Annotated in this window: 55 protein-coding genes (2 of these 55 running past the window's edge); 30 read left to right on the forward strand and 25 right to left on the reverse strand. The window is 70.5% G+C overall.

Going from position 1 to position 55,248, the window contains the following annotated elements:
• The 3 genes in view from cnbZ to EZ242_RS17245 are tightly spaced (at most 8 nt apart) and all read left to right on the forward strand, a layout consistent with a single transcriptional unit that may run on beyond the window.
• On the forward strand, window positions 1–592 hold the 3' portion of the coding sequence (gene cnbZ / locus EZ242_RS17235) for a 2-amino-5-chloromuconate deaminase CnbZ (protein WP_135286440.1). 176 nt of this gene lie to the left of the window's left edge; only the last 592 of its 768 coding nucleotides appear in the window; its start codon lies beyond the left edge, outside the window; its stop codon occupies window positions 590–592.
• 8 nt (window positions 593–600) lie between these two features.
• Window positions 601–978 (forward strand): RidA family protein, encoded by a 378-nt coding sequence (locus EZ242_RS17240; protein ID WP_135286441.1) that lies wholly within the window; start codon window positions 601–603, stop codon window positions 976–978.
• Window positions 979–985: 7 nt separating this feature from the next.
• The gene (locus EZ242_RS17245; RefSeq protein ID WP_135286442.1) at window positions 986–1,843 is read left to right on the forward strand and encodes an alpha/beta hydrolase; all 858 of its coding nucleotides are present in this window, start codon (window positions 986–988) and stop codon (window positions 1,841–1,843) included.
• Window positions 1,844–1,990: 147 nt separating this feature from the next.
• Here EZ242_RS17245 and EZ242_RS17250 read toward each other — a convergent pair whose 3' ends face one another.
• Window positions 1,991–3,103 carry a mechanosensitive ion channel family protein gene (locus EZ242_RS17250; RefSeq protein ID WP_135286443.1) on the reverse strand — a complete coding sequence of 371 codons (1,113 nt, stop codon included), beginning with the start codon at window positions 3,101–3,103 and terminating at the stop codon, window positions 1,991–1,993.
• 71 nt (window positions 3,104–3,174) lie between these two features.
• On the opposite strand from EZ242_RS17250, the gene EZ242_RS17255 reads away from it, so the two are divergent.
• The 7 genes from EZ242_RS17255 to EZ242_RS17285 all read left to right on the forward strand — a co-directional run bounded on the left by EZ242_RS17255 (window position 3,175) and on the right by EZ242_RS17285 (window position 8,997).
• Window positions 3,175–3,531 carry a YciI family protein gene (locus EZ242_RS17255; RefSeq protein ID WP_135286444.1) on the forward strand — a complete coding sequence of 119 codons (357 nt, stop codon included), beginning with the start codon at window positions 3,175–3,177 and terminating at the stop codon, window positions 3,529–3,531.
• A gap of 239 nt (window positions 3,532–3,770) precedes the next feature.
• Window positions 3,771–4,157: a VOC family protein gene (locus EZ242_RS17260; RefSeq protein ID WP_135286445.1), complete on the forward strand. Its 387-nt coding sequence runs from the start codon at window positions 3,771–3,773 to the stop codon at window positions 4,155–4,157.
• A 19-nt stretch (window positions 4,158–4,176) separates the two neighbouring features.
• On the forward strand, window positions 4,177–4,584 hold the full coding sequence (locus EZ242_RS17265; RefSeq protein WP_135286446.1) for a YciI family protein: 408 nt from the start codon (window positions 4,177–4,179) through the stop codon (window positions 4,582–4,584).
• Window positions 4,585–4,589: 5 nt separating this feature from the next.
• Window positions 4,590–5,864, forward strand: a complete 1,275-nt coding sequence (locus EZ242_RS17270; protein ID WP_135286447.1) for an RNA polymerase sigma factor — start codon at window positions 4,590–4,592, stop codon at window positions 5,862–5,864.
• A 322-nt stretch (window positions 5,865–6,186) separates the two neighbouring features.
• Complete coding sequence (locus tag EZ242_RS17275) at window positions 6,187–7,173, forward strand: tripartite tricarboxylate transporter substrate binding protein (RefSeq protein ID WP_135286448.1); 987 nt, start codon at window positions 6,187–6,189, stop codon at window positions 7,171–7,173.
• Between the two features lie 7 nt (window positions 7,174–7,180).
• Window positions 7,181–8,053 carry a TauD/TfdA dioxygenase family protein gene (locus EZ242_RS17280; protein ID WP_135286449.1) on the forward strand — a complete coding sequence of 291 codons (873 nt, stop codon included), beginning with the start codon at window positions 7,181–7,183 and terminating at the stop codon, window positions 8,051–8,053.
• Window positions 8,054–8,208: 155 nt separating this feature from the next.
• Window positions 8,209–8,997, forward strand: coding sequence for a polysaccharide deacetylase family protein (locus tag EZ242_RS17285; RefSeq protein ID WP_135286450.1), 789 nt, complete (start codon window positions 8,209–8,211; stop codon window positions 8,995–8,997).
• 42 nt (window positions 8,998–9,039) lie between these two features.
• Here EZ242_RS17285 and EZ242_RS17290 read toward each other — a convergent pair whose 3' ends face one another.
• From EZ242_RS17290 to EZ242_RS17340, 11 genes are all read right to left on the reverse strand, one after another.
• A complete protein-coding gene (locus EZ242_RS17290; protein WP_135286451.1) occupies window positions 9,040–10,092 on the reverse strand; it encodes a GNAT family N-acetyltransferase in 1,053 nt (350 codons plus the stop codon).
• 78 nt (window positions 10,093–10,170) lie between these two features.
• Window positions 10,171–11,664 (reverse strand): MFS transporter, encoded by a 1,494-nt coding sequence (locus EZ242_RS17295; RefSeq protein ID WP_167784832.1) that lies wholly within the window; start codon window positions 11,662–11,664, stop codon window positions 10,171–10,173.
• Between the two features lie 118 nt (window positions 11,665–11,782).
• Window positions 11,783–14,074, reverse strand: a complete 2,292-nt coding sequence (locus EZ242_RS17300; protein ID WP_135286453.1) for an NADP-dependent malic enzyme — start codon at window positions 14,072–14,074, stop codon at window positions 11,783–11,785.
• Window positions 14,075–14,240: 166 nt separating this feature from the next.
• The gene (locus EZ242_RS17305) at window positions 14,241–15,164 is read right to left on the reverse strand and encodes an SMP-30/gluconolactonase/LRE family protein (RefSeq protein ID WP_135286716.1); all 924 of its coding nucleotides are present in this window, start codon (window positions 15,162–15,164) and stop codon (window positions 14,241–14,243) included.
• A 28-nt stretch (window positions 15,165–15,192) separates the two neighbouring features.
• A complete protein-coding gene (locus EZ242_RS17310) occupies window positions 15,193–16,161 on the reverse strand; it encodes a Bug family tripartite tricarboxylate transporter substrate binding protein (RefSeq protein ID WP_135286454.1) in 969 nt (322 codons plus the stop codon).
• Between the two features lie 29 nt (window positions 16,162–16,190).
• On the reverse strand, window positions 16,191–17,255 hold the full coding sequence (locus EZ242_RS17315) for a cyclase family protein (RefSeq protein WP_135286455.1): 1,065 nt from the start codon (window positions 17,253–17,255) through the stop codon (window positions 16,191–16,193).
• 7 nt (window positions 17,256–17,262) lie between these two features.
• Window positions 17,263–18,192, reverse strand: a complete 930-nt coding sequence (locus tag EZ242_RS17320; protein ID WP_135286456.1) for a hydroxyacid dehydrogenase — start codon at window positions 18,190–18,192, stop codon at window positions 17,263–17,265.
• Window positions 18,189–18,869 carry an RraA family protein gene (locus EZ242_RS17325; protein WP_135286457.1) on the reverse strand — a complete coding sequence of 227 codons (681 nt, stop codon included), beginning with the start codon at window positions 18,867–18,869 and terminating at the stop codon, window positions 18,189–18,191. The genes EZ242_RS17320 and EZ242_RS17325 overlap by 4 nt, the downstream gene beginning before the upstream one ends.
• A gap of 43 nt (window positions 18,870–18,912) precedes the next feature.
• Window positions 18,913–19,911 (reverse strand): Bug family tripartite tricarboxylate transporter substrate binding protein, encoded by a 999-nt coding sequence (locus EZ242_RS17330; RefSeq protein ID WP_135286458.1) that lies wholly within the window; start codon window positions 19,909–19,911, stop codon window positions 18,913–18,915.
• Between the two features lie 4 nt (window positions 19,912–19,915).
• The gene (locus EZ242_RS17335; protein WP_135286459.1) at window positions 19,916–20,800 is read right to left on the reverse strand and encodes an amidohydrolase family protein; all 885 of its coding nucleotides are present in this window, start codon (window positions 20,798–20,800) and stop codon (window positions 19,916–19,918) included.
• A 26-nt stretch (window positions 20,801–20,826) separates the two neighbouring features.
• Window positions 20,827–21,807: a tripartite tricarboxylate transporter substrate binding protein gene (locus EZ242_RS17340; RefSeq protein WP_135286460.1), complete on the reverse strand. Its 981-nt coding sequence runs from the start codon at window positions 21,805–21,807 to the stop codon at window positions 20,827–20,829.
• A 106-nt stretch (window positions 21,808–21,913) separates the two neighbouring features.
• Here EZ242_RS17340 and EZ242_RS17345 point away from each other — a divergent pair, with 106 nt between their 5' ends.
• The 8 genes from EZ242_RS17345 (at window position 21,914) to EZ242_RS17380 (ending at window position 30,283) form a co-directional block, all read left to right on the forward strand.
• Window positions 21,914–22,696: an IclR family transcriptional regulator gene (locus tag EZ242_RS17345; protein WP_135286461.1), complete on the forward strand. Its 783-nt coding sequence runs from the start codon at window positions 21,914–21,916 to the stop codon at window positions 22,694–22,696.
• Window positions 22,697–22,785: 89 nt separating this feature from the next.
• Complete coding sequence (locus EZ242_RS17350) at window positions 22,786–23,766, forward strand: Bug family tripartite tricarboxylate transporter substrate binding protein (protein WP_135286462.1); 981 nt, start codon at window positions 22,786–22,788, stop codon at window positions 23,764–23,766.
• A 6-nt stretch (window positions 23,767–23,772) separates the two neighbouring features.
• Window positions 23,773–24,279 (forward strand): MarR family winged helix-turn-helix transcriptional regulator, encoded by a 507-nt coding sequence (locus EZ242_RS17355; RefSeq protein WP_135286463.1) that lies wholly within the window; start codon window positions 23,773–23,775, stop codon window positions 24,277–24,279.
• A 12-nt stretch (window positions 24,280–24,291) separates the two neighbouring features.
• Entirely contained in the window at window positions 24,292–25,992 is a 1,701-nt protein-coding gene (locus tag EZ242_RS17360; RefSeq protein ID WP_135286464.1) for an FAD-dependent monooxygenase, read from the forward strand.
• A complete protein-coding gene (locus EZ242_RS17365; protein WP_135286465.1) occupies window positions 25,989–26,177 on the forward strand; it encodes a DUF2783 domain-containing protein in 189 nt (62 codons plus the stop codon). Before EZ242_RS17360 ends, EZ242_RS17365 begins: the two co-directional genes overlap by 4 nt.
• Window positions 26,178–26,196: 19 nt before the next feature.
• On the forward strand, window positions 26,197–27,513 hold the full coding sequence (gene fahA, locus EZ242_RS17370) for a fumarylacetoacetase (RefSeq protein WP_135286466.1): 1,317 nt from the start codon (window positions 26,197–26,199) through the stop codon (window positions 27,511–27,513).
• A gap of 32 nt (window positions 27,514–27,545) precedes the next feature.
• Entirely contained in the window at window positions 27,546–28,754 is a 1,209-nt protein-coding gene (locus tag EZ242_RS17375; RefSeq protein ID WP_135286467.1) for an MFS transporter, read from the forward strand.
• Between the two features lie 89 nt (window positions 28,755–28,843).
• Window positions 28,844–30,283 carry an NAD-dependent succinate-semialdehyde dehydrogenase gene (locus EZ242_RS17380; protein ID WP_135286468.1) on the forward strand — a complete coding sequence of 480 codons (1,440 nt, stop codon included), beginning with the start codon at window positions 28,844–28,846 and terminating at the stop codon, window positions 30,281–30,283.
• A gap of 111 nt (window positions 30,284–30,394) precedes the next feature.
• On the opposite strand, the gene EZ242_RS17385 is transcribed toward EZ242_RS17380, so the two are convergent.
• Window positions 30,395–31,402 carry a sodium-dependent bicarbonate transport family permease gene (locus EZ242_RS17385; protein ID WP_135286469.1) on the reverse strand — a complete coding sequence of 336 codons (1,008 nt, stop codon included), beginning with the start codon at window positions 31,400–31,402 and terminating at the stop codon, window positions 30,395–30,397.
• An 85-nt stretch (window positions 31,403–31,487) separates the two neighbouring features.
• On the opposite strand from EZ242_RS17385, the gene EZ242_RS17390 reads away from it, so the two are divergent.
• The 3 genes from EZ242_RS17390 to EZ242_RS17400 all read left to right on the forward strand — a co-directional run bounded on the left by EZ242_RS17390 (window position 31,488) and on the right by EZ242_RS17400 (window position 32,974).
• The gene (locus EZ242_RS17390) at window positions 31,488–32,414 is read left to right on the forward strand and encodes a LysR family transcriptional regulator (protein ID WP_135286470.1); all 927 of its coding nucleotides are present in this window, start codon (window positions 31,488–31,490) and stop codon (window positions 32,412–32,414) included.
• A gap of 91 nt (window positions 32,415–32,505) precedes the next feature.
• Complete coding sequence (locus EZ242_RS17395; protein ID WP_135286471.1) at window positions 32,506–32,784, forward strand: hypothetical protein; 279 nt, start codon at window positions 32,506–32,508, stop codon at window positions 32,782–32,784.
• On the forward strand, window positions 32,777–32,974 hold the full coding sequence (locus EZ242_RS17400) for a hypothetical protein (RefSeq protein ID WP_135286472.1): 198 nt from the start codon (window positions 32,777–32,779) through the stop codon (window positions 32,972–32,974). The genes EZ242_RS17395 and EZ242_RS17400 overlap by 8 nt, the downstream gene beginning before the upstream one ends.
• A gap of 249 nt (window positions 32,975–33,223) precedes the next feature.
• Here the strand turns inward: EZ242_RS17400 and EZ242_RS17405 are convergent, their stop codons facing one another.
• The 10 genes from EZ242_RS17405 to gspG all read right to left on the reverse strand — a co-directional run bounded on the left by EZ242_RS17405 (window position 33,224) and on the right by gspG (window position 42,548).
• Window positions 33,224–34,615, reverse strand: coding sequence for a GspE/PulE family protein (locus EZ242_RS17405; protein WP_135286473.1), 1,392 nt, complete (start codon window positions 34,613–34,615; stop codon window positions 33,224–33,226).
• 7 nt (window positions 34,616–34,622) lie between these two features.
• Window positions 34,623–37,046, reverse strand: coding sequence for a type II secretion system secretin GspD (gspD, locus tag EZ242_RS17410; RefSeq protein WP_135286474.1), 2,424 nt, complete (start codon window positions 37,044–37,046; stop codon window positions 34,623–34,625).
• A gap of 4 nt (window positions 37,047–37,050) precedes the next feature.
• Window positions 37,051–37,857: a type II secretion system protein N gene (gspN, locus tag EZ242_RS17415; RefSeq protein WP_135286475.1), complete on the reverse strand. Its 807-nt coding sequence runs from the start codon at window positions 37,855–37,857 to the stop codon at window positions 37,051–37,053.
• 13 nt (window positions 37,858–37,870) lie between these two features.
• Window positions 37,871–38,368 carry a type II secretion system protein GspM gene (gene gspM / locus EZ242_RS17420; protein ID WP_135286476.1) on the reverse strand — a complete coding sequence of 166 codons (498 nt, stop codon included), beginning with the start codon at window positions 38,366–38,368 and terminating at the stop codon, window positions 37,871–37,873.
• Window positions 38,365–39,570 carry a type II secretion system protein GspL gene (gene gspL / locus EZ242_RS17425; RefSeq protein WP_135286477.1) on the reverse strand — a complete coding sequence of 402 codons (1,206 nt, stop codon included), beginning with the start codon at window positions 39,568–39,570 and terminating at the stop codon, window positions 38,365–38,367. Before gspL ends, gspM begins: the two co-directional genes overlap by 4 nt.
• Window positions 39,571–39,631: 61 nt before the next feature.
• Window positions 39,632–40,603: a type II secretion system minor pseudopilin GspK gene (gene gspK / locus EZ242_RS17430; protein WP_135286478.1), complete on the reverse strand. Its 972-nt coding sequence runs from the start codon at window positions 40,601–40,603 to the stop codon at window positions 39,632–39,634.
• On the reverse strand, window positions 40,600–41,301 hold the full coding sequence (locus EZ242_RS17435; RefSeq protein WP_135286479.1) for a PulJ/GspJ family protein: 702 nt from the start codon (window positions 41,299–41,301) through the stop codon (window positions 40,600–40,602). The genes gspK and EZ242_RS17435 overlap by 4 nt, the downstream gene beginning before the upstream one ends.
• On the reverse strand, window positions 41,301–41,666 hold the full coding sequence (gene gspI, locus EZ242_RS17440; protein WP_135286480.1) for a type II secretion system minor pseudopilin GspI: 366 nt from the start codon (window positions 41,664–41,666) through the stop codon (window positions 41,301–41,303). Before gspI ends, EZ242_RS17435 begins: the two co-directional genes overlap by 1 nt.
• Window positions 41,663–42,139 (reverse strand): pilus assembly FimT family protein, encoded by a 477-nt coding sequence (locus EZ242_RS17445; RefSeq protein ID WP_135286481.1) that lies wholly within the window; start codon window positions 42,137–42,139, stop codon window positions 41,663–41,665. Before EZ242_RS17445 ends, gspI begins: the two co-directional genes overlap by 4 nt.
• Window positions 42,114–42,548: a type II secretion system major pseudopilin GspG gene (gene gspG, locus EZ242_RS17450; RefSeq protein WP_135286482.1), complete on the reverse strand. Its 435-nt coding sequence runs from the start codon at window positions 42,546–42,548 to the stop codon at window positions 42,114–42,116. Before gspG ends, EZ242_RS17445 begins: the two co-directional genes overlap by 26 nt.
• A gap of 88 nt (window positions 42,549–42,636) precedes the next feature.
• Here gspG and EZ242_RS17455 point away from each other — a divergent pair, with 88 nt between their 5' ends.
• Window positions 42,637–43,068, forward strand: coding sequence for a type II secretion system protein N (locus EZ242_RS17455; RefSeq protein WP_167784834.1), 432 nt, complete (start codon window positions 42,637–42,639; stop codon window positions 43,066–43,068).
• 12 nt (window positions 43,069–43,080) lie between these two features.
• Here EZ242_RS17455 and ilvA read toward each other — a convergent pair whose 3' ends face one another.
• Window positions 43,081–44,625, reverse strand: a complete 1,545-nt coding sequence (gene ilvA, locus EZ242_RS17460) for a threonine ammonia-lyase, biosynthetic (RefSeq protein ID WP_135286484.1) — start codon at window positions 44,623–44,625, stop codon at window positions 43,081–43,083.
• Between the two features lie 261 nt (window positions 44,626–44,886).
• Between ilvA and EZ242_RS17465 the strand changes: the two genes are divergently transcribed.
• The gene (locus EZ242_RS17465) at window positions 44,887–45,336 is read left to right on the forward strand and encodes an OsmC family protein (RefSeq protein ID WP_135286485.1); all 450 of its coding nucleotides are present in this window, start codon (window positions 44,887–44,889) and stop codon (window positions 45,334–45,336) included.
• A 210-nt stretch (window positions 45,337–45,546) separates the two neighbouring features.
• Here the strand turns inward: EZ242_RS17465 and coq7 are convergent, their stop codons facing one another.
• A complete protein-coding gene (gene coq7, locus EZ242_RS17470; protein ID WP_135286486.1) occupies window positions 45,547–46,164 on the reverse strand; it encodes a 2-polyprenyl-3-methyl-6-methoxy-1,4-benzoquinone monooxygenase in 618 nt (205 codons plus the stop codon).
• Window positions 46,165–46,420: 256 nt separating this feature from the next.
• Here coq7 and EZ242_RS17475 point away from each other — a divergent pair, with 256 nt between their 5' ends.
• The 7 genes from EZ242_RS17475 to EZ242_RS17505 form a co-directional block, all read left to right on the forward strand.
• Window positions 46,421–47,458 (forward strand): porin, encoded by a 1,038-nt coding sequence (locus EZ242_RS17475; protein WP_135286487.1) that lies wholly within the window; start codon window positions 46,421–46,423, stop codon window positions 47,456–47,458.
• A 118-nt stretch (window positions 47,459–47,576) separates the two neighbouring features.
• Window positions 47,577–48,347: a DUF3047 domain-containing protein gene (locus tag EZ242_RS17480; RefSeq protein WP_240787141.1), complete on the forward strand. Its 771-nt coding sequence runs from the start codon at window positions 47,577–47,579 to the stop codon at window positions 48,345–48,347.
• Window positions 48,348–48,432: 85 nt separating this feature from the next.
• Window positions 48,433–50,016, forward strand: coding sequence for an ABC transporter substrate-binding protein (locus EZ242_RS17485; RefSeq protein ID WP_135286488.1), 1,584 nt, complete (start codon window positions 48,433–48,435; stop codon window positions 50,014–50,016).
• A 294-nt stretch (window positions 50,017–50,310) separates the two neighbouring features.
• On the forward strand, window positions 50,311–51,279 hold the full coding sequence (locus EZ242_RS17490) for an ABC transporter permease (protein ID WP_135286489.1): 969 nt from the start codon (window positions 50,311–50,313) through the stop codon (window positions 51,277–51,279).
• Window positions 51,280–51,415: 136 nt separating this feature from the next.
• Window positions 51,416–52,654 (forward strand): M20 aminoacylase family protein, encoded by a 1,239-nt coding sequence (locus EZ242_RS17495; protein WP_135286490.1) that lies wholly within the window; start codon window positions 51,416–51,418, stop codon window positions 52,652–52,654.
• A 50-nt stretch (window positions 52,655–52,704) separates the two neighbouring features.
• Complete coding sequence (locus EZ242_RS17500) at window positions 52,705–54,288, forward strand: ABC transporter substrate-binding protein (RefSeq protein WP_135286491.1); 1,584 nt, start codon at window positions 52,705–52,707, stop codon at window positions 54,286–54,288.
• A gap of 121 nt (window positions 54,289–54,409) precedes the next feature.
• Window positions 54,410–55,248: the 5' portion of an ABC transporter permease gene (locus EZ242_RS17505; protein ID WP_135286492.1), read on the forward strand. The gene runs 73 nt beyond the window's last position; only the first 839 of its 912 coding nucleotides appear in the window; the start codon lies at window positions 54,410–54,412; the stop codon falls past the right edge of the window.

Below are 55,248 nucleotides of genomic sequence, written 5' to 3' on the forward strand. Positions count from 1 at the left end.
GCACCTGCGCGCGCAGGGCCGCCCGCTCACCGCCCTGTGTGCCTGCGAGCTGCGCTCGCCCGGGCAGATGAGCGAGGCCGAATTCATCGCCTTCAACCGGCAGTACGTCCGCACGCTTCAGGACTGGGGTTTGATGGAAGGCGAGCGCAATCCAGTGGCGCGCTGCAACCTGGTGCCGGTGGACGAGGTGCCCGCGCAGGCGGGCTTCCATGCCTTCAGCTACACCGTGGTGGCCGACGGCGCCGCGGGCGACTTCGTCGTCTCCGGCGCGGCCGAATGCCCGGACAAGCCCAACTACCGCGAGCACATCGTGCGCCTGGGCGAGACCTCGCCCGAGGCGCTGGCCGACAAGCTGCGCTTCGCGCTCGGCGACCTGGGCACGCGCCTGGACCTGCTGGGCATCGCCGGCCGCGAGGTGATGGAAACCCGCCTCTACACGGTCCACGTCATCGACACGCTGCACGATGAACTCGCCGCGCGGGGCCTGGCCGGCGGTGGCGTGGGCTGGCACCGCGTGCGGCCGCCCGTCAAGGACCTGGAGATCGAAGTCGATGCCCGCCGCACCCGCTGCGAGCGCTTCCTCATGCCCTGAAAGATGTGATGGCCAAACAAGTGATCGACTGCGGCCTGCCCGCGCTCAAGCAGCCTTTTTCCTGGGCGGTCAAGGGCGGTGGCCTGCTCTTCACCGCGCATGGGCCGGTGCGCGCCGACGGCAGCATCGACACCGGCCCCGTCGCCGACCAGGCGCGCCTGACCTTCGAGAACCTGCGCCGCGCCGTGCAGGCCGCGGGCGGCACGCTGGCCGATGTCACGCAGGTGCTGATCTACATGACCGAGGTGGCCGACATGCCGGCCATCGATGCCGTGTACCGCGAGTTCTTCCAGCCGCCGTACCCGAACCGGTCCAGCGCCGCCGTCGCGGCGCTGGTGGTGCCCGGCATGAAGATCGAAATCGTCGCCTATGCGGCGCTGGACTAGGAGACCTATGGCAACGCTCTACCGTGAATTCCGACAGCAGTCCGAGATCGACGCGCAGTACAACGCGGGCGCTTCCGTGCCCGACTTTCCCGCGCACCTGGCCCGCTGGCGCGAGGACTCCGCGGCCGCGCGCCGGCAGTTGCCCTGCGAGCTGCGCGTGCCCTACGGCCCCACGCTCGCCGAGACGCTGGACATCTTCCCCGCCGAGGCGCCCGGCGCCCCGGTGCTGGTCTTCGTGCACGGCGGCTACTGGCGTGCGCTGGACGCCGAGGACTTCAGCTTCGTCGCGCTCGGCCCGCGCGCGCGCGGCTTCACCACCGTGTCGGTGAACTACGCGCTGTGCCCCTGGGTCAGCCTGGACGAGATCACGCGCCAGGTGCGCGCCAGCCTGGCCTGGGTGCACCGGAACATCGCGCGCTGGAACGGCGACGCGCAGCGAATCGTCCTGGCCGGCCACTCCGCCGGCGGCCAGCTCACGGCCATGGGCCTGCTCACGGACTGGGAAGAGCGCTATGGCCTGCCGGCCGACCTGGTCAAGGCGGCGGTGCCGATCAGCGGCCTGTACGACCTGCGCCCGCTTCGCTTCAGCTACCTGCAGCCCTCGCTGCAGCTCGACGAGGGCGCGGTCCAGCGCAACTCGCCCTTGGACCAGCTGCGACCCGTCAGCGCGCCGGTGCTGGTGTGCTGGGGCGAACGCGAGTCCAGCGAGTTCGCGCGCCAGTCGAACAGCTTCGCCGACGCCCTGGCGGCGGGCGGCTCGCGCGTGGAGCGCCTGGCCGTCCCCGAGGCCCATCACTTCAACGTGCTGGACGGTTTCCGCGAGGCCGACTCGCCGATCTGCCGCTGGATTGCCGGGGCGGTCTGAGCACTCCCAAACCGCTCGCCCTGAGCCTGTCGAAGGGCTCGCGTGGTGGGTCTCGCGCGATGGGCTTCGACCGGCTCAGCCCGAGCGGGTTGGGAGGGCGAACGGCGTTGGGGGTTCGCTGTTTGTTGAGAGCCTGTCGCAGGGCCTTCAGGCCGACACCGCCTCGCGAACTTCTCCCTCGCGCTCCTGCGAACCCGCGCCCGCCAAGTACAGCGTCCGAGTCGGGAATGCGAACTCGATGCCCTTGGCGGCAAAAGCGCGCAGCAGCCCCAGGTTGAGCCGCTGCTGCGCGTCCATGTACAGGTTGTAGGCCGGGTCCAGCACGTGATAGACCACCTCGTAGTCCAGCGAGCTGTCGCCGAAGCCCTGGAAGTGCGCGCGGTCGAAGCGCAGCAGGGTGTCGGCCTCGACCAGGTCCTTGACGATGCCGGGGATGGCCTCGGCCAGTGCCGGCTCGGTGCCGTAGGTCACGCCGAACTTGAACGCGATGCGGCGCTCGCGCATGCGGCGGAAGTTCTTCACCGGCTGCTTGAGCAGCTCGGTGTTGCCCACCACGATCTGCTCGCCGCTGAGCGCACGGATGCGCGTGGTCTTCAGGCCCACGTACTCCACCGTGCCGGTGCCGGCGTCGCTGCTGATGAAGTCGCCGACCTCGAAGGGCTTGTCCACGGCGATGGACAGCGACGCGAACAGGTCGCCCAGGATGTTCTGCACCGCCAGCGCGACGGCGATGCCGCCCACGCCCAGGCTGGCCACGAAGGCGGTGATGTTCACGCCCAGGTTGGACAGCACGGCCAGCAGGATCACGGCCCACAGCACCGTGCGCAGGAACCAGGTCAACAGCGTTCCGGAGGCGCTCACCTGCTGGCTGCCGTTGCCATGGTGGCGCAGCTCGTAGTTGCGCACGCCGACCTTGATGGCGCGCGTGGTCCACAGCCCCAGTTGCAGCGCGATGGCAATGAACCAGAGCTGGCCCACCCGGGCGGCCCAGCGCGGGCCGAGTTCGGCCGCGTCGAGGCCGATCAGGAGGGCCGCCACGAGCAGCAGCCAGTGGTTGGTGCTCTCCAGCACGTTCACCACCACGTCGTCCATGGGGGTGGCGGTCCGCTTGGAGAAGCGCCGCAGCCGCGAGGCAGCAAAGCGCAGGCCGAGCACCATGGCGGTGTAGGCGACGACGGCGATGAGCAGCGCGAGGCCGATGCTGAACAGAGAGACCCCTGCGATCTGGGTCTGGTGAAGCCAATCGATGAGTTCTTGCATGGGCTCCACCCTAACAGACGAGGTGCCCCAACCCCTCGCATCGTGCGCTGTGCCTGCCTATGATCGCGCCCATGCCCTACATGCTCCTCATCGTCGAGCCGCCCGGCCAACGCGAAGCCCGCAGCGAGGCCGAAGGCCGTGCGGTGTACGAACGCATGACGCGCTATGCGCAGCAACTGCGCGAACGCGGGCTGCTGCGGGGCGCCGAGTCGCTCGCCTCCCGCGACGGCAGCCCGGCGCGCGTGAGCGTGCGCGGCGGCCAGGCGGCGGTGGTGGATGGGCCCTTCGCCGAAGCCAAGGAGCTCATCGGCGGCTACTTCCTGCTGGACTGCGAGTCGCGTGAGGAGGCCATCGCGCTGGCGCGCGAGTGTCCGGCCGCCGAATGGGCGACGGTGGAGGTGCGGCGGCTCGGGCCGTGCTTCACCTGAGCGCTAGGTGCGCGTGCTCGGCCTGCCAATCACATCCGTTCGCCCTGAGCCCTTCGACGTCGCTCAGGACAGGCCTCTCGAAGGGCTCTCGTGGTGGTCTCGCGCTGGGGCTTCGACAGGCTCAGCCCGAACGGACATCAGGGTCCGTCGTCTGAGGGAGCCTGTCGAAAACGCTGCGCCTCGCTCGTCATGCAAGGGCGCGGCCATCCGGCCAAGCATCCCCACCCAAGGAGCCCCGCATGAACCCTGTCGTCCACTTCGAGCTGCCCTGCGATGACCGCGAGCGCATCGCCCGTTTCTACGAATCGGCCTTCGACTGGACCTGCCAGCGGCTCGGCCCGGAGATGGGCAACTACGTGCTGGCCACCACCGCGGAACAGGACGCCAAGGCCGATGCGCCCCGCGGCGCCATCAATGGCGGCTTCTTCCAGCGCGACGCGAGCAAGCCGGCCCAGATGCCCGGCATCGTGATCGGCGTGCGCGACATCCGCGATGCCATGCGCCGCGTGGAATCGGCCGGCGGCCAGGTGCTGGGCGAGCCCATGGACATCCCCGGTGTCGGGGCCTATGTGGCTTTCCTGGACACCGAAGGCAACCGCGGCAGCCTGCTGCAGCCCCAGGGCTGAAAACGAGGAAGGAAGCATCATGCGATTTCTCATCCAGGTACGCGCCACGCCGGACACCGAAGCCGGGCGTTTCCCGCCGGACGCGGACCGCCTGTTTGCCGCCATGGGCGCCTACCACGAGGAGCTGGCCCGCGCCGGCGTGCTGCTGGACGCCAACGGGCTCAAGCCCAGTCGGGCCGGATGGCGGGTGCATTACGGCGACGGCTCGCTGCGGATCGTCGACGGCCCCTTCACCGAGACCAAGGAACTCATCGCCGGCTATACGCTGATCCAGGTGCGCAGCCGCGAGGAGGCCCTGGAGTGGTCGCGGCGCTTTCCCAACCCCATGGGCGAAGGCGCGCGCTGCGAGGTCGAGGTGCGCGAGCTCTACGAGCCGCAGGACTTCGAGGCCCTGGGCCTCGGCCAGGGCGGCCCGGGGCGCGGCTGAGCGGCATGGCGGCCGCGATCCATGACGCCCTTGCAGCCGTCTGGCGCATCGACGGTGCGCGCATCGTCGGCTCGGTCGCGCGCCTGGTGCGCGACGTGCCGCTGGCCGAGGAGCTGGCGCAGGAGGCCATGGTCGCCGCGCTGGAGCGCTGGCCGCAGGACGGCCTGCCCGATCGCCCCGGGGCCTGGCTCATGACCACGGCCCGCAACCGCGCGCTGGACTGGCTGCGCCACCGCCAGATGCAGGCGCGCAAGCTCGACGAGCTCGGCCGCGACCTGGAGGCGCAGGAGGCGCTCATCGTGCCCGACTTCAGCGAGGCGCTGGACGCCGCGCGCGAGGACGAGATCGGCGACGACCTGTTGCGCCTCATCTTCACCGCCTGCCATCCGGTGCTGCCCACCGAAGGACGGGTGGCGCTCACGCTCAAGCTGCTCGGCGGCCTGCGCACCGCCGAGATCGCACGCGCCTTCCTGGTGCCCGAGCCCACCATGGCCCAGCGCATCGTGCGGGCCAAGCAGAAGCTGCGCGACGCCCGCGGGCCTTTCGAGGCGCCACGTGGCCCGGACCGCAGCGCCCGGCTGGACTCGGTGCTGGAGGTCGTCTACCTCGTCTTCAACGAGGGCTACACCGCCTCGGCCGGCGCGGACTGGATGCGGCCGGAGCTGGCCCAGGAGGCCCTGCGGCTCGCGCGCATGCTGGCGGGACTCATGCCCGAGGCGGCCGAGGCGCACGGCCTGGCCGCGCTGCTGGAGCTGCAGTCGTCGCGCATGAACGCCCGCCTGGACGCGCAGGGCCAACCGGTGCTGCTGGACCGGCAGGACCGCACCCGCTGGGACCCGCTGCTCATCCACCGTGGCCTGGCGGCCCTGGCGCGGGCCGAGGCGCTGGCCGCGCAGCGCGGCTTCTACACGCTGCAGGCGGCCATCGCTGCCTGCCACGCGCGCGCGGTGCGCGCCGAGGACACGGATTGGCCGCGCATCGCGGCGCTGTACGCCGAGCTGGCGCGGCTGCGTCCTTCGCCCGTCATCGAGCTCAACCGCGCCGTGGCGGTCTCGCGCGCCGAGGGCGCCGAGGCCGGACTCGCCCTGCTGCAGCCTTTGCTGCAGGAGCCGTCCCTGCGTGCGTACCAGTGGCTTCCCAGCGTGCAGGCCGAGCTGTTGCAGCAACTCGGCCGACGCGACGAGGCGCGCGATGCGTGGTTGCGCGCCGCCGCCCTGGCCGGCAACGACGCCGAGCGGCAACTGCTCGAAGCGCGGGCGGAGGGCCTTCGCCATGCATGAGCTGGAAAAGAAAACCCCCGCGACCTGCCCGTCGCGGGGGTATTGAAAGCCGGGCGGGAAACCTTGGAGAAAGAACGCCCGGCGCCGGAGTGACCACCCATTCACCCAATCGGACCCGCCATTTCCGGTTTGGTTTCACCGGTCGCTGCGTATCCGTGTGTTGCATGGTGTACCCAAATCCCCAGCCTCGGCTGTAGGACGAAGCCCAGCGGTGGGGGCTCGTTCGCACTAGCTCCGTTCGCAAAATCGATCTGGCGGCCAAGCCTCGATTTCTCTTAGCATCGCAGCCGCTTTGCAAGAACACATTCCCGGAGACACATCCATGCTTTTCCAGCGTTCCCGCCGCCTCGGCCTCCTGCTGGCTGCCTCGGCGCTCCTCGCTCCCTGGCTCGCCCAGGCGCAGTCCGCACCCGAGGCCTGGCCCAGCCGGCCCGTCAAGCTCGTCGTGCCCTTTCCGCCGGGCGGACCGACCGACACCGTGGCCCGCCTCATCGGCCAGCAACTTCAGGCGAGCTGGAAGCAGCCGGTGGTGCTGGACTACAAGCCCGGCGGCGGCACCACGCTGGGCACCAACGCGGTGGCCAAGGCGCCAGCCGACGGCTACACGCTGGGCATGGCCATCAGCGCCCTCACCATCAACCCCAGCCTGGTGGCCAACCTGCCCTACGACACGCGGCGCGACATCGTGGGCGTCTCGCAGGTGGCGCAGGCGCACTTCGGCCTCTTCGCCCATCCCTCGCTGCCCGTGAACTCCATGCCGGAGCTCATCAAGTACGCCAAGGACAACCCCGGCAAGCTCAGCTATGCGACGCCGGGCGCCGGCACCGGCACGCACCTGGCCGGCGAGATGCTGGGGCACATGGCCGACCTCAAGCTGGTGCACGTGCCCTACAAGGGCAGCGCGCCGGCCCAGCAGGACGTCATCGGCGGCCGCGTGCCGCTGCTCTTCGACGTGCTGTTCTCCTCCATGCCCTTCGTCAAGGACAACCGCCTGAAGGTGCTGGCCCTGTCCAGCCCGCAGCGGGCGGTGTCCAGTCCCGACATTCCCCTCATCGCCGAGTCTGTGCCGGGCTTCAGCGCCATGAGCCTCATCGGCGTGATCGCGCCGGCGGGCCTGCCGCCCGAGCTGCTGCGGAAGATCAGCGCCGACATCGGGCAGGCGGTGCGCTCGCCCGAGGTGACCAGCCGCATGGCCCAGCTCGGCATGGAACCCGTGGGCTCCACCTCGGATCAGTACAACGCGCTCATCGCCTCCGAGATCGACAAATGGGCCCGCGTTATCAAGACGGCGGGCATCAAGCTGGAGTAGTTGCACCATGTTGACGACCACACGCCCCCTGACCCTGCGCCCGCTGCAGCCCTTCGCCGCCGAAGCGAGCGGCATCGACCTGTCCCAGCCGCTGGATGCGGCGGCCGTGCGCGCCATCGAGGACGCGATGGACGAGCACGCCGTGCTGGTCTTTCGCGACCAGCCGCTCACGCAGCACCAGCAGATCGCCTTCGCCAAGGCCCTGGGGCCGCTGGACGTGGGCCTGCGCAAGCTGCGAAGCGGCCCGCACCGGTTCGACTACAACGAGCTGGCCGACATCTCCAACGTCACGGCCGACGGCGAGATCGCCGGCCGCCAGCACGCCAAGATCGTGAGCAACGTGGCCAACCAGCTCTGGCACAGCGACAGCTCCTTCCAGCGCCCGCGCGCCAAGTACTCCATGCTGTCCGCCGTGGTGGTGCCGAAGTTCGGCGGCGACACCGAGTTCGCCGACCTGCGCATGGCCTACGACGCGCTGCCCGACTGGCGCAAGCGCCAGATCGAGGGCCTGCGGGCCCGGCACTACGCGCTGCACTCGCGCTTCATGCTGGGCGACACCGACTACACCGAGGCGCAGAAGCAGGCCATCGAGCCGGCCTGGTGGCCGCTGGTGCAGACCGACCCGCGCTCGGGCCGCAAGATCCTCTTCGTCGGCATCCATGCCTGCGAGGTGGAGGGAATGACGCTGGCCGAAGGCCGCATGCTGATCATGGACCTGCTGGAGCACGCCACGCAGCGCGAGTTCGTCTACCGGCACGCATGGCGCGTGGGGGACCTCGTGATGTGGGACAACACCGCCACCGTCCACCGCGGCCGCTGGTACGACTTCGCCGAGCGGCGCGAGCTGCGCCGTGCCACGACCGAGGAAGTCAGCGCCTGAGCGGGCGGCCTGCGGGTCAATAGCTCCATCGGGTCCTCGGGAAACCCCAACGGGAGCCGCGCAGCGCCAGGCTGGGCCGTAACAATGGGGGCCCACAGTGACGGCCCGCCTTCGCGGCGGCCGTCGGCCCTGATCGCCGCCCGAGAACCGCCTGCATGTCCCGTCGCGCACCGATTCCGATCCTGTCCTACCACCAGACCGACGGCGCGCCGCCGGGCCGCCTTCCCCACCGCAGTTTCGTGCTGCCGCCGGCCCGCTTCGCGCGGCAGATGCGGGCCCTGCGCCGACTGGGATGGACCGGCTTGTCGATGCGCGAGCTGGAGCCCTACCTGCGCGGCGAGCGGCAGGGCAAGGTGGTGGGCATCACCCTGGACGACGGCTACCTCAACAACCTGCAGCACGCCATGCCGGTGCTGCGCGAGCTGGGATTCACCGCCACCTCCTTCGTCGTGAGCCAGCGCATCGGTGCGAGCAACGACTGGGACGCAGGCAAGGGCATTCCCGGCGTGCCCCTGATGGACGCCGTGCAGTTGCGCGCCTGGATGGACGCGGGCATGGAGGTCGGCGCCCACACCCGGCACCACGTGGACCTGCTCACCTGCGACGAGGAGCGTGCCCGCGAGGAGATCGCCGGCAGCAAGCAGGAGCTGGAGCAGCTCCTGGGCTGCGAGGTGCGCAGCTTCTGCTTTCCCTATGGCCGGTACCGTGAACCGCATGTGGAGATGGCGCGCCAGGCCGGCTTCGCCACGGCCACCACTTCCGAGAGCGAGCGCGCTGCCGAGGGATGCGACCTGCTGTGCCTGCCCCGCATCTCGGTCCTGCGCGACAGCTCGCTGCCCATGCTGCTGGCCCGGGTGGCCACGGGCTACGAGGACTGGCGGCGCAGCCTGGGGCGACAGGCCCGCCCGCTGCTTCGGTCCTGGCGGGCGCAACCGGCGCCCTGACGCGGGCGGCCGCGCCCACGCTCCTGTCCTCGTGTCCGGCCACTAGCCGGTGACCAGGCGCCTGGCGCGTCGCACCAGCGGCTTGATCGGCGCCAGCCACGGCGACTGCCGCAGCCACTGGCGCAGCCCGCCACGCGCCGCCTCCATCGCGGCGAGCGGACCGGGCCGGAACACCCAGCCCTCGGCCAGCGGCGAGGCGCAGTCGGCGAAGCTGTGCTTGTAGGCGTCGTCCCCCTTGCCCAGGTCCAGCAGCCGGTGGCCCTCCTCGGCGGCGGCGTGCGCGACCGCCATCAGCAGCTGCGCGCCGGGGGAATGGCGGGCGTGCTCGTGCGCGTACACCGGGAACCACCAGTGCCACACGGCCTCCGATCGCATGCCCAGGTGCGCCCCCACGAGCTGGTCGCCGGCAAAGAGAGCCGACAGTCTGCCGCCGAAGCCCGGCGCCTGGCAGTGCCACAGGCGCTCGGCCAGCTCGCGCGTCCAGGCCTGCGAGAAGAAGTCGGGCACGCCGGTGCGGCGGCACTGCTCGGACTTCAGCCGCAGCACCGTCTCGAACACGCGCCGGTCCTGGCTGTTGGCTTCGAAGCGCAGCGGCCCGAGCTCGCGGGCCATCTTGCGCGCCTTGCGGTCGAGCTCCGCGATGCGGCGGCCGCCGGCGGCGACGCGGGCCTGCTTCCAGGCGGCGAAGCCCCGCGAGAGGTCCAGCCCGGGCGACTCGGCCCGCCGCGTGCTTCGCTGCGGCGCCTGCGACAGCGGCAGGTGGTCGAAGGCCCAGAAAGCCAGGCCGCACGCCTTCAGCAGGGCCGCCCAGTCGATGGGCTGCCCTGGCGCGCAGATGAGTCCGTGATGGTCCGAGAGCCCGCCGCCCACCGGCTGGCCGCGGCCGCCGCGCCGCTGGTGCGGGAAGTAGCCGACGACGCCGCGTGCGTCCTCCAGCACGGCCACGCGCACGTCGTCCCGCGTGCAGGCCACCTGCTGCGTGAACTCGGGGGAGAAGTACGGGCTGGCAAGGGCGGGGTTGGACTGCTGCAGCGCGCGCCAGTGCGCCAGCGTGCCTGCATCCATCTCCAGTGCGCCCATCAGGGAAAGCTTCATCGGTTCGGCGTCCTTCGCGAGGCCTTCACGATACGTGGCTTTGCCTCGGCCGTGGGGTGATTGGCGCACCGCCTGCGCTCAGGGTCCTGCGCGCGGCACGCGGTCGCGCCACCACTTGCGCCGCTCGCTGATGCGCTCGAAGGCGAACAGGCTGCCCACCGCGCCGCCGATGGACGAGAGGCTGTCCAGCGAGCGCCAGGCCTCCAGCGCGAACGCCTGCACGACCAGGCGCTCGCTGACCTCCGCGCCTTCCTGCACCCGTGAAAGCGCGTGCATCACGTACAGGCCGAGCAGGGCCGAGATCGCGAACAGGAACTCCCAGTGCGCGAAGGACACGATGGCCCGCTCGCCGGCGCTGCCGGGCAGTGTCCAGCGCACCACGGCCGAGAGTTCGCTGGTCTTGAAGCTCTGCGCCAGCGCGCCTGCCGCGATGGGCGCCACGCCGCCGGCGATGGCCGAGACCAGGCCGATCGCCGCCAGGTAGGCCGTTCCCTGGCCCTGCGGCGCGAGCTTCAGGCCCAGGTTGCCGGTCGCCAGGCCGATGCCGCCCGTGGCCACGCCCATCACCACGTGCAGGCCGGCCAGCAGCGCGAGCTGCCAGTTCGGAAGGGACACGGCATCGACGAACACCAGCGCCAGCACGCTCGCGAAGTGCACCGGCAGCACCACGGCCAGCACGCTCTTGTTGGAGAGGCGATCCGACAGCCGCCCCCACAGGTAAAGCGTCAGGGCGTTGGCGAGCTGGCTGAGGACCCACAGCTGCGTCACCGTGCCCACCGGGTAGCCGCGCTGGCGAATGAGATAGACCGTGACGAAGGGGGCGGCCACGTTCGCGGCCACGGTCCACGCCCCCATGAAGACCAGCAGGCGACGGAAGTTGGTGTCGCGAAAGGGCGCGGCCAGGCGTTCGCCCATGCGCACCTTGGGCCCGGCGTCCTGCATCAGCGGCTCGGGCGCGCGGGCGAGGTAGGCCGAGCTCACGAAGCCTGCCAGCGCGGCCAGCACGAAGGCCAGGCCGTAGGCGTGCAGCTTGGGCTCGAAGCCGCCGTGGTCCACCAGCGCGCCCGCGGCCAAAGTGCCCACGCAGGCCAGCAGCGTGCCGAAGAAGAGGCGCCGGGCGAAGAAGTGGCCCAGCTCGCGGGGCGGAATGAGCTGGTGCAGCCAGGAGTTGACGGCGCAGGCGCCGATGGCGTTGAGCGATGCGATGAGCGCCTGCGCGGCCACCAGCAGGGCCAGCGCCAGCGGCAGCGAGGGCAGGAAGGGCAGCACCGCCATCGCCAGCACGACGCATCGCGCCAGGGTGACGCTCACCACGCCGATGGCACGGCGCTGTCGCAGCCGCTCGATCAACAGCGTGGCCGGCAGCTGCAGCGCCTGGGCCATGAAGGGAATGGCCGCGAGCACGCCCACCATCAGCGGCTGCGCGCCGAGCGCGAGCGCGAAGGCGGTGAGGATCACGCCGCCCGCGAAGGCACCGGACAGGCTGGCCCAAGCCAGGTCCTGCACCAGGGCGCGCTGCCCGGCCGCGAGTTCGGCCGGCGAGATCGAGGGCGCCGGGGCCAGCACGGTCACCACGCTCAGGGGTCTCCGCTTGCTTCACCACCCGCGCGGGCGTGGCGTGTTCACAGGCGCAAGACCGTAGCAGACGCCCCCGCGCCGAGGGGGCCGGGGCAACCGTTGGTTGCGCTTTTCAGCCGCGGCCGGCCGCCGCGGCGAGCGCCGTCATGTTGACGATGCGCCGCACCGTGGCCGAGGGCGTGAGCACGTGCACCGGCGCCTTCGCGCCCAGGAGCAGCGGGCCGACCGTGATGCCGTGGCCGCCGGTGATCTTCAGCACGTTGAACAGGATGTTGGCCGCATCCAGCGTGGGGCAGATCAGGATGTTGGCTTCGCCGCTGAGCGTGCTGTCCATGAGGCTGGCGCGGCGGATCGTCTCCGACAGCGCGGCGTCGCCCTGCAGCTCGCCGTCGCACTCCACGTCCGGTGCCATGCGCACGAAGAGCTCGCGCGCCTGCCGCATCTTGGCGGCCGAGCCGCGCGGCGAGGAGCCATAGTTGCTGTGCGAGAGGAAGGCCACCTTGGGCGGCAGGCCGAAGCGCCGCACCTGCTCGGCAGCCATGCGCGCGATGTGCGCCAGCAGCTCGGCGTCCGGGTCCTCGTGCACGTAGGTGTCGGCGATGAAGAGCGTGCGGTCCTGCAGCATGAGGCCGTTGAGCGTGGCCAGGTCGGGCGCGCCCTCTTCACGGCCGACCACGTCGCGCACGTGCTCCAGGTGGTGGTCGAAGCGGCCCAGGAGGCCGCAGAGCATGGCGTCGGCGTCGCCCAGCACCACGCCCAGCGCGCCGATCAGCGTGTTGGAGCGGCGCACCGCCGACTTGGCGGCCTCGGGCGTGATGCCCTTGCGGCCCATGAGCCGGTGGTAGGTCTCCCAGTACTGGCGGAAGCGCACATCGCTCTCGGGGTTGACGCACTCCACGTCGCGCCCGAGCTTCAGGCGCAGGCCCGCCTTTGTGATGCGCGCCTCGATGACTGCCGGGCGGCCGATGAGGATGGGCTGCGCGAGCTGCTCGTCCAGCGCGAGCTGGGCCGCGCGCAGCACGCGCTCGTCCTCGCCCTCGGCATAGGCCACGCGCTTGCGCGCGGCGGCCTTGGCCGCGATGAAGACCGGCCGCATGATCATCCCGGTCTGGTAGACGAAGCGCGTGAGGCTCTGCGTGTACGCCTCGTAGTCGGCGATGGGGCGGGTCGCCACGCCCGATTCCTCCGCGGCCCGCGCCACGGCCGGCGCGATGCGCAGGATCAGGCGCGAGTCGAAGGGCGTGGGGATGATGTAGTCGGGGCCGAAGGCCAGTTCGGTGCCGGCGTAGGCGTTGGCCACTTCCTCGCTGATGTCGGCCTTGGCCAGCGCGGCGATTTCGCGCACGCAGGCGAGCTTCATGGCCTCGGTGATCTTGGTTGCGCCGCAGTCCAGCGCCCCCCGGAAGATGAAGGGGAAGCACAGGACGTTGTTGACCTGGTTGGGGTAATCCGAGCGGCCGGTGGCGATGATGCAGTCGGGCCGCGCCTGGCGCGCCAGCTCGGGCCGGATCTCCGGCTCGGGGTTGGCCAGTGCCAGGATGATCGGCTTGTCCGCCATGGTCTGGACCATCTCGGGCGTGAGCACGCCGGCGGTGGAGCAGCCGAGGAACACGTCGGCTCCCTGCACCACGTCGGCCAGCGTGCGGGCGGAGGTGTCCTGCGCGTACGCGGCCTTGGACTCGTCGTAGCCGCCGGGGCGGCCCTGGTACACCACGCCCTTGGAATCGACCATGTAGATGTTGCGCTTGGACACACCCAGGCCCACCATCAGGTCCAGGCAGGCGATGGCCGCCGCGCCGGCACCGGAGGAGACCAGCTTCACCTCGCCGATGCGCTTGCCCACCAGCTCCAGGCCGTTGAGCAGCGCGGCGCAGGAGATGATGGCCGTGCCGTGCTGGTCGTCGTGGAACACGGGGATGTTCAGCCGCTCGCGCAGCTTGCGCTCGATGTAGAAGCACTCCGGCGCCTTGATGTCCTCCAGGTTCACGCCGCCCAGCGTGGGCTCCAGCGCCGCCACGATGTCCACCAGCTTGTCGGGGTCGCGCTCGGCCAGCTCGATGTCGAACACGTCGATGCCGGCGAACTTCTTGAACAGGCACCCCTTGCCTTCCATCACCGGCTTGCCCGCCAGCGGCCCGATGTCGCCCAGGCCCAGCACGGCCGTGCCGTTGGTCACCACGCCCACCAGGTTGCCGCGCGCCGTGTACTCGGCCGCGAGCGACGGGTCGGCCTGGATGTCCAGGCAGGGGTAGGCCACGCCGGGCGAGTAGGCCAGCGACAGGTCGCGCTGGTTGGACAGGGGCTTGGTGGGCGTCACCGAAATCTTGCCGCGCCCGGGGCTGCGGTGGTATTCGCGTGCGGCATCGCGCAGGGCCAGTTCGGCCTGGCTGCTGGGTTCTTTCATGGCGTCCTTTCCGCGCCGCGGTGGCGGCGCCTGTCTCCGGTGGAATCGACAGCATAGCGGGGGCCGCATGCGCGGCGCACCCTCGGAATCACCATGCGCCGCACCGATGCGGCAGGCGCTGCCGTCGGGGAACGTGGGTGCGCAGGCAGGGGCGCGGCCCCCGGCATCAGGCGCGCGCCCGAGGCAGGACCTGGCCGGCCGTCTCCAGGCGCACACGCAGCACGGTGCCATGGGTGGAATCGGTGCAGTACAGCGTCCTGTGGCCTTCGCCGCCGAAGGCGACGTTGGTCAGGGAGGCGCCGCGCGGCCCTTGCACCACTTGCTCCGGCTCCGCATACCGGTTCAGCACCCACACGACGCCGAGGCCGGGATTGGCGACCAGCAGGCGCCCGTCGGCATCCATCGCCAGGCCATCCGGGCCGCTGGGTCCCTGCGAGGTGAAGAACTGCCCCGCCTTGGACACGCTGCCGTCGGCCAGGAGCGGCATCCGCCAGACGCAATTGCCGCGCGTGGCCGCGACGAAGAGGAAGCGTTCGTCCGTCGACAGCACGATGCCGTTCGGACTCGGCACGTTGGACAGCAGCAGGTCGAGGCGGCCCTCGGTGCCCAGGCGATAGACCCGGCCCGTGGGATCGTGCAGGCCGGTCTGGCCCTGGTCGGTGAAGTACAGGTTGCCGCGCGAGTCGAACACCAGGTCGTTGAGGCCCTTGAAGCGCTCGCTGTTGCGGCGTTCGAGGAAGGGACGGACCCGTCCGCTCGACACCTCCACGACCATCAGGCCGTTCTTGTAGTCCGTGACCAGCAACTCGCCCTCGTTCATGAACTTCATGCCGTTGGGCTCGCCGTCCCACTGCGCCACGAGGTCCCAGTGGCCCTGGGGGTCGATGCGGAACACGCGGCCGAAGGGAATGTCGGTGACGAAGAGATTGCCCGCGCCATCGACCACCGGCCCTTCGAGGAAGGAGTCGACCAGCCGCCCGCCCTGGTTCACGTCGGCCCACGGGCTGCGCACCCCCGTGCGCCTGAACGCGTCCGGCATGGAGGTGAACAGCTCGAAATCGAGGAACGCAGGTGGATGGCGCAGGAACATGACGGTCACCGGGATGCTGGCACGAGCCTCATTCCTTCTTGATGTCGGCCGACTTCACCGTGGCAGCCCACTTCTCGGACTCGGCGCCGAGGTACTTGCGGAACTCCTCCGGAGTGGACGCGACCACGCGGGAGCCGAGATTGTCGAACTTGGCCTTGACTTCCGGGATGGCGAGCACTTCCTTCACGGCAACCTGCAGGCGGTTGACCACGTCAGGCGGCGTGCCGCTGGGCACGAACATGCCGTTCCACTCGTAGGTCTCGTAGCCCTTGACGGCACTTTCCGCGATGGTCGGAACGTTGGGGAAGTTGGCGTTCCGCTGGCCGGAGGTGATGGCCAGTGGCTTGACCAGGCCGTTGTTCACATGTCCCGTCAAGGCGGGCAGGTTGCCGAACCCCAGGTCCACTTCGCCGCTGACGATGGCCATCAGCCCCGGGCCGCCGCTCTTGTAGGGCACGTGCAGCATCTTGACGCCTGCGCCCTGGCTGAACAGCTCGGCGCCCATGTACTGGACCGTCCCCTGGCCACCGGAGCTGAAGGTCAGCTTGCCGGGCTTTTCCTTGCCCGCCTTGATCAGCTCCTGGAGGCTGTTGTACGGCGAGGACTTGGGAACCACGAGCAGCATGGGCGTGACCGCGACCAGGCTCACGGGGGCGAGGTCCTTCTGCGGATCGAAGGGCATCTTCTGCAGGTGCGGATTGATCGACAGCGGTGTGGCGTCGTAGAGCACCGTGTAGCCATCCGGACTGGCCTGGGCCACGGAGCTGGCGCCGATGATGCCGCTCGCACCGGCCTTGTTCACGACCACGACATTCGTGTTGAGCTTGGGTCCGAGGTGCTGGGCGATCAAACGGGCCAGTGCGTCGGCGGTTCCTCCGGGTGCATAAGGCACCACGAGGCTGATGGGCTTGTCCGGCCACGCCGCTGCGGCGGGCAGGGGGGCCAGGCTGGCAGAGGCGGCCAGGGCGGCCACGAGGACGAGCGATCGGCGGTTCATGAGGTCTCCTTCGGTTGCTTGGGTGAGGGTCAGACGGTTGCGACCGGCGTGACCGGTGATCCCACTGCGCCGGGCAGTCGCAGTGGCGGTGCGGTGAGCAGAAAGCGGTGGCGCTTGCGGGCGCGCAGCCACTGGGCGAGTTCGGTCAGGTACCAGAGCTCCCCGAGTGGAATGCCGTTCTTGAAGAGGCAGTGTTCATGCAGTGGCAGGCGGGGCCGCCTGATGCCTGCGTGGGCGCGCACGGAGGGAACGACGAGTTCGACCGCCGGGTTGTCCGCGATGAGGCTGGCCAGGCGCACGTCCACGATCCATTGCAGCAGCCGCGCATCGTTGCCGTCGAGCCCGCTGCCGGTCTCGTGCAGGTAGGCGACATCGGGCTGGCGGTTCATGGACAGCAGCGTGTCCGCGAAACCGGTATGGATGCACACGAGGTCGCCGCATTCGACCTGGATGCCGTCGGCCTCCAGGATGCGCATCAGCGCGTCGTAGCCGACCGCCTCGCGGCGCCGCCCGATGTGGTGGGCAAGGTCGACCAGCACGGCGCGGCCCTGCACGCCGTGTTCGGCGATGTGCTCGATGCCCAGTGCGTCGGCGCGCGGCTGCGGGTAGTGCGCGAAGGTGCCGGCCGCGGCGGCATCCGCGCGCGCCGGAAGAATGTCCGAGCCCGCGCGAAAGCCGTTGTAGAAGACCATCTCCGCGACCCCGTCGCCGTCCGCGTCGAACCGGCTGCCCATGTGCGCCAGGCTGTCCCACTGCGTGGAGTACTGCAGGCTCATGAGGACGACGTCGTCGTTCACGACGTCGGTGAGGTCCGGGTCTTCCGAGTCGTAGCTCCAGCAGAAGCCCTGCTGGCCGGCGCTCTGGCCGTCGCGGATCACGGCAAATCGCCGTGGCGCGATGCGCCGCCGGTTCAGCGACTGGCCACCGGGAACATCCAGCGGCAGGCTGAGGCAGAACGTGCGGCCCTCCCGCACCTCAGCCACGCCCTGGAGCACCTTCTCGGGCGTGACGAGGTTGAGCCGGCCCCGCTGGTCGTCGGGACCGAACTCACCCCAATGGCTGCCCGGTGGCGCCTGTTGCCAGCGCTGAGGCATGGCGGCCTCAGGCTGCGTGCGGCTGCAGGACCTGCAGCACGTTGCGGGCCGCTCCCACGCCCATGTTGACGTAGGCGTCGCTGGTGACGCCGCCGATGTGCGGCGACAGAACGATCCTGGGCTCGCCCTGGAACGGATGCGGCACCTGCATGGGCTCGACCGCGAAGCTGTCCAGGCCGGCGGCGGCGACCTGGCCGGACCGCACGGCTTCCAGCAAGGCGGGCTCGTCGATCAGGCCGCCCCGGGCGGTGTTGACCAGCAGGACGCCCGGCTTGCAGGCCGCGAGCGTCTTCGCGTTCACGAAGCCGCGGTTCTCGCTGGTGAGGGGGCAGTGCAGCGAGATGGCGTCCGATTCACGCCAGAGCGTGTCCAGGTCGACCTGCCGGATGGAGGCCGGCAGCTGTGACGCGTACGGATCGTGGCCGATCACCCTCATGCCCATCGCATCGCACATGCGCGCCACGCGCTGGCCGATGGCACCCAGGCCCACCAGTCCGATCGTGCGGCCATGCAGCTCGATGCTCTTGTGCGTGGCCTTGTCCCAGTGGCCGGCGTGCATGCGCGCGTCCAGGATGGTGACCGACTTGGCGCAGGCCAGCAGCAGGGCCAGCGCCTGCTCGGCCACGGCTGCGGCATTGGCACCGACGGCGGCACGCACTTCGATGCCGCGCGCCGTCGCCGCAGCCTTGTCGATGGTGTCCGTGCCGCTGCCGTGCTTGGAGATCACCCGCAGCGAGGGTGCCGCGTCCATGACCTCTGCGCCCACGCTGCCGTAGCGCACGATCATGGCCACGGGGTCGTGGCGGCGGCACAGCGCCACGAGGCTCTCCGTGCTGGGGGTCTTGCCGGCGTAGACCACCTCGTAGTCCGCCAGCAGCGCGAGGGCCTGCGGCGCGAGGTCGGCCCCGGTCACGACGAGGCTGGGTCGGGTGCTCACAGGCTCTCTCCTTCCTTGAGCACGCCGGCCATGCGCAAGGCCGCGCCGAGCCAGGAGGCGCTGGTGTTGCCCTGCTTGATCTGCTCGATGCGCCGGGCCTCGTCTTCCACCTTCTTGCGCGCCACCGGAATGAGCGACGCGAGCTGCTCGCGCTCGATCACGACGATGCCGTCGGCATCGGCAAGGACGAAGTCACCGGCATGGACGGTCACGCCGCCGCAGCTGATCGGATGGCCGATGCGGCCGCCGATGTTCTTGGTCGGACCGTTCGGATTGGTTCCCACCGAGAACACGGGAAAGTCCATCTCGTCGATCTCGAGGCTGTCGCGCACCGCGCCATCGACGATGACGCCGGCGATGCCCAGCTGCTTGCAGGCGGTCATCATGATGGTCCCCATCAGCGCCGAGGTCTGGTCGGCCTTGCCGTCGATCACCAGCACGTCGCCTGGCCGGGCCAGTGCGATGGCGGCATGGATCATCAGGTTGTCGCCGGGCCGCACTTCGACCGTGAGCGCCGGACCCGCCACCGTCATCCGCGGGCGCAGCGCGCTGATGCGGCCGTGCATGGCGCCGCGGCGGCCCGCCACGTCGGCCAGGATGGCGGCCTGGAAGCCGGCGGCCTCCTGCACGAGTTCGGGGGACACGCGCTCGAACGCGCGGTTGATGTCTTGGTTCATGGGGATCTCGGGTGGATGAACGAGGGATGGAGCCGGCGCGGGGTCACTCGGCTTTGATGTTGGCGTCGCGGATGACCTTGGCCCAGGTGGCCGAGTCCGCTTTCTGGACCTTGTCCAGGTGCTGGGGGCTGCCGCCGACCAGCGTCACGCCCAGCTTGTCGCCGAGCTCGACGACCGCCGGATCGCGCAGTGCCTTGTTGACCTCCGCATTGAGCCGCTGGACCAGCGATTCGGGGCTGCGGGCCGGGAGGTACACGGCCTGCCACTGCTCGACGACGAAGTTGCTCTGGCCGGCCTCGGCCATCGTCGGCACGTCGGGGATGGCTTTGAGCCGCGCGGCCGAGGTCACGGCCAATGCCCGCAACCGGCCGCTTTGCACGTGCGGCAGGGCCGCCGCGGCGGGCGCGAACATGAACTTCACCTGCCCGCCCAGCGTGTCCTGCAGGGCGGGTGTGTCGCCCTTGTACGGCACGTGCAGGAGCTTGAGCCCGTTGCGCTGGGCAAGCAGCTCGGCCTGCATCTGCAGGATGGTTCCGTTGCCGCCCGATGCGTAGGCCACCTGGCCCGGCTGGGCCTTGGCCGCGGCGATGACGTCGGCCACCGACCTGAACGGCTGCGAGGCGGCGGTCACCAGCACGTGGGGAATGGTGCCGACCAGCGCCACCGGCTCCAGGTCACGCAGCGGCTCGTACGGCAGCTTGGCCATCAGGTGCGGCGCGATCGCCTGCGGGCCGATGGACGTGCCCAGGAGGGTGAAGCCATCGGGCGCGGCCTTGGCCACATACGCGCCGCCGATGGTGCCGGTGGCGCCCGCCTTGTTGTCCACGATCACCTTGGTGCCCAGCGAGGTGCCGATGCGCTGCGCCAGCGCCCGGCCGAGGACGTCGGTGGTTCCCCCGGCGGGGTAGGGCACCACCCAGCTGATGGTGCGATCGCCCGGCCAGTCGGGAGTGGACGCCTGCCCGAAGGCGGCGGGGGCGACGCAGGCGGCGGACAGGGCGGCCAGCAGGAGGCGGCGGGTAGGGAAGGTGAGGCGGTTCATGGTGTCAGTCCTTGGGGTCCTTGGAGGAAGGCTCGAAGTCGTAGAGGCGTTGCGGGTTGTCGACCAGCACCGCATGCAAGGTCGCAGCGTCACCCGCCCATTGCGCAAGACGCTCGATCTGGCGCGCGTCGTCGGGCATCGGCTGGTGGCCGGCCGACGCCGTGGCGTGAGGCCAGTCGCTGCCCCAGACGACACGGTTCGGCGCGACGTCCAGGAAGCTGCGGGCCAGTGCATCGAGCCCGGGGTCCTCGACCGAGCGCAGGGGGCTCACGAGGTAGCCCCCGGACAGCTTGATCCAGGCCTTTCCGTCCGACAGGAGGTCCATCGCCAGCGCGTGGGCCGGGTGCCCCGGCGCCTGTTCGGGGGTGATGCGCGCGAAGTGATCGAAGACGAGCTCGACGGGCAGGCGTCGCAGCAGGGGCGCAAGTTGCGGCAGCTGTGCGGTCGGCATCAGCAACTGCAGGTGCCAGCCCCATGCCGCGATGCGGTCCGCGATGCGGGCGATCGCCTGCGGTGCCAGCGCGGGGCCCAGGGAGAGGTTCACGCGCGCCCCGCGAACGCCTGCGACCTGCAGCCGCTCGAGTTCTTCATCGCTTTCATGGCCGTCGATCACGGCCACGCCCCGCCCCTGCGCGCCGAGTTGCGCCAGGCCGCCGAGCATGGGCGCGTTGTCGGTGCCGTAGGTCGACGGCGTCACCAGCACCGCGCGCGAGGTGCCCATGCGGGCCTGGATCTGCGCGTAGTCCGCGACCGAGGCGTCGGGCGGCTGCAGTGCCGCGCCAGGAGCTGCCGGATAGCGGCTGTCGTAGACGTGGATGTGGCAGTCGCAGGCGTCGGCGGGAGCGGCGATGCCCGCCGGACCGGCGCCGGCCGAAAACGGAAACCCCATGGCAAGCCCCGTGGCGCGAACCGGCGTCAGTCGATCTTGGCGCCGCTTTCCTTGACGACCTTCCCCCACTTGGCGAGGTCGTCGCGGATCAGCTTGCCGAACTGCTCGGGCGTTCCGGGGCTGAGTTCCAGGCCCTGGCTTTCGAGCTTGTTGCGCAGGTCGTCGGCGCGCAGCGCCTTGTTCACTTCGGCGTTGAGCTGGCTGGTGACCTCGGTCGGCAGACGGGCGGGACCCAGCACGCCGAACCAGGTGACGGCCTCGAAGCCCTTGTAGCCGGACTCGGCCACGGTGGGCACCTGGGGCAGGTCATCGGTGCGCTTGGCCGAGGTCACCGCCAAGGGACGGACCTTGCCGTTCTTGATGTAGCCGATCAGCGTCGTCACCGACGACACGTAGATCTCGACGTTGCCGCCGATCACGTCGTTCAGGCCCTGCGACGCGCCCTTGTAGGGGATGTGCGTGAGCTTCACGTTGGCTTCGCGCTGGAACAGCTCGGTGGCCAGGTGCGCCACGGTGCCGTTGCCGGAGGTCGCGTAGTTGATCGTCCCGGGCTTCGCCTTCGCCGCGGCCACGACGTCGCCCAGGGTCTGGAAGGGCGAATTGGCCGCCACCACCATCAGCAGCGGCGAACTGCCGATCAGTGCGACCGGCGTGAGGTCCTTCAGCGGGTCATAGGGCAGCTTGCTGTACAGGGCCGGATTGATCGCGAGGTTGCTGGTCTGGCCCAGCACCAGGCTGTAGCCGTCGGCGGCCGACTTGGCAACGTTGTCGATGCCGAGGTTGCCGCCGGAGCCCGGCTTGTTCTCGATGACGAAGTTCCACTTGGTGGTCCCGGTGACCTTGTTCGCAACCTCGCGGGCAATGATGTCCGTGCCGCCGCCGGCGGGAAAGGGCACCACCAGGCGAACCGGTCGGGCAGGCCAGGCCTGGGCGAAGGCGCCCATCGGAACGAGCGCGAGCAGGGCGGAAGCCGCCAAGGCGCGGCGGGTCAGAGCAGGAATACGCATGAGGTTGTCTCCATAGTGGGCGGGTGCAGGGTCGGTGCCCTCGGGAGCAACTTTAGAAGCGCATTGCGCTGCGTACAATGGCGCTTCGCACAGTGAAAGGTGTTTCATGCCGCGCAAGTCAGCAAGTCCAGCCACCGAGCCCGCGGACACCGAGCAGGCGCCCTCTGCTCGCTCCGGCGTGATCGCCGTGACGCGCGCCTTGCAGGTGTTGGAGGCCTTTCGCATCGGCGAGCGACACGTCACGCTGGCGGAGCTGAGCCGGCGAACCGGCCTGCACAACACGACGGTGCTGCGGCTGGCACGCACCCTGGCCCTGACCGGCTACATGGTCCAGCGGGAAGAGGGGGAGTGGCGCCTCGGCCCGGCGGCCGGCTGGCTGGGTGCCCGCTACCAGGCCGGCTTCGACATCAACAACGTCGTGGAGCCGACCCTGCGCGAGCTCGCCCGCAGCACGCGGGAGAGCGCCTCCTTCTACGTGCGCGAGGGCGACGAGCGGGCCTGCATTTCGCGGGTCGAGGGTCCCCAGTCCGTTCGGCACCATGTGCGCATCGGCATGCGGCTGCCGCTGGACCTGGGCGCGCCGGGGCGCGTGATCCTGGCCTTTTCAGGCGAGCCCGGGCGGATCTACGAGGCCATCCGGCGCTGCGGATTCCACCTCTCCATGGGCGAGCGCGATGCCGAAGTGTCGAGCGTCGCGGCGCCCGTGTTCGGCCTGAACTGGAGGCTGCTGGGGTCGATGTGCATCTCCGGTCCGACCTCCCGACTGACCAAGGCGCGCCTCGAAGCGCATGCACAGACGGTCATCGACGCCGCCAACCGGCTGTCCTATGCCCTGGCCGGATCGGCGTCCGAGGACACGCCGAAGGTCGTTTCCACCTGGCATCCGTGAAACGCCGGGCGACCGCCTTACGCACCCTTACCTAGTTGCGCGCGCAACCAAACGCCTAGAATGGCGCGATCCAAAGGAGACCGGATCCCATGTCATTCGCACTGTTCCGCGCCGGCAAGACGCTGCTGGCCTGCGCCACCTTCGCCCTCGCAACGGCCGCCTCAGCCCAGTCCTGGCCCAGCCGGCCGGTCGAGTGGGTCGTTCCCTACCCGGCCGGTGGCGGCACCGACGTGGTGGCCCGCACGCTCGGGCAGGCCATGTCGGCCACGCTGGGCCAGCCCCTGGTCATCGTCAACAAGCCGGGCGCGGCCACCAACATCGGCGCCGACTACGTGGCCCGCGCCAAGCCGGACGGCTACACGCTGCTGTCGGCCGACACGGCCACCCTGGCGGCCAACCCCTTCCTGTACGCCAAGCTCAGCTACAACGTGGAGAAGGACTTCGCGCCCGTGGGCCTCACCGTGCGCTTCCCCATGATCCTGGTGGTGAACCCGCAGGTGCCCGCGAGAAACCTGGAGGAGTTCCGCGCCTGGCTCAAGACCGCCGGCGAGAAGGCCAACTACGCGACCCCGGGGGCGGGCAGTCCGCACCACCTGGCCACCGAGCTCTTCGCCGACCAGATCGAATCCAGGATGACGCACGTGCCCTACCGCGGCGCGGCGCCCGCGGTGCAGGACGTGGTGGCCGGGCAGGTGCCCTTCATGTTCGTGGACACCGCGAGCGGCCAGCAGTTCATCGCGAGCGGCAAGCTGCGTCCCATCGGCATAGCGAGCCCGCGCCGCGTGAAGAACTTCGAGAGCATTCCCACGCTGGCCGAGCAGGGCCTCAAGGGCTTCGAGGCCTATGCCTGGCAGGGCCTGGTCATGCCGGCCGGCACGCCGCCGGAGGTCATCGCCAAGACCAACGCCGCGCTGCTCAAGGCGCTGGACGCCACCGAGGTGAAGGCGCGCCTGCAGGTGCTCGGCCTGGAAGCCACGCCCAGCTCGCCGGCGCAGATGGCCGAGTACGCGGCCAAGGAGCGCGCCAAGTGGGGCCCCGTGATCCGCAGCAGCGGCATCAAGGTGGACTGAGCCGCCATGCGCCCGGTCGCACCCCCCGTGCCCGAGGAGCCCGACGCGCCCACGCCGTCGCTGGACCGCACCCTGACCTGGCGCATGCACACCCTGCACAAGATCACCGACCAGGAGAGCCTGCGCCGCTATCCGCTGGAGGCGGGGCTGTCGCTCAGTGACGGACGCTGCCTCACGGCCATCGGCTCCTTCGGCCCGCTCTCCGTCAATGAGCTGGCCCAGAAGGCCAACCTGAACAAGGCCCAGGCCAGCCGGGCCGCGCAATCGCTGGTGGACCAGGGCCTGGTGAAGAAGGTCGATGCGCCGCACGACGGGCGGGGCGTCCAGCTCAGTCTCACCGCCCGCGGGCGCAAGGCCTTCGCCCGCACCATGGCGCTGGTGGAACAGCGCAATCGCGAGATCTTCGGTTGCCTGAGCCCGCGCGAGCAGGAACAGCTCGCCGCGCTGCTGGATCGCCTCATCGCCCACGTGCAGCCCCCGCCGGGCGACGAGCCCGAGCCCGAGCCCGACTGAAACGCCACGACCATGCACCAGCCCAGCGCCGAGCCGCGTCCTTCCCTCTACTACCGCTACCGGGTCCACGCGCCCTGGCTACCCGGCGCGCACGCGCCCGAGCCGCGCCACCGCGTGGCCGTCGTCGGCGCCGGCCCGGCCGGCCTGGTCACCGCGCTCAAGCTCGCGCAGCTGGGCGTGCCCAGCGTGGTGCTGAATGCAGAGCTGCAGGTGTCGCAGGGCAGTCGCGCCATCGTCTTCACGCGCCGCACCATGGAAATCCTGCACCAGCTCGGCGTGGCCGCACGCGTGCAGGAAGCGGGGCTGCCCTGGCGCTTCGGCAACTCGCACTACCGCGGGCAACGCGTGTTCCGCATGGACGCGCCGCACGGGGAGGACGAGCGCTTCTACCCCATGACCAACCTGCAGCAGCAGTACCTGGAAGAGTTCCTGCTGGACGCTTGCGCCGCGCAACCCCTCGTCGAACTGCGCTGGGGCAACCGGGTGGTGGGCGTCGAGCCGCAGCCCGACCACGTGCAGCTGCAGGTGGACACGCCCGAAGGCCCCTACCCGCTGCAGGCCGACTGGGTGGTGGCCGCCGACGGCGGCCGCTCGGGCGTGCGCAGCGCCCTGGGCCTGCAGATGGAGGGCGCCTCCTACGAGGGCCTCTTCGTCATTGCCGACCTCCGCATCGAGCTGCCCCTGCCCACCGAGCGCCTGGCCTTCTTCGACCCGGACTGGAATCCCGGCAACACCATCCTCATGCACCGCGAGCCGCAGGGCATCTGGCGGGTGGACTACCAGCTTCCCGCCGGCGAGACGCCCGAGGAGGCGCTGCGCCCCGAGTCGCTCAGGCAGCGCATCGACGCGCAGCTCGCCATGATCGGCCACGCCGGAACGCCCTGGGAAATGGACTGGTGCTCGGTCTACTCGGCGCGCACGCTCACGCTGCCCGACTACGTGCACCGCCGCGTGCTCTTCGCCGGCGACGCCGCGCACCTGCTGCCGATCTTCGGCGTGCGCGGCGCCAACACCGCCTTCCAGGACGCGCAGTCGCTGGGCTGGCACCTGGCCCTGGTGGTGCGCGGCCTCGCGGGCGAGCGGCTGCTGGCCAACTACAGCGCCGAACGCGTGGGCGCCGCGCGCGAGATCATCGAGGAGGCCGGCAAGAGCACGCGCTTCATGACGCCGCCCACGCGCGGCTTCCGGCTGCTGCGCAACGCCGTGCTCTCGCTGTCGCTCAGCGAGGAGTTCGTGCGGCCCCTCTACCACTGGCGCACCTCGCGGCCGCACGAGTACTCGCAGTCGGCCCTCAATGACCCGGGTGACGACAACACGCTGTTCCCCACCGGCCCGGGCCACGGGGCACCGCCGCGCGACGTGAAGCTCGGCCCCGATGAGCACCTGCTGGACCACCTGGGCACGGGCTTCACGCTGCTGGTCGCGGGCGCGGCGGCCTTGACCGCGCCCATCCTCGACGCGCTGGCGTCCGCCCGCGCGACGGGCATGCCGCTCACCGTGATCGCGGTGGGTGCATCCTCGCCAGTGGAGGGTGCCGACCTCGCCCTGCCCGACGCCGACGGACGCGTGCGACGCCTCTACGGGATGGAGACCGCCGGCGCCGCCTACCTGCTGCGACCCGACCAGCATGTCTGCGCGCGCTGGATCTCGCTCGACGCCACGCGCCTGGCGGCGGCCCTGCGCCACGTCGTGGCCCCGAAGGAGACGACATGACACGCCCCTCACTTTCCCAGGCGGACCTGGAGCAGGTCTACGATCGCCTGGCCGAGGCCATCGACCAGGCCGGCGCTGAACGCAGCGAGCTGTTCCTGGTCAAGCTGGCCCTGCTGAACGCACAGGCGCTGGGCGATGCCCGGCAGTTCGCGGCTCACCTCGAGGCCGCCTTGCGCGACCTCTGAACACCCAGGAGACTTGACCATGCACGCACTCAACGAAACCCACGATCCCCAGCTGCGCAGCTGGGTCGCCGCCGCCAACGCGCCCGACGCCGATTTCCCGATCCAGAACCTGCCGCTGGCGGTGTTCCGCCGTCGCGGCTCGAACGAGCCCTGGCGCGGCGGCGTGGCCATCGGCGACCGCATCGTGGACCTGGCCGCCGCGGACCGCGCGCAGGTCTTCGATGGTGCGGCCGGCGAGGCCGTGCGCGCCGGCGCGCAGGACTCGCTGAACGCCCTCATGGCGCTTGGCGCCCCGGCCAGCAGCGCCTTGCGCCTGGCGCTCTCGCGCGCCCTGCGCGACGGCGCGGCGCAGCGCGGCGCGCTGGAGCCCTGCCTGGTGCCGCAGTCCGAGGCCGAGTACGCGCTGCCCGCGCGCATCGGCGACTACACGGACTTCTACACCTCGGTCCACCACGCCACCAACATCGGCCGCCAGTTCCGGCCCGACAACCCGCTGCTGCCCAATTACAAGTGGGTGCCCATCGGCTACCACGGCCGCGCGTCCAGCGTCATGGCCTCGCCGCACAGCTTCCGCCGCCCGCAAGGCCAGTCCATGGCGCCGGGCGCCACGCAGCCGCAGCTGGGCCCGAGCAAGCGCCTGGACATCGAGCTGGAGCTGGGCATCTTCATCGGCGCCGGCAACGCGGCGGGCGAGCCCATCGCCATCACCGAGGCCGAGGAGCACGTCTTCGGCATCTGCCTGCTCAACGACTGGTCGGCCCGCGACATCCAGGCCTGGGAATACCAGCCCCTGGGCCCCTTCCTGTCCAAGAACTTCGCCACCACCATCTCGCCCTGGATCGTGACGCTGGAGGCCCTCGCGCCCTACCGCATGCCGCTGGATCGCCCGGCCGGCGACCCGCAGCCCCTGCCCTACCTGGACACGCCGGCCAATCGCGAGTCCGGCGCCTTCGACATCCAGCTGCAGGTGGAGCTGCAGACCCCGCGCATGCGCGAGACCGGCCAGCCCGGCGCGCAACTGTGCCGCACCAGCTACCGCCACGCCTACTGGACCGTGGCGCAGATGGTCACGCACCACACCGTCAATGGGTGCAACCTGCAACCGGGCGACCTGTTCGGCTCCGGCACGCTGTCGGGTCCCACGCCGGGCGAGGCTGGTGCGTTGGCCGAGCTGACCGAAGGCGGCAAGAAGCCGGTGCAGCTGCCCGGCGGTGAAACCCGCAGCTTCCTGGAAGACGGGGACACCGTGGTGCTGCGCGGCTGGTGCGAGAAGCCCGGTGCGGCGCGCATCGGCTTCGGCGAGTGCGTGGGAACGGTGCTGCCGGCCAGGACCTGAAGGGGGAGCATGGTGCGGGACAATCCGCGCCGGTGTCCGACTCCCTCCTGAGCTATCGCCCTTTCGTCCAGCTGCTCGCGGCGCGCGTGCTCGCGGGCGCCGCCACGCAGATGACCATGGTGGCGGCGGCCTGGCAGATGTACCAGCTCACCGGCAGCGCGCTGGACCTCGGGCTGGTGGGCCTGCTGCAGTTCCTGCCCGTGCTGGTCTTCACGCTCCCGGCCGGGCACGTGGCCGACCGCTACCACCGGGCGCGCGTCATCGCCGCGGCGCAGTCCCTGCTGCTCGCCGCTGCCGCGGTGCTGTTGGCGGCCAGTGCCGGCGGCGCGCTGTCGCGCGAGCTGCTGTTCGGCGTGTCCGTGCTGCTGGGGACGGCGCGCACCTTCCAGGCCCCGGCGCAGCAGTCCATGGTGCCGAGCCTGGTGCCGCCTTCCCTGCTCGCGCGTGCCATGGCCATGAGCTCGGGCGGCAACCAGGTCGCGGTGATCGGCGGGCCGGCCCTGGCCGGGCTGCTGTTTCTCGGCAGCGGAACGGCCGTGTACGCGCTGGCGGCGCTGATGCTGCTGGGCGCGATGGTCGCGGTGCTGCGGCTGCAGGACCGCCGCGTGGTCTCGACCGACCCGCCGACGCTGCACGCCATGCTGGCCGGCGTGCGTTTCGTGTGGCAACGCAAGACGCTGCTGGGCGCCGTGTCGCTGGACCTCATGGCCGTGCTGTTCGGCGGCGCCACCGCGCTGCTGCCCATCTTCGCGCAGGACGTGCTGCACGTCGGGCCCGCGGGCCTGGGCGCGCTGCGTTCGGCGCCGGCCGTGGGCGCGCTGCTCGTCTCGCTGGCACTCGCGCGTTTTCCGATCCGCGTGCGCGTGGGGCGCTGGCTGCTGCTGTCGGTCGCGGCCTATGGCGTGTGCATGCTGGTCTTCGGCCTGTCGACCACGTTCTGGCTCTCCCTGCTCGCACTGGCCCTCTCGGGCGGCTTCGACATGGTGAGCGTGGTGGTCCGCCAGACCCTGGTGCAGATGGACACGCCCGATGCCATGCGCGGACGCGTGGGCGCGGTCAACTCCATGTTCATCGGCGCCAGCAACCAGCTCGGCGAATTCGAGTCCGGCGTGACGGCGGCCCTGCTGGGCGCGGTCGGCTCGGTGGTGCTCGGCGGCGTGGCGACGCTGGCCATCGTGGCCGCCTGGAGCCGGCTGTTTCCCGGCCTGGCGCAGCGGCAGCGCTTCGAGGAGGGGGGCTGAAGGCAGGGGCGGCGGCCTTGCGCCGGCAGCCCTCGGGCGATGGATTTACCATCCCGGTTTCCCCCGAGTCCCTCCGAGCGAGACAACGCATGACCTACCCCAACACCCAGCTCTTCATCGATGGCCAGTGGCAGGACCCCGCCGAGGGTCGCAGCCTGCCCGTGTTCAACCCCGCCACCGGCCAGGAGATCGGCCGCGTCGCGCATGCCACCAAGGTGGACCTGGACAAGGCCCTGGCTGCCGCGCAGAAGGGCTTCGAGACCTGGCGCGACATGACCGCCGCCGAGCGCAGCAAGATCATGCGCAAGGCCGCCGGCTTCATGCGCGAGCGGGCCGAGGCCATCGGCCGCCTCATCACGCAGGAGCAGGGCAAGCCGCTGGTCGAAGCCAAGGGCGAGGCCCTGGCAGCGGCCGACATCATCGAGTGGTTTGCCGAAGAGGGTTTCCGCGTGTACGGGCGCATCGTGCCCTCGCGCCACAACATCGCCATCCGCCAGATGGTGCTGAAGGACCCCGTGGGCCCGGTGGCCGCCTTCACGCCCTGGAACTTCCCCATCAACCAGGTGGTGCGCAAGGTCGGCGCCGCGCTGGCGGCGGGCTGCTCCATGCTGGTGAAGGCGCCGGAGGAGACGCCGGCCGGTCCGGCCGCGCTGATCCAGGCCTTCGCCGACGCCGGCATTCCGCCCGGCGTGCTGGGCCTGGTGTATGGCAACCCGGCGGAGATCTCCAGCTACCTCATTCCGCACCCCACCATCCGCAAGATCACCTTCACCGGCTCCACGCCAGTGGGCAAGCAGCTGGCAGCCATGGCCGGCCAGCACATGAAGCGCGTGACCATGGAGCTGGGCGGCCATGCGCCGGTGATCGTCTGCGAGGACGCCGACATCGCCCTGGCGGTGAAATCCGCCGGCGCGGCCAAGTTCCGCAATGCCGGCCAGGTCTGCATTTCCCCCACGCGCTTCCTGGTGCACGAGAGCGTGCGCGACGAGTTCGCGCAGGCGCTGGCCCAGCATGCGCAGGGCCTGAAGGTGGGCGACGGCCTGGCCGAGGGCACGCAGATGGGGCCGCTGGCCAACCCGCGCCGCCTCACGGCGATGGCCGAGTTCACGCAGGACGCGGTGGAGCGTGGCGCCAAGGTGCTGGCCGGCGGTGAGCGCATCGGCAAGGACGGCAACTTCTGGCAGCCCACCATCCTGCAGGACGTGCCGCTGGAGGCGCGCATCTTCAACGACGAGCCCTTCGGCCCCCTGGCCGCCATCCGCAGCTTCAGCCGGCTGGAAGACGCCATCGCCGAATCCAACCGCCTGCCCTACGGCCTGGCCGGCTACGCCTTCACCCGCTCGCTCAAGAACGCCGACCTGCTGTCGCGCCGGGTGGAAGTGGGCATGCTGTGGATCAACATGCCGGCCCTGCCCTCGGCCGAGATGCCCTTCGGTGGCGTCAAGGATTCCGGCTACGGCTCCGAAGGCGGGCCGGAGGCGCTGGAGGCCTACCTCAACGCGCGTGCCGTCTCCGTCATGAACGTCTGACGGCCTCTCCTTCCCCCTCTGGGGGAAGGCCGGGATGGGGGCCACGCCCGAAGTGGCGTTGTCGACGCGCCAGCCCCCGCCCCAGCCCTCCCCCAGCGGGGGAGGGGGTGTTCATCCGAGCACGAGCTTCGCCGCCCAGGCGTACAGCGGAATCCCCAGCAGCAGGTTCAGCGGGAAGGTGATTCCCAGCGACAGCCCGAAGTACAGCGAAGGGTTGGCTTCCGGCACCGCCTGGCGCAGCACGGCCGGCACCACGATGTACGAGGCGCTGGCCGACAGCACCATGAGGATGGCCGCGTCGCCGGCCGGCATGCCCAGCAGCGTGGCCAGCGCGAGCGCCAGCGCCGCATGCACCAGCGGGCCACCGATGGCATAGGCCACCAGCACCGGCGAGCTCTGGCGCGCGGTGGAGAAGTTGCGCGCCACGAGCAGGCCCATGTCCAGCAGGAAGAAGGCCAGCATGCCCTTGAACAGGTCGCCGGAGAAGGGCTGCATCACGGCCTTGCCGGCGTCCCCGCTCAGCCAGCCGATGGCCATGGCGCCCAGCAGGAGCAGTTGGGCGCCGTCGGTGAAGGACTCGTGCAGGATCTTGCCCAGTGGCGTGCGCGAGCCGCCCCCGCCGACCAGCGCCGCCGTGCCGCCACCGGCGACCACCAGCGCGGGTGCGGCCTGGCGCTGGCGCAGCGAGTTCGCCAGCAGCACGGCCATGATGATGGCCGGCGACTCCATCAGCACCATGGCCGCCGTCATGTGACCGCCCGGCGCCATGCCCTGCGCCTCCAGCACCTGCATGGCCGTCACGAAGGTCACCGCGCTCACCGAACCGTAGGACGCCGCCACCGCGGCCGCGTCGAAGGGAGCGACGTGGCGGCGCAGGAAGGCGTAGCCCAGCGCCGGAACGAGGAAGGCCATGAACACCGCCGCGGCCAGGCTCAGGGCCACGCCCGCGCTCAGCCCGGTCGCGGCCAGGGCGAAGCCGCCCTTCAGGCCCAGGGCCATGAGCAGGTAGAGCGACAGGAACTTGGCGATGGCCGGCGGGATTTCGAGGTTGGAGCGCAGCGCGCCGGCGAGGACTCCGACCAGGAAGAAGAGCAGGGCCGGATCGAGAAGGGTGGACATGATGAGTTCTCCTGCCCGGCATCGTAGGGGTTGACCCTGATTCCGTAAAATCGATTGTCAACCGTCAATCCATAGAGGATTCTCGATGAACATCACCTTTCGCCAGTTGCGCCTCTTCCTGGCCTTGGCCGAGACGGGCAGCGTGAGCGGCGCGGCCCGCGCGCTGCACGTGACCCAGCCCACCGCGTCCATGCAGCTGCGCGAGGTCACGCAGGCCCTGGGCGTGCCGCTGTACGAGGTGATCGCCCGCCGCGTGCACCTGACCGAGGCGGGACGCGAGCTGGCCCGCACGGCGCGCGCCATCGCGGGCGAGTGGGACGCGCTGGAGCAGCGCATCGACGGCCTCAAGGGGCTCACGCGCGGGCGGCTGCGAGTGGCCCTGGTGAGCACGGCCAAGTACTTCGTGCCGCGGCTGCTGGGGAGCTTCTGCAGCCAGCACCCGGGCATCGACATTTCCATGGAGGTGCTGAACCGCGATGGCGTGGTCGCGCGGCTGCGGGACAACCTGGACGACCTGTACGTGATGTCGCAGCCGCCCGCGGACATGGAGCTGGCCGACCAGGTGTTCATGCCCAACCCGCTCGTGCTGATCGCCGCGGCGGACCACCGGTTCGCGCGGCGCAAGCGGCTCCAGCTGGCAGACCTGGCCGCCGAGCGCTTCATCCTGCGCGAGCCGGGCTCGGGAACGCGCATGACCACCGACACCGCCTTCGCGCGCCTGCGCTTCCGGCCCGACCGGCGCCTGGAGCTGGGCAGCAACGAGGCGATCCGCGAGGCCGTGGCCGGTGGCCTGGGCGTGGCGGTGCTGTCGGTCCACGCATTGCCCGAAGCGGGCGCCGGGAGCGCCGGCGTGCAGGTGCTGGACGTGCGGGGCTTTCCGCTGCCATCGAGCTGGCACATGGTGCATCCGCGCGGCAAGCAGCTGTCGCCCATCGCGCAGGTGTTCCAGGCCCACCTGCTGGAGGCGGGGAAGCGGGCGCCGGCCGGTCGGGCCCTTGTCGGCGGTCACTGACAGGCACGAGCGGTCCGCACCGAAAGCCGGACCGCCCGGCCCAGGTCAGCATGGGCCATGGCGGCCGCGTCGCCGCGCAAGGAGTACGAGCATGTGTCCTGACGACACCACCCCGGATCCCCGCACCATGACCCGCTCGGGCGACGAGCCCGAATTCGTGCAGCCCCGCTCCGATGTCCATCCGGATGCCCCCCACAAGCCCGCCCCGCCGCGCCCGGGCGCGCGCGAGATGGCGCAGCGCCCCGGCCTGCCGGAGCATCCGGAGCACACGGCCGCCGATGTCGAGGACGAGGAAGCCGACCCCGTGGGCGGTGACAAGCCCTCGCTGGGTGACCGCTTCAAGTCGGATTCGGAGCTGCAGCGTGGTTGACATCGTCCTCTCGCCCTCGGACGTTCCGACGCCGGAGCCGGTGCCGCCGCACACCGACCAGCCGATCACGCCGAACCAGCCGCCCGCACCCTCGCCCCCGCCCGAGGTGCCCCCCAGCGAAGGCACGCCGCCCCCGCCGCCGGTCAAGTTGCCGGGGCAGCCGGGGGCGCCGGAGAGAGTAGGGAGTTGAATCAGGGCTCGAAGAGGGCGCAAGAGGCATGAAGCGGAAGCCTCAACTCCGTTCGCGCCCCAACCGTTCGGGCTGAGCTTGTCGAAGCCCATCGCGCGAGACTCATCACGCGAGCCCTTCGACAGGCTCAGGGCGAACGGATGTGTTCGCTCGGGAATGTCACTCCGTGGGGCCTCGGCCGCGGTAAATGAACGCAAGCGAACCAGCGCTCCGAAGCGTGTGCGTTCCCCGGGCCTTCTAGGCCCGCCATCAGTCCCTCGTCACCCGCAGCAGCTCCTCGCGTGAGGTGATGCCCTCGCGAACCAGGCGCTCGCCGTCGTCGCGCATGAGCGTCATGCCGGCGGCGAGGGCCGCTTCGCGGATCTCCGCTTCGGCCGCGTGGCGGTGGATCTGGTCGCGGATCTGCTCGTCGGCGATCATCAGCTCGAACACGCCCGTTCGCCCCTGGTAGCCGGTCTGGCCGCAGGCGCTGCAGCCCTTGCCGCCGCACTGCGCACAGAGCTTGCGCACCAGGCGCTGCGCCAGCACGCCCAGCAGGGAGGAGCTGAGGAGGAAGGGCTCGATGCCCATGTCGGTCAGGCGCGTGACGGCGCTCACCGCGTCGTTGGTGTGCAGCGTGGCCAGCACCAGGTGGCCGGTGAGCGAGGCCTGGATGGCGATCTGCGCGGTCTCGTGGTCGCGGATCTCGCCGATCATGATGACGTCCGGGTCCTGGCGCAGGATGGCGCGCAGCGCCTTGGCGAAGTCCAGGTCGATCTTGGCGTTGACCTGCGTCTGGCCGATGCCCGAGAGCTCGTACTCGATCGGGTCCTCCACCGTCATGATGTTGCTGCTGTTGGCATCCAGCCGGGACAGCGCCGCATAGAGCGTGGTGGTCTTGCCCGAGCCGGTCGGGCCGGTGACCAGGATGATGCCGTGCGGCTGGGTGATGAGGCCCAGGAAGCGCCGCAGCGTGTCGCCGGTCATGCCCACGCTCTCCAGGCTCAGCTTGCTTTCCGTCTTGTCCAGCAGGCGCAGCACGGCGCGCTCGCCATGGGCGCTGGGCAAGGTGGACACGCGCACGTCCACCGCGCGCGTGCCGATGCGAAGGCTGATGCGCCCGTCCTGCGGCAGGCGTTTCTCGGAGATGTCCAGGTCGGACATGATCTTCAAGCGCGAGATCAGGGCCGCATGCAGGGCGCGATTGGGCTGCACCACTTCGCGCAGCGTGCCGTCGACCCGGAAGCGCACCGAGGAGTGGCGCTCGTAGGGCTCGATGTGGATGTCGCTCGCGCCGTCCCGCGCCGCCTGCGTGAGCAGGGCGTTGAGCATGCGGATGATGGGCGCGTCGTCGCTGGTCTCCAACAGGTCTTCCACCGCGGGCAGCTCCTGCATCATGCGCGAGAGGTCGGCGTCGTTCTCGACCTCGCTGACCACCAGCGCCGCGCTCGACTCGCCCTGCGAGTAGGCGGCGCTGATGCGCTGGGCCAGTGCCTGCGCGTCCAGCTGCTGCAGCGCGCGCACGCGGAACTTGCGCATCACCTCGCCCCAGGCGCTGCCGGAGGGCGGCCCGGCATGCCAGAGGGTCAGCTGGTCGCCGTCGTCCTCCAGCAGCAGCTGGCTGCTGCGGGCGAAGGCATAGGGAAGCGGGTAACGGGGCATGGGTCTTTCAGGGGGCGATCTGCACGGGCGCCGGGCCTGTGCTCGCCGGTGGCAGCGGCTGCACCGGCACGGCCGGCACCAGCACCGGCACCGGCGCAGGGACGGCAGGCTGGGCTGGAGCGCCGGGCGTCGAGGAAGTTCCCGGCGCGGGCACGACGGGAACCACCGGGACGACGGGAACGACCGGCACCACGGCCGGGGTCGAGACGGCCGGCGTCACCCCGCGGCCGACCGGGACCTCGCCGGACGAAGGCGGCAGCGCCGGCGTGGGCACCGAGGGCGCCGAGGGCGTGGCGGGAATGAAGGGCCCGGCCGGCGTGCCGGGCGGCATCGGGATGGCCGGCGGCATGACCGGCGAGGCGTTGATCGGCACCACTGCGCTGGGCGCGGGCTGCGCGGCCTGCTGGTTCATGCGCATGAGCTCGTAGCGGTCCAGCGAAATGCTGGTGGTGGTGCTGTTGTCGCGAAGCACCACGGGGCGCAGGAAGACCATGAGGTTGGTCTTGCGGCGGCTGCGCGCCTCGCTCTTGAAGAGGCGGCCGAAGACCGGCACGTCGCCCACGCCCGGCACCTTCTGCTCGTTGCCGGAATATTCGTCCTGCAGCAGGCCGCCGAGCACGACGATGCCGCCGTCGTCCACCACCACGTTCGACTCGATGGAGCGCTTGTTGGTGATGAGGCCGGTGGCGGAGTTGATGGAGCCGGGCTGGACGCTGGAGACCTCCTGGTAGATCTGCATCTTCACCGTGCCGTTCTCGCTGATCTGCGGCCGCACGCGCAGGGTCAGGCCCACGTCCTTGCGCTCGATGGTCTGGAAGGGGTTCACGGTGCCGCCGGTGCCGGTGTTGGCGTTGGTGAACTGGCCGGTGACGAAGGGGACGTTCTGGCCGATGACGATGCGCGCTTCCTCGTTGTCCAGCGTCAGCAGGTTGGGCGTCGACAGCACGTTGCCTTCGGCGTTCGTCTCCAGGAACCGGGCCAGCGCCGCGAGCACGTAGCGGCCGTCGATGTTGCGGATGATGCCCAGGTTGATGCCCGCCGAAGGCAGGGTGTTTCCGGCCGCCGCGCCGGCCTGCAGGCCGATGATGTTGGCGCCGCCGACGCTGAAGTTGGTGCCGGCCACGCCGAACACGTTGTTGTTCACGTTGCCGAAGATGTTCTGCCACTGGATGCCGAATTCCGCAGCCTTGTCCGCGTTCACTTCGGCGATGAGGCTCTCCACGTAGACCTGCGCACGGCGCTGGTCGAGCTGGTCGATGACCGCGCGCAGCTGGCGGTACACCGGTTCGGGGGCGGTGATGATCAGCGCGTTGCTGGCCGGGTCGGCCTGGATCTGGCCGCCGGTGGCCGGCTGTGCGATGGGTTGCAGCGCGCCCAGCGCCGGCGTGGCCCCAGCCGCGCCGACGCCGCCAGCGACGCCGCCGGCGAAGTTCTGCGCGGGTGGTGCCACCGGCCCCGCGCCCGGCGCCGTTCCCACGGCGCCGGTGTTGGCCGTGGCCGCGGGGATGCCCGCCAGCGCCGCCCGAAGAATGACCGCCAGCCGCGTGGCCTCGGCGTTGCGCAGGTAGACCACGTGGATGTTGCCGCTGGCCTGGTCGCTCACCGGCTGGTCCAGCCGCTCGACGATGTTGCGCACCAGGTTCATGCGCGCCGGGTTGGCCGCGCGCACGATCAGGGAATTGCTGCGCGGCTCCGGGACCACCACCGTCGCGGCGCCGGCGGCGCCGCCCGCGGCAGGTGGCTGGCCGGGTGCGGCGGCGGCGCCGGCGCCGGCTTCCAGCAGGCGCTGCACCACCGGGGCCAGGTCGCTGGGCAGGGCGTGCTTGAGCGGGATGACTTCCACGTTGGTGCCGCTGGGCACGTCCAGCGCCGAGACGATGCGGGCGATGCGCTGCAGGTTGTCCGCGTAGTCGGTGATGACCAGGGAGTTGGTCCCCGGGTTCACGTTGATGGTGTTGTTGGGGCTGATCAGGGGCCGCAGCACCGGCACCAGGTTGCTGGCCGGCTCGTAGTTGAGGCGGAAGATCTGCGTGACGATCTGGTTGCCCGCCGGCGGCTCGTCCACCGACACGGGCGCCGCCTGCAGCTTGGCGTCGGCCTCGGGCACCACCTTGAGCAGGCCCGCCGAATCGACCACGGTGAAGCCCGACAGCCGCAGGGCCGCCAGGAACTGGTTCCAGGCGCGCTGCGGGCTGACCGGCTGCTCGGTGGACAGCGACATGGTGCCGCGCACGCGCGGGTCCACCACGATGTTGCGATTGAGGATGGCCGCCATGGTGCGCGCCACCGCCTCGATCTCGGCGTTGGTGAAATTGAGCGTCACCGGTTCGGGCGCCGCCTGGCGCCGCGTCTGGGCGTCGGCCGGGACCGTGGTTCCGGCGAGAACGCCCGCCACGGCGACAAAGACGAGGGCAGTGCGGAAGGACGACATGACTTCAACCTATGGTGATGACGGACCGCGCGCCGTTGCGCCGGCCGATGATGTTGAGAAGGTTGGCGAGCGCCGCCTCGCGCTCCGGCGCGGCGCTCGCCTCGCCCGTGAAGCGCAGGCGCGAGCCCACCCACTGGCCGCTGCCGGTGAGTTGCAGCGGGCTTTCCGGCAAGGTGTTCAGGTGCAGCGAGGGCGTGGGCCCGCCGCTGACGGTGATGCGATAGCTGCCCATGGGGCGCAGCGTGGTCAGGCGCGAGGCCAGGCCCAGGGCGTCCAGGTGTGCCTGCCCGGCCAGCTGCGTGCGTCCGCGCGTCCATTCGAGCCGCAGGCCCTGCGTGCTCAGACGCAGGTCGCCTTCGAGCTGCAGCGTGTTCCAGGGCGTGCCCAGGCCCGCCAGCAGGCCGGCCGGCCAGCGTGAGGGCAGGCCGTCCCGCACCGCGAGGGCGAAGCCGCCCCAGCGCGGCTGCACGCCCACGACGAGCGGCTCGTCGGTGCAGCACGGGGAGCTCAGTTCCAGCTGCGCGCCGCCGGGCGCGGGCCGCAGCGTCCAGTGCAGGCGCGAAGGCAGGCTTGCCGCGTCGCGGCTTCCGGCGCCGCCCGTGAGCACCAGCCGGCCGGAGCCGTTCCAGACGGTGCCGCGCGGGTTCTCCAGCAGGAACTGGCCGCCGGTGGCGCGGGCCAGCGCGTCGGCCATCCAGCGCGCCGGTGCGAAGAGGACCAGGGCGACGACGAGGCCGCAGAGGGCGCCCACGAAGGCCCAGGCCCAGGGGGCGGGCGGCGTGGGCACGGCGGCGGCGAGGGGGCGGGCCATGGTGGCAGCGTCCTCAGCGCGGCGGCAGGCTCACCACCAGCGTGCCGTCCCAGGCGCCGGCGGCATTGCGGGTCAGGCGGGCCTCGGCCGGGAGGGCGCGGGCGTTGACGCGCGCCTGCGTGAACCACTGGGCCAGGGCACCGGCGGGCGTGCCGCTCAAGGTCAGCGTGGCGCGGTCGCCGGCCACCACCAGGCGGGCGGTGTTCCCGAGCTGGTCGCGCGTGGCCGCCTCGAGCGCCCGCACCGACTCCTCGTGGCCCTGGCGCGGCTCCGACTTGAGCTGCTCGGCCTGGGCCTGCAGTCCGCGCATGCGCAGGAGCTGCGCGTCCAGCGCCTGGTGGCGTGCCGCGGCGCTGCCGAGCGTGGCCAGCGCCGGGCCGATGGCCAGCCACCAGAGCAAGGCGGCGCCGACCACGGCGAGCGCGATGGCGACCAGGCGCCGCTCGCGCGGGGCCAGGCCGCTCCATCGCTGGCGCAGGGGCCCGAAGGCCGCGGTGCTGCGGGCGTTCACGAGCTGGCCTCCGGCGACAGCACCAGCAGCTCGCCTTGCATGCGGGCGGCGATGCCCTGGCGCTTCAGCTCGGGTTGGGCCGCCTGCAGTTGCGCCGGGCTCCAGCCCAGGCCGCGCACGCGCAGCTCGCTGCCGGTGAACTCGAGGCCGCTGATGCTGCGGTCGCCCGCGACCCGCGCCAGGGCGGTCAGCAGGCTTTCCAGGTCCCCCTCGAAGCGGCCGCCGGTGGCCTGACGCAGGGCGGCGACCTCACGCTCCATCTGCACCGTGGGGTTCACGACCAAGCGCACCTGGGGAAAGGTGGTGGTGAGGGTGCTGCGCACCGCGTCCTGCTTGGCGGCCAGGGCCGCGCGTTCGCGCAAGGCCCAGGCGTTCACGCCGACGACGTTGGCCAGAACCAGCAGCGCGGCGCCCCAGCGCGCGGCGCGCCACTGGCGCGCGTGCAGGAACTCGCCAGTGAGCGTGCCGACCTTCTTAAGCGCGCGCGTGCGGCCCGAGCTGGCGAATTCGAACTGCGCGAGGTCCCAGCGCGATTGCGCGGCCTGCAGCCAGCGCTGCGGCGCGGTCTGCAGCACCACCGGGCGCTGCAGCGCCGATTCGGCCAGCGAGGCGACGGCCGGTTCGGCGAAGCAGGGCGTCTGGTCGTCCAGGCCGGGGAGCAGCGCCGCGACGCCGGCAGCCAGCGGCATCACCGTGACACCGCCCGGGCCGCTGGCGAGCAGGCGCGCCTGCTCGGGCTCGCCGGAGGCGTGCAGTGCCCCCGGCTGCGCGGGGGCCACTTCGGGGACCACGCGACTGATCGGCCGGCCGGCGGCCTCCAGGGTCTGCAGGGCCGCGCGCAGCCAGGCGCGCTGGCACACCGCTACCCAGACCGGCTGGCCGGCCCGGGCCTGCGGCTCGATGGCGAAGTGAAGGCTTTCCGGTTCGTCGAGCAGCTGGTCTTCCAGCAGGCCTTCCAGCACCGAACGAAGCCTGGACGACTGCGGCCCGATGCCCTTGGGCAGTTCCACCTGGTGCCACGACAGCGCTTCGGCGGGCGCCACCGCCACGGTCTGCGCGCCGGCGCCGGTGGTCGCGGGCAGGCGCGGCGCGCTGCTGCTCGCGTGGGCGCCGGGCGTGAGGCCGTCCGTCGAAAGCACGTAGTCGAACTCGGTGTCGGCCGATGCCGTCTCCAGCGGGAGCAGGACGTAGAGAGAACTCATGGGAGTGGACCATTGTAGGGACGCAGGCCCCGTGGCTGGGGCTGCGCGCGCGCATCAGCGCTCATCGGGCGCCGTTCGCGCCGGGGGCCAGGACCGTATGGTCGCGCTGCAGCGTCCGCACGATCAGGCCGTCGCGCTGGACCAGGGACCGCTCCTGCACGACCACGTCGTCCAGGCGCAGGCGCCCGCGGATCTCGAAGAACCGGCTCGACACGCCGACCATGCCGCTGCCCAGGGCGGTCTCGCGCTGGGCGAGCACCCGGGTGGCGTCGGCCAGGGTGCGGAAGGGCCGGGCGTCGCGGGCGGCGACCAGCTGCTGGGCCTCGGCCAGCTCGACGCCATCCAGTGCGGCATAGATCACCGGGGCGCCGGCCGTGTTGAGGTTGACGGGCGTGCGTGCCGGCAGCACCGACACATGCGGCGCCAGCGCCGCGACGGTCTGGGGCGACACGCCCAGCCAGGCGAGCTGCTCGACGCGCTGCGGCATCAGCGGCGCTGCGCTGCCGCTCTCCTCCGAGGCCAGGTCCGAGGCCTGTCGCAGGTTCTCGGCCAGCAGGTCCAGCTCCGCCGCGGGCAGCCCGAGCTGCTCGAACAGGCGCCGGAAGGCGCGCAGCCCGGTCTCGGAGAGCTTGCCGCCTTCGACCAGGTTGTTGATGTTCAGGCGCGATTGCAGGTCCACGATGTCGCCGGACAGGAACACGTTCTCGGCGTCGGTGCCGGCGGTGCCGGCGTCCCGGTCGGCGGCCAGGAAGGTGGACAGGCGCGCTTCCTCCAGCGGCACGGCCCAGGGCTCGGCCAGGTGGTCCGCCCCGCCGGCGCGCGCGTCTTCGCGCAGGATGAGCCGGGCCCAGTCCAGGGCGCCGGTGAGGATCCAGCGGGCCTGGGCGCGGGCCCGCTCGGCGGCCTCCACTTCCACGCTGCGCCACTGCTGCCACAGGCCCGCCGCCGCCAGCGTCGCCACCATGGCCACGGTGAGCATGGCCGCGAGCAGGGCGGCGCCGGCCTGGCGACGAAGACGCGCGGCGCGCGTCATGACGAGCGGCCTCCGCCCTGGCCGGGGCTGGCCCAGTCCACGCTGACCTGGCCGGCCAGGGGGTGGCCGGGCGGCAGCACCAGCACCAGGCGGATGCCGTCAGGCAACGGGGGTTGCGCCCGCGCCCCGGGCTGCGCCGCGGCGGCCGCCGCAGTGGCCGGATCGACCCGCGCGGCATCGCGCGACTGCGGGTTGGTCCAGGCGCCGCCCCGGTGGTAGTAGAGCTGCCACTCCGACAGCGGGAGCACCGGCACCTCGCGCGCCCGGTCGGCATCGCCCGCGTTCTCCGCCCAGGCGCCTGCGCGCGCCCAGGCCTCCTGCACCTCGCCGCGCGTTCGCAGCGGCGGCGACTGCCAGCGCAGCCAGGTGCCGCGGCCGTTGACGTTGCGCTGGGTCCAGGCCGTCACCCGCACGCCATCGCCGGGATCGGCCGGATTGCGCCGCGTCAGCCGGAACACGCGCCCGTCCCAGTCCAGCGCCGTGAGCTGCGGCAGCTGCACCAGGGCGTCCAGGTCGGTCTTCCACTGCGCGAGGCCCACCTGCGCGGCCAGCACCTCGTCGGCCCGCTCCTGCGTCTGCGCCTGCGTGCGCACCATCCCGTCCAGCCCGCGCCAGCTCAGGATGGCCACCAGCGACAGCACGAAGAGCGCCACCAGCAGCTCGACCAGGGTGAAGCCAGTGCTTCGGGATGGCGTCATCAATATCGCCCCACCACGGTCGAAATCCGCATGAGGGACTGGCCGGCCTGCGCCACGCGCGCATCCACCCGCAGGAAGTTCGGGTTGGGCGTGGGCGCGACCTCCAGCGTGACCGCGAAGCGCTGCCCGCCCTGCTGGCATTCGGTGGCGGTCTCGCCGATGCCCGGCATCTGGCGCGCCAGGCGCACCCGGGCGAGTTCGTTTTCCGCGCACAGCTGCGCGAGCAGCATGTCCGACTGGCGCAGGGCGTTGCGGGTGAGGGCGGCCGTGGCCTGCAGGCCGGCGACGAGCGCGATCGAGACGATGCCCAGCGCCACCAGCACCTCGACCAGCGTGAAGCCACCGCACCGGAAACGCCGCGTCATGGCGCGTCCCCGCCCGCCACCCTGAAGGGGCGCACGCCTTCGGTCACCACCCGCAGGCTCCGGCCGGGGACGGCCGTGGAGCCGAGCAGCACGGACTGCGGGCCGATGATGGGTTCGGGACCGAGGACGAGCACGGGCGACCCGCCGACCTGCACGCCCTCGGACAGCCAGGTCTCGGGGAGGCTGCCCGGCAGCGCGCCCTCGAAGCGGAAACCGGTCTCTGTCGGCCGCCACACCACCGGCCGGCCGGTGCCGCGCGACTGCGCGCGTGCCGACTCGAACAGGGCTGCCAGGCGCAGGGCCTCGCGTTCCAGCTGCGTGGCGGCGGAGTCGCGCAGCGCGAAGGAAACGCCGGCGCTGCCGATGGCGATGATCGCCACCACCACCAGCAGTTCGATCATGGTGAAGCCACGCGGGCGGCGGGCCCACCCGCCCCGGCCGGCGGGCTTACTGCCAGCTGCCGACGTCCGCATTCTTGCCCTCGCCGCCGGGCTGACCGTCGGCGCCGAGGGACATCACGTCGATTTCGCCCTGGACGCCGGGGTTGAGGTACTGGTAGGGGCGGCCCCAGGGGTCGGCGGGCAGCTTCTCCAGGTAGGGCTTCCAGTTCGCCGGGGCCGGGGCAGCCGTCGGCCGGGCCACCAGCGCCTGCAGGCCCTGCTCGCCCGTGGGGTAGCGCTGGTTGTCCAGGCGGTAGAGCTTGAGTGCCTGCATCAGGTTGTTCACGTCGGTGCGGGCGGCTGTCACGCGAGCGTCGTCGGCCCGATCGAGCACATTGGGGACGATGAGGGCGGCCAGCACGCCGATGATGACCAGCACCACCATCAGCTCGATGAGGGTGAAGCCGGCCACGCGGCGGAGTCGATTGCCGAGAGACTTCATGAGGGAGGGGGGTTGGAAACGTGGCGGTCAATCATAATCGGCGCCCATGGCGGTCTCATTGCCCGGCAGCCTCGAGCCCCGTTGGGCCGTGCGCGCCACCACTTTCCTGTTGTGGACACTGGCGTTGTTCTGTGCCGCCTATTGGGTGCTGCGCGTCGTCGGAACACCTGCCGGTGCGCCCACCGCGCCGCCGGTCGTGCGCACGCCACCGCCGGCCAGCCCCGCTGCCATCGCCAGCCTGCTCGGGGCCTCCGCGGCCCCGCAGGCGGCGGCACCGGGTGCGCCCGCACCGTCCAACCTCGCCAGCCGCTTCGTGCTCACGGGCGTCGTGGCTGACCGCGCCGGGCGCGGCGCGGCGCTCATCGCGGTGGACGGTCGTCCGCCTCGGCCCTTCCTGGTGGGCAGCCGCATCGACGAAAGCCTGGTCGTGCAGGCGGTGGACGGCCGCCAGGTCATGATCGGCCAGGAGCTCGGCGGTCCGCACCTCGTGGTGCTGGAACTTCCCTCGACGCAGAAGTAGCGGGCCGCGCGCTCAGGTGCGCAGGAAAAGCCGATACACCGGGTTCTCGGTCTCGTCCACGTAGGGGTAGCCGAGCGTGCCCAGGAAGGCCTTGAACTCGCGCTCCTCCGACCGCGGCACCTGCAGGCCGACCAGGATGCGTCCGTAGTCCGCGCCCTGGTTGCGGTAGTGGAACAGGGTGATGTTCCAGCCCGGGCGCATGTGCGAGAGGAATTTCAGCAGCGCGCCGGGTCGTTCGGGAAAGATGAAGCGCAGCAGGCGTTCGTCCTGGGCCAGGGTCGAATGCCCGCCCACCATGTGGCGGATGTGTTCCTTGGCCAGTTCGTCGTGCGTGAGGTCCAGGGCCTCGAAGCCCTGGCGCGTGAAATTGGCGGCGATGCGGGCCGACTCGCCCTTGCCATGGGTGGTCAGGCCCACGAAGACGTGGGCCACCGACGCGTCGCTGATGCGGTAGTTGAACTCGGTGACGTTGCGCAGGCCCCCGGGCAGCGTGCCGATGGTCTCGCAGAAGCGCCGGAAGCTGCCCCGCTCCTCGGGGATGGTGACGGCCAGCAGGGCCTCGCGCTCCTCGCCGACCTCGGCGCGTTCGGCCACGAAGCGCAGGCGGTCGAAGTTCATGTTCGCGCCGCACAGGATGGCGGCATAGGTCTCGCCGCGCGTCTTGTGCCGCGCCACGTACTGCTTGATGGCCGCGACGGCCATGGCCCCGGCCGGCTCCACGATGCTGCGGGTGTCGATGAAGACGTCCTTGATCGCGGCGCAGACGGCGTCGGTGTCCACGCTGATGAACTCGTCCACCAGCTGCGAGGCCAGGCGGAAGGTCTCCGAGCCCACCAGCTTCACCGCCGTGCCGTCCGAGAACAGGCCGACGTCCGGCAGGGTGACGCGCTTGTGCGCGGCCACGGACTGCATCATGGCGTCCGAGTCGTCCATCTGGACCCCGATCACCTTGATCTCGGGTCGCAGGGCCTTGATGTAGCTGCCCACCCCGGCCACCAGCCCGCCGCCGCCGATGGCCACGAACACCGCGTCCAGCGGCCCCTGGTGCTGGCGCAGCAGCTCCATGCCGATGGTGCCCTGGCCGGCGATCACGTCGGGGTCGTCGAAAGGATGGACGAAGGTCAGGCCCTGCGCCCGCTCCAGCTCCATGGCGTGGCCGTGCGCGTCGGAGTAGCTGTCGCCGTGCAGCACGACCTCGCCGCCCAGTGCCTTGACCGCATCGACCTTCACCTGCGGCGTGGTCACCGGCATCACGATGACGGCCCGCGTGCCCAGGCGGTGCGCCGACAGGGCCACGCCCTGCGCATGGTTGCCGGCCGAGGCGCAGATCACGCCCTGGCGCAGTTGCTCGGGCGAGAGTTGCGCCATCTTGTTGTAGGCACCGCGCAGCTTGAAGCTGAAGACCGGCTGCTGGTCCTCGCGCTTGAGGAGGATCTTGTTGTGCAGGCGACGGCTCAGGGCCTTCGCCGGCTCCAGGGCCGATTCGACGGCCACGTCATAGACCCGCGCCGTGAGGATTTTCTTGAGGTAGTCGGCGGGCTGGAGATGCTTTTTCATGGCCCGCGGATGATATGCGGCCGCTCATCCGGCGCGCCGCGCGGGGCCGGGCGAAAAAAAGCCCCCGGACCTTGCGATCCGGAGGCTGAATCCACCAAGAGAGGTGGAGGAGACAATCGGTGCATCCGAGGGGGTGGGCCCGGGCCCGGACCCTGTCGTGATGCTTGGACGCGAGTATAAGCGTTCTGGCTGCTGCAACGCAGCAAGCAAGTGTGCGCTACGCAACAGTTTCGCCTTCGGGCGCTTGAGGAGTAACGATCGATGGAATGCACCGTGAGCTGGACCGGCGCGGCCGGGACCCGGTCCGGCATGGGTTTCGTGGCCGAGACCGGCAGTGGCCATGTGCTGGCGATGGACGGCGCGCCCGACGAGGCCAAGCCCGAGAACGGCGGACGCAACCTGGCGCCGCGGCCCATGGAGACCCTGCTCGCGGGCACGGGGGGGTGCGCCGCCTACGACGTGGTCCTGATCCTCAAGCGAGGCCGGCACGCCGTTCGCGGCTGCTCGGTCCGGCTGGAGGGCAAGCGCGCGGACACCGACCCCAAGGTCTTCCTGTCCATCCACATGCATTTCACCGTCACCGGCAAGGCGATTCCCCCGGCCGCGGTGGAGCGGGCTGTGGCCCTGAGCCACGAGAAATACTGCTCGGCCACCGCCATGCTGGCCAAGACGGCCGACATCACCACCAGCTTCGAGGTGCTGGAGGCGTAAGTGTCCAGAAGGGACGGCCGCAGCGGGCGCCCCAACCGTTCGGGCTGAGCCTGTCGAAGCCCATCGCGCGAGAGCCACGACGCGAGCCCTTCGACACGCTCAGGGCGAACGGATGTGTTTGATCGGGCATGTTTTCAGCGCGGCTTCTGTCGCGGCGAACGGATGTGAGCGATCGCGACTGCCTTTCACCGAGGCCTTCGCCACGGTGCTTCAGACGTAGTGCGCCGTCGTGGTCATCACGCGCGCGGCCAAGCGCATCAAACCGCGAACCGGCGTGGGCAGCGGCGCCCCGCCGGCCGCGAGTGCGCTTGCCGCGTGGCTGGCTTCGTCGGCCTTCATCTGCGTGACGATGGCGCGCGAGGCGAGGTCGCCCGCCGGCAGGCGGGTGAGGTGCGAATCCAGGTGGGCTTCCACCTGCCGCTCGGTCTCCACCACGAAGCCCAGGCTCAGGCGGTCGCCGAAGCGTCCGGCCACCAGCCCGAGCCCGAAGGCGCCGGCGTACCAGAGCGGATTGAGCAGCGACGGGCGGCTCCCCAGGTCGTTCAGGCGGGCACGGGTCCAGGCCAGGTGGTCGGTCTCCTCGCGGGCGGCCGATTCGAAGTGGCGCCGCAGGGCGGCGTCGCGCGTGGCGAGGGCCTGTGCGGTGTAGAGCGCCTGGGCGCAGACCTCGCCCACGTGGTTCACCCGCATCAGGGCCGCCGACTCGCGCTGCTCGGTCGGCGTGAGCGCGGCGTCCTCGAGTTGGGCGGCAGGGTTCGGGCGGGTGGCGGGCGGGCGGGCGAACAAGGTCCGCAGGGCGCTGTCGGCGGCGGCGATGAGGCTGTCCATCCGGCGCAGTGTACGGGCCGCCGGATGGCCGGCCCGCCGGGCGGGCAGGGGAAACGGAAGAGCTTCTGTCCGCGCGGATGTTGCCGGGGGGCAACGGAACCCGCTGCAAAGGGCTAAATACTTTGCTTCGGCCGGGAGGTCTCTGGTGCAATACCCCCAGCTTCCGAAACGGAGGTTGGCCCGGGGTCCGGCATGAAGCACCAATGCCAGAAGTTCCGCGAGACCGGCGCCCTTGTTTAACCTTGGAGAAACTTGCATGAAAAAGACTCTCGTCGCGCTGGCCGTCATGGCCGCCGCCGGTGCCGCTTCGGCCCAGTCGTCCGTGACCCTGTTCGGTATCGTTGACCTGGCTGTCCAGTACGGCTCGGGCTCCACCAGCGACCGTCTGCGCCTGGTCCCCAACGGCTACAACTCCAGCCGCCTGGGTTTCCGCGGCGTTGAAGACCTCGGCGGCGGCCTGCAGGCCTCCTTCTGGCTGGAAGCCGGTATCGAAGCCGACTCCGGCATCGGCCAGGCCACCAACACCAACAACCAGGCTTCCGGCGCCACCACGAACACCGGCCTGCTGTTCAACCGTCGTGCCACCCTGAGCCTGGCCGGTGGTTTCGGTGAAGTGCGCCTGGGCCGTGACTACACGCCCCAGTTCTGGAACCTGACCGTGTTCGATCCCTTCGGCACGAACGGCGTCGGCACCAACATCATCCCCAGCGCTGGCGTGACCGGCGTGCGCGCTTCCAACAGCATCGGCTACTTCCTGCCCCGCAACATCGGCGGCTTCTACGGCCAGGCACAGTACTACATGGGTGAGAACCTGGAAGGCGCTGCCACCGAAGACGACGGCACCGGCTACGGCATCCGCCTGGGCTACGCCGCAGGTCCCTTCGACGTCGCTGCCGCCTACGGCAACACCGAGTACGCCGCCGCTGACGTGACCGTCTGGAACATCGCCGGTAGCTGGAACTTCGGCATGGCCAAGCTGTTCGCCCAGTACCAGCAAGACGAAGGCGTGGCTGCTGCCGACCGTACCGGCTGGCTGATCGGCGCCACCGCTGGCGTCGGCGCCGGCGAAATCCGCGCTGCCTACTCGCAGACCGAAGTGGACACCGCTGCCAACCCCCGCAGCCGCAAGCTGGCCCTGGGCTATGTGCACAACCTGTCCAAGCGCACGGCCGTGTACACCACGATCGCTCGCGTCCGCAACGACGGCGGCGCTGCCCTGGCTCTGGGCGGTGCTGCGACCGGCGCGAACACCAGCTCCACTGGTTTCGACCTGGGCGTTCGCCACTCCTTCTAATCCCCGGGCCGGCTCCGGCCGGCTTTTGGATGAAGAAACTTGAAAGCCGCCTTCGGGCGGCTTTTTTTATGGGAGCTTGGAACGAGCAGCCACAGAGCTGCGCTTGCAGGACGTCGTCGTGAACCGTTTGAGTGCGCTGGCCGTCGCCGGCATCGTCTCGGGCCTGCTGGCCGGGTGCGCGAGCACCCCGCCCTCCGAGGACATCGGCCAGAGTGCCTGGGCTGGGCACACCCGCCTGATGCCGGCCCCGGCCCCATCACCTTCCGCGCGGTGGCATCACCACACCTTTCCCGGCAAGAAGGCCAGCGCCTACCGAAGCGCGCACAAGGCCGGCCGAAGCGCGCTCGCCGCGCAGGCGGACGGCTCGGCCAGCATGCTGCGCCAGCGCCTGGACCTGCCGCCCGAGTCGCTCGGCGCGCTGCGGTTTTCCTGGTACGTGCCGGCGCTCATCGACGCCGCGGTCCTGGGCACGCGCGAAGCCGACGACTCGCCCGTGCGGATCGTCCTGGCGTTCGAGGGCGACCGCAGCCGCTTGTCCGCGCGCGACGCCATGCTGTCCGAGCTGTCGCAGACGCTCACGGGCGAGCCCATGCCCTACGCCACGCTGATGTACGTGTGGTGCAAGGATTGCGCTCAGGGCGAGGTGATCGGCCATGTGCGCACCGGGCGCATCCGCAAGATCGCGGTCGAGTCGGGTTCGGCGCGCTTGAACCGCTGGTTGGACTACGAGCGCGACGTCCGGGCTGACTACGAGCGTGCCTTCGGCGAGCCCCCCGGACGGCTGGGGGGCATCGGCCTGATGACCGATGCCGACAACACCCGCTCCACGGCGCAGGCCTGGTACGGCCCGCTGACCTTGCTGCCCCCCGCTGTTGCGCGGAATCCATGAATGCACCGCCATGGGGAAACTCCCGGTGAGGCAGCGGGCACGCCTGTTGCATAGTCCGCTCCTCTTCACTTACAGGTAGCTTTCGATGAAGTACCAGATCGCCCTGCTGGCCGCCGCCGCGTCGGCCGCTTTGATGATCGCCCCGGCCGTGCAGGCCAAGACGTTCAAGTGGGCCAGTGCGGCCGAAATCTCCACCTGGGACATCCACTCCCAGAACAACGCGCTGCAGAACGGCATCCACGCCGCGGTGTACGAGTCGCTGGTCTACTACAACAGCCGCACCTTCAAGGTCGAGCCCATGCTGGCCACGTCCTGGACCCTGGTGCAGCCGAACCAGCTGCGCGTGAACCTGCGCCAGGGCGTCAAGTTCCACGACGGCAGCGCCATGACGGCCGACGACGTGGTCTTCTCGCTGCAGCGCGCGATGGCCAAGACCTCCAACTTCTCGCCCTATGTGGTCGGCTTCGACCGCATCGTGAAGGTCAACGACAACACGGTGGACATCTTCACCAAGGGCCCGAACCCGGTGCTGCTGAACCAGCTCACCGAACTGCGGATCATGAGCAAGGCCTGGGCCGAGAAGAACAACTCGGTCGAGCCCAAGGACATCCGCAACGTCAACCAGGAAACCTTCGCCAACCGCAATGCCATGGGCACCGGCCCCTACATGCTCAAGCAGTGGGTGCCCGACCAGCGCATGGTGCTGGCCAAGAACCCCAACTGGTGGGGCACGGCCGAGACCAACGTGACCGAGATCGTCTACACGCCGATCAAGTCCGAGGCCACCCGTGTCGCCGCGCTGCTGTCCGGCGAGATCGACATGCTGCTGGATCCCAGCCCCCAGGACCTGCCGCGCCTTCGCAACAGCGGCAACCTGAAGGTGATCGACGGCGTCGAGAACCGCACCATCTTCTTCGGCCTGGACCAGTGGCGCGACGAGCTGCCCGGCTCCAACGTCAAGGGCAAGAACCCGCTGAAGGACCAGCGCGTGCGCCAGGCGCTCTACCAGGCCATCGACAGCGACGCCCTGCACCGCGTCACCATGCGCGGCCTGAGCCAGCCCACCGGCACCATCGTGGCGCCCCAGGTGGCCGGCTGGACCGAGGGCGTGCACAAGCGCATGCCCTTCGACCAGGAAGGCGCCAAGAAGCTGCTGGCGGACGCGGGTTATCCGCAGGGCTTCGAGGTGGACTTCGCCTGCCCGAACAACCGCTACATCAACGACGAAGAGATCTGCCAGGCCGTCACCGCCATGTGGTCGCGCATCGGCGTCAAGGCCAAGCTGCGCACCATGCCGCTGGTGACCTACTTCCCCATGATCCAGCGCCACGAGGCCAGCATCTACATGCTGGGCTGGGGTGTCCCCACCTTCGACGCCCTCTACAGCCTGCAGTCGCTCACGCGCTCGCCCGGCACCGGCGGTGACGGCAACTACAACGTGGGCAAGTACAGCAACCAGCGCATGGACTACATCGTGGACCGCGTGAAGGTCGAGACCGACCTGCCGGTGCGCAACCGCCTGCTCACCGAAGGCCTGCAGCTGAGCAACGACACGGTCTCGCACATTCCGCTGCACAACCAGATCATCCCCTGGGCCATGAAGAAGAACGTGGAAGTCGTGCACCGCGCCGACAACCGCATCGACTGGCGCCTGGTCAAGGTGAACTGATGCGGGCTGGCCGGTGGCTCACCGAGCGCCGGCCACGCGGCCTCTCGGGTGGCCCCCCACCCCAGCCCTCCCCCAGAGGGGGAGGGGGAAGTCCTCTCCTTCCCCCTCTGGGGTAAGGCAGGGATGGGGGCCTCGCCCGCCGGCCGCGCCGCTTTTTTCCGCGCACCGGCTCCATGGACAGCTCTTACCCTGTTGCTGCAATAATTCAAGCTTAAAGAAAACCCCGAGTCCGGCCTGCAGCCCGCCCTGCTAGCATGACCGCGCCCCCTGGCGGTCCACGCACCTTTTCCTCGCATGTTCGCCTTCATCCTGCGCCGCCTTGCCCAGGCCATCGTCGTCATGGTCTCGGTGGCCTTCATCGCCTTCCTGCTGTTCCAGTACGTCGGCGACCCCATCGTCTTCCTGCTGGGCCAGGACGCCACCCCTGAACAGATCCGCGAACTGCGCACCGACCTGGGCCTGGACCGGCCCTTCATCGTGCAGTTCTGGCACTTCCTCATGAATGCCGCCCAGGGCGAATTCGGGCTCAGCCTGCGCCAGGGCGCCGCGGTCTCGCGCCTGATCGCGGAGCGCTTCCCGGCCACGCTGGAGCTGGCCCTGGTGGCCGCCGGCCTGGCGCTGCTGATCGGCGTGCCCATGGGCGTGTTCGCGGCGCTGCGGCGCGGCAGCTTCATGAGCCAGGTGTTCATGACGATTTCCCTGCTGGGCGTATCGCTGCCGACCTTCCTCATCGGCATCATGCTGATCCTGGTCTTCGCCGTCACCCTGGGCTGGTTCCCCAGCTTCGGCCGCGGCGAGACGGTGCAGCTGGGCTGGTGGAGCACCGGCCTGCTCACGGCCAAGGGCTGGCACCACATCGTGCTGCCGGCGGTGACCCTGGCCATCTTCCAGCTCACGCTCATCATGCGGCTGGTGCGCGCCGAGATGCTGGAGGTGCTGCGCACCGACTACATCAAGTTCGCCCGCGCGCGCGGCCTCTCGGACCGGGCCATCCACTTCGGCCACGCGCTGAAGAACACCATGGTGCCGGTGATGACCATCACGGGCCTGCAACTCGGCGGCCTGATCGCCTTCGCCATCATCACCGAGACCGTGTTCCAGTGGCCCGGGATGGGGCTGCTGTTCATCCAGGCGGTCACCTTCGCGGACATCCCGGTCATGGCGGCCTACCTGTGCCTGATCGCGCTGATCTTCGTTGTCATCAACCTGGTGGTGGACCTGCTGTATTTCGCGGTCGATCCCCGGCTGCGCGTCGCACACTGATGACTCCCTCCCGAAGCGCCTTCGGCATGCACCCCTCAGGGGGCGCCACCCGCGGCCCGGCGAAGCCGGTTCCGCGGTGGCCGCTGGCCTACGTTTGCTCTGCGGTGGCCTTGCCGACCTTTTTCGAGGTGCGCCCATGATGCCCGTCACCACGCCCCGCCTGCGGGCCAACGGACGGGTGTTCGCGCACATCGCGCAGTACCACCCGGACCTCACGGCCTTCCGGCGCGACCTGCACGCGCACCCCGAACTGGGCTTCGAGGAGGTCTATACCTCCGGCCGCGTCGCGGAGGCGCTGCGCCTGGTGGGCGTGGACGAGGTGCACACCGGCATCGGCAAGACGGGCGTGGTCGGCGTGGTGCGCGGACGCGGGCGGGGCACGCGCATGATCGGCCTGCGCGCCGACATGGACGCGCTCACCATGAGCGAGGCCAACGAGTTTCCCTGGCGCTCGGCGCGGCCCGGCATGATGCACGGCTGCGGCCACGACGGCCACACCGCCATGCTGGTGGGCGCGGCGCGCTACCTGGCCGAGACGCGCAACTTCGACGGCACGGCGGTGCTGATCTTCCAGCCGGGCGAGGAGGGCTTCGCCGGCGCCCGGGCCATGGTGCAGGACGGCCTCTTCGAGCGCTTCCCCGTGGAGGCGGTCTATGCCATGCACAACTGGCCGGCACTCAAGCCCGGCATGATCGGCACCAACCCCGGCCCCATGATGGCCGCGGCCGACCGCGTCACCATCGAGATCACCGGCAAGGGCGGCCACGGCGCGCATGCCTACCTCGCGGTCGATCCGGTGCTGGTGGCCGCGCATATCATCACCGCCGCCCAGAGCATCGTCTCGCGCAACGTGCGGCCCACGGACGGCGCCGTGGTGAGCCTGTGCGCCATGCAGGCCGGCGACCTGCACGCCATGAGCGTCATCCCGGCCAAGGCCACGCTGGTGGGCACCGTGCGCAGCTTCCGACCCGAGGTGCAGGACCTGCTGGAGCGGCGCCTCTCGGAGCTGTGCAGCGCAGTGGCCCTGGGCTTCGGCGCCACCGCCACGGTCAACTACGAACGCATCTACCCGGCCACCGTGAACAGCAGCGCGCAGGCCCACTTCGCCTGCGACGTGGCGCAGGGCCTGGTGGGCGCCGACAACGTGGTGCGCGACCTGGAGCCCAGCCTGGGCTCCGAGGACTTCTCCTTCATGCTGCAGGTCAAGCCCGGCGCCTACCTGCGCATCGGCCAGGGCGGTGAGGGCAGCTGCATGCTGCACAACAACCGCTACGACTTCAACGACGACATCCTGCCGCTCGGCTCGGCCCTCCACGCGAGCCTGGTGGAGCAGTCCCTGCCGCTGGCCGTCGCCCTGCCGGCGGTCCCGCACTGATTTCCACGCGCGCGCGTGCCACCGCATCCCCTCGTCCCCAAGGAGCTCTCATGACAATCCGGGTCCATGCACTGAAATTCACGCTGGCTTCCCTCGCCGCGGCGGCCTGCCTTTCGGTCGGCGCCGAGACGGTGCGCATCGCCAACCAGGGAGATGCACTCTCCATGGACCCGCACTCGCTCAACGAGTCGCTGCAACTGAGCATCACGCAGAACGTCTACGAGCCGCTGGTCGGGCGCAACAAGGACCTGTCGCTCGCCCCGGCGCTGGCCACCGCCTGGAAGCAGACCTCGCCGACCGTGTGGCGCTTCGACCTGCGCAAGAACGTGCAGTTCCACGACGGCACGCCCTTCACCGCCGACGACGTGGTCTTCTCCTTCGCGCGCGCCGCCGGCGAAGGCTCGGACATGCGCAGCTACATGAACGACGTCCAGGAGGTGCGCAAGATCGACGACCACACGGTGGAAGTCGAGACCAAGACGCCCTTCCCCATCCTGCCGGACGTGCTCTCGCAGGTGGCGATCATGAGCAAGAAGTGGAGCGAGACCAACCAGGCCACGCGCCCGGTGGACCGGCGCAAGGGCGTGGAGAACGCGGCCTCCTTCCGCGCCAACGGCACCGGACCCTTCCGCCTGCGCGAGCGCCAGCCCAATGTGCGCACCACCTTCTCGCGCAACGGCAACTACTGGGGCCAGATCGAAGGCAACGCGACCGAGGTGATCTTCACGCCCATCACCAACGACAGCACGCGCGTGGCCGCGCTGCTCTCGGGCGAGGTGCACGTGATGGAGCCCATTCCGGTGCAGGACATCGCGCGCATCAACGCGCACCCGAGCACCCGCGCCGTCACCGGCCCGGAGCTGCGCACCATCTTCCTGGGCATGGACCAGAAGCGCGACGAGCTGCTCTTTTCCAGCGTGAAGGGCAAGAACCCCTTCAAGGACAAGCGCGTGCGCCAGGCCTTCTACCAGGCCATCGACATCGAGGGCATCAAGCGCAGCGTGATGCGCGGCGCCTCCAACCCCACGGCGCTGATGGTCGGACCCGGCATCAACGGCTTCGCGCCCGAGTTGAACAAGCGCCTGCCCTACGACCCCGAGGCGGCGAAGAAGCTGCTGGCCGAGGCCGGCTACCCCAACGGCTTCGAGGTCACGCTCAACTGCCCGAACGACCGCTACGTCAACGACGGCCAGATCTGCGAGACCGTCGCCGCCAACCTGTCGCGCATCGGCGTGAAGGTGAACCTGGCCGCCGAGACCAAGGGCACCTACTTCCCCAAGGTGCTGCGCCGCGACACCAGCTTCTACATGCTCGGCTGGACACCCAGCACCTACGACGCCCACAACGCACTCAACGCCCTCATGCGCTGCGTGGACGACAAGGGCGCGGGACAGTTCAACCTGGGCAGCTACTGCAACCCCAAGGTGGACGAGCTGATCCTGAAGATCCAGGCCGAAACCGACAAGGCCAAGCGTGACGCCATGATCAAGGAAGCCTTCAAGCTGCACCAGGACGACATCGGCCATCTGCCGCTGCACCAGCAGGCGCTGGCCTGGGGCGTGAACCGCAAGGTGGACCTGGTCCAGCTGGCGGACAACTACATGCCCTTCAAGTGGATCACCGTAAAGAAGTAACCCCCCCCCGAAGCGCCTTCGGCGCCTCCCCCCCAGGGGGGGCGCCACCAGCGGCCCGGCAAAGCCGGTTCCGCGGTGGCCGCTGGTATGTGCCCCTTCTCTCGTGACGAGTGATTTTTTGATGAGACAGACTCTTGCGCGCTGGTATGACAGCGATGTGGCCTACAGCTTCCGCAGCTCGCCGACGGCCTTGGTGGCGGCGCTGGTGGCGCTGGTCTGCGTGGTCAGTGCGCTGTTCGCGCAGTGGATCGCGCCGCACAACCCCTTCGACCTCACCACCCTGGAGCTGAGCGACGCGCGGCTGCCCCCGGCCTGGGAGGCGGAAGGCAAGCTGCGCTACCTGCTCGGCACCGACGACCAGGGGCGCGACATCCTCTCGGCGCTGATCTACGGCGCCCGCATCTCGCTGGCCGTGGGCGTGGTGTCGGTGGTGCTGTCCATGGTGATCGGCGTGTCGCTGGGGCTGCTCGCGGGCTTCCGGGGCGGCTGGGTGGACGGCTTCCTCATGCGCCTGTGCGACGTGATGCTGTCCTTTCCGGCCATCCTGGTGGCGCTGCTGATCGCGGGCGTGGGGCGGGCCATGTTCCCCAACGCGCAGGAGTCGGTCGCCTTCGGCGTGCTGATCCTGTCCATCACGCTCACGGGCTGGGTGCAGTACGCCCGCACGGTGCGCGGCTCCACGCTGGTGGAGCGCGGCAAGGAATACGTGCAGGCGGCGCGCGTGACCGGCGTGGCGCCGCTTCGCATCATGGTGCGCCACGTGCTGCCCAATGTGCTCGGGCCGGTGCTGGTGCTGGCCACCATCCACGTGGCCACGGCCATCATCACCGAGGCCACGCTGTCCTTCCTGGGCGTGGGCGTGCCGCCCACGCAGCCCTCGCTGGGCACGCTGATCCGCGTGGGCAACGACTATCTCTTCTCGGGCGAGTGGTGGATCACCATCTTCCCCGGGCTGATGCT

Origin of the sequence: Ramlibacter rhizophilus, from assembly GCF_004681965.1 — a bacterium.
Taxonomy (GTDB): Bacteria; Pseudomonadota; Gammaproteobacteria; order Burkholderiales; family Burkholderiaceae_C; genus Ramlibacter; species Ramlibacter rhizophilus.

Coding starts and splice junctions, on each gene's coding strand:
- EZ242_RS17240 (WP_135286441.1), top strand. CDS start 601: ATGGCCAAACAAGTGATCGACTGCGGCCTGCCCGCGCTCAAGCAGCCT.
- EZ242_RS17245 (WP_135286442.1), top strand. CDS start 986: ATGGCAACGCTCTACCGTGAATTCCGACAGCAGTCCGAGATCGACGCG.
- EZ242_RS17250 (WP_135286443.1), bottom strand. CDS start 3,103: ATGCAAGAACTCATCGATTGGCTTCACCAGACCCAGATCGCAGGGGTC.
- EZ242_RS17255 (WP_135286444.1), top strand. CDS start 3,175: ATGCCCTACATGCTCCTCATCGTCGAGCCGCCCGGCCAACGCGAAGCC.
- EZ242_RS17260 (WP_135286445.1), top strand. CDS start 3,771: ATGAACCCTGTCGTCCACTTCGAGCTGCCCTGCGATGACCGCGAGCGC.
- EZ242_RS17265 (WP_135286446.1), top strand. CDS start 4,177: ATGCGATTTCTCATCCAGGTACGCGCCACGCCGGACACCGAAGCCGGG.
- EZ242_RS17270 (WP_135286447.1), top strand. CDS start 4,590: ATGGCGGCCGCGATCCATGACGCCCTTGCAGCCGTCTGGCGCATCGAC.
- EZ242_RS17275 (WP_135286448.1), top strand. CDS start 6,187: ATGCTTTTCCAGCGTTCCCGCCGCCTCGGCCTCCTGCTGGCTGCCTCG.
- EZ242_RS17280 (WP_135286449.1), top strand. CDS start 7,181: ATGTTGACGACCACACGCCCCCTGACCCTGCGCCCGCTGCAGCCCTTC.
- EZ242_RS17285 (WP_135286450.1), top strand. CDS start 8,209: ATGTCCCGTCGCGCACCGATTCCGATCCTGTCCTACCACCAGACCGAC.
- EZ242_RS17290 (WP_135286451.1), bottom strand. CDS start 10,092: ATGAAGCTTTCCCTGATGGGCGCACTGGAGATGGATGCAGGCACGCTG.
- EZ242_RS17300 (WP_135286453.1), bottom strand. CDS start 14,074: ATGAAAGAACCCAGCAGCCAGGCCGAACTGGCCCTGCGCGATGCCGCA.
- EZ242_RS17305 (WP_135286716.1), bottom strand. CDS start 15,164: ATGTTCCTGCGCCATCCACCTGCGTTCCTCGATTTCGAGCTGTTCACC.
- EZ242_RS17310 (WP_135286454.1), bottom strand. CDS start 16,161: ATGAACCGCCGATCGCTCGTCCTCGTGGCCGCCCTGGCCGCCTCTGCC.
- EZ242_RS17315 (WP_135286455.1), bottom strand. CDS start 17,255: ATGCCTCAGCGCTGGCAACAGGCGCCACCGGGCAGCCATTGGGGTGAG.
- EZ242_RS17325 (WP_135286457.1), bottom strand. CDS start 18,869: ATGAACCAAGACATCAACCGCGCGTTCGAGCGCGTGTCCCCCGAACTC.
- EZ242_RS17330 (WP_135286458.1), bottom strand. CDS start 19,911: ATGAACCGCCTCACCTTCCCTACCCGCCGCCTCCTGCTGGCCGCCCTG.
- EZ242_RS17335 (WP_135286459.1), bottom strand. CDS start 20,800: ATGGGGTTTCCGTTTTCGGCCGGCGCCGGTCCGGCGGGCATCGCCGCT.
- EZ242_RS17340 (WP_135286460.1), bottom strand. CDS start 21,807: ATGCGTATTCCTGCTCTGACCCGCCGCGCCTTGGCGGCTTCCGCCCTG.
- EZ242_RS17345 (WP_135286461.1), top strand. CDS start 21,914: ATGCCGCGCAAGTCAGCAAGTCCAGCCACCGAGCCCGCGGACACCGAG.
- EZ242_RS17350 (WP_135286462.1), top strand. CDS start 22,786: ATGTCATTCGCACTGTTCCGCGCCGGCAAGACGCTGCTGGCCTGCGCC.
- EZ242_RS17355 (WP_135286463.1), top strand. CDS start 23,773: ATGCGCCCGGTCGCACCCCCCGTGCCCGAGGAGCCCGACGCGCCCACG.
- EZ242_RS17360 (WP_135286464.1), top strand. CDS start 24,292: ATGCACCAGCCCAGCGCCGAGCCGCGTCCTTCCCTCTACTACCGCTAC.
- EZ242_RS17365 (WP_135286465.1), top strand. CDS start 25,989: ATGACACGCCCCTCACTTTCCCAGGCGGACCTGGAGCAGGTCTACGAT.
- fahA (WP_135286466.1), top strand. CDS start 26,197: ATGCACGCACTCAACGAAACCCACGATCCCCAGCTGCGCAGCTGGGTC.
- EZ242_RS17380 (WP_135286468.1), top strand. CDS start 28,844: ATGACCTACCCCAACACCCAGCTCTTCATCGATGGCCAGTGGCAGGAC.
- EZ242_RS17385 (WP_135286469.1), bottom strand. CDS start 31,402: ATGTCCACCCTTCTCGATCCGGCCCTGCTCTTCTTCCTGGTCGGAGTC.
- EZ242_RS17390 (WP_135286470.1), top strand. CDS start 31,488: ATGAACATCACCTTTCGCCAGTTGCGCCTCTTCCTGGCCTTGGCCGAG.
- EZ242_RS17395 (WP_135286471.1), top strand. CDS start 32,506: ATGTGTCCTGACGACACCACCCCGGATCCCCGCACCATGACCCGCTCG.
- EZ242_RS17405 (WP_135286473.1), bottom strand. CDS start 34,615: ATGCCCCGTTACCCGCTTCCCTATGCCTTCGCCCGCAGCAGCCAGCTG.
- gspD (WP_135286474.1), bottom strand. CDS start 37,046: ATGTCGTCCTTCCGCACTGCCCTCGTCTTTGTCGCCGTGGCGGGCGTT.
- gspN (WP_135286475.1), bottom strand. CDS start 37,857: ATGGCCCGCCCCCTCGCCGCCGCCGTGCCCACGCCGCCCGCCCCCTGG.
- gspL (WP_135286477.1), bottom strand. CDS start 39,570: ATGAGTTCTCTCTACGTCCTGCTCCCGCTGGAGACGGCATCGGCCGAC.
- gspK (WP_135286478.1), bottom strand. CDS start 40,603: ATGACGCGCGCCGCGCGTCTTCGTCGCCAGGCCGGCGCCGCCCTGCTC.
- EZ242_RS17435 (WP_135286479.1), bottom strand. CDS start 41,301: ATGACGCCATCCCGAAGCACTGGCTTCACCCTGGTCGAGCTGCTGGTG.
- gspI (WP_135286480.1), bottom strand. CDS start 41,666: ATGACGCGGCGTTTCCGGTGCGGTGGCTTCACGCTGGTCGAGGTGCTG.
- EZ242_RS17445 (WP_135286481.1), bottom strand. CDS start 42,139: ATGCGGACGTCGGCAGCTGGCAGTAAGCCCGCCGGCCGGGGCGGGTGG.
- gspG (WP_135286482.1), bottom strand. CDS start 42,548: ATGAAGTCTCTCGGCAATCGACTCCGCCGCGTGGCCGGCTTCACCCTC.
- ilvA (WP_135286484.1), bottom strand. CDS start 44,625: ATGAAAAAGCATCTCCAGCCCGCCGACTACCTCAAGAAAATCCTCACG.
- EZ242_RS17465 (WP_135286485.1), top strand. CDS start 44,887: ATGGAATGCACCGTGAGCTGGACCGGCGCGGCCGGGACCCGGTCCGGC.
- coq7 (WP_135286486.1), bottom strand. CDS start 46,164: ATGGACAGCCTCATCGCCGCCGCCGACAGCGCCCTGCGGACCTTGTTC.
- EZ242_RS17475 (WP_135286487.1), top strand. CDS start 46,421: ATGAAAAAGACTCTCGTCGCGCTGGCCGTCATGGCCGCCGCCGGTGCC.
- EZ242_RS17485 (WP_135286488.1), top strand. CDS start 48,433: ATGAAGTACCAGATCGCCCTGCTGGCCGCCGCCGCGTCGGCCGCTTTG.
- EZ242_RS17490 (WP_135286489.1), top strand. CDS start 50,311: ATGTTCGCCTTCATCCTGCGCCGCCTTGCCCAGGCCATCGTCGTCATG.
- EZ242_RS17495 (WP_135286490.1), top strand. CDS start 51,416: ATGATGCCCGTCACCACGCCCCGCCTGCGGGCCAACGGACGGGTGTTC.
- EZ242_RS17500 (WP_135286491.1), top strand. CDS start 52,705: ATGACAATCCGGGTCCATGCACTGAAATTCACGCTGGCTTCCCTCGCC.